47 protein-coding genes and 1 pseudogene (1 of these 48 cut by a window edge) are annotated in these 57,226 nt (G+C 71.4%); 30 read left to right on the forward strand and 18 right to left on the reverse strand.

What is annotated here, in order from left to right; all coding sequences use genetic code 11:
* Positions 1-274 precede the first annotated feature (274 nt).
* Complete coding sequence (locus tag ACGFIV_RS27430; RefSeq protein WP_392838113.1) at positions 275-1,507, forward strand: RNA-guided endonuclease InsQ/TnpB family protein; 1,233 nt, start codon at positions 275-277, stop codon at positions 1,505-1,507.
* Between the two features lie 49 nt (positions 1,508-1,556).
* On the opposite strand, the gene ACGFIV_RS27435 is transcribed toward ACGFIV_RS27430, so the two are convergent.
* From ACGFIV_RS27435 to ACGFIV_RS27445, 3 genes are all read right to left on the reverse strand, one after another.
* Positions 1,557-3,833: a bifunctional SulP family inorganic anion transporter/carbonic anhydrase gene (locus tag ACGFIV_RS27435; protein WP_358557479.1), complete on the reverse strand. Its 2,277-nt coding sequence runs from the start codon at positions 3,831-3,833 to the stop codon at positions 1,557-1,559.
* An 81-nt stretch (positions 3,834-3,914) separates the two neighbouring features.
* Positions 3,915-5,939 (reverse strand): hypothetical protein, encoded by a 2,025-nt coding sequence (locus ACGFIV_RS27440; protein ID WP_392838114.1) that lies wholly within the window; start codon positions 5,937-5,939, stop codon positions 3,915-3,917.
* 183 nt (positions 5,940-6,122) lie between these two features.
* Positions 6,123-6,701 carry a YbhB/YbcL family Raf kinase inhibitor-like protein gene (locus ACGFIV_RS27445; protein WP_392838115.1) on the reverse strand — a complete coding sequence of 193 codons (579 nt, stop codon included), beginning with the start codon at positions 6,699-6,701 and terminating at the stop codon, positions 6,123-6,125.
* Between the two features lie 93 nt (positions 6,702-6,794).
* Here ACGFIV_RS27445 and ACGFIV_RS27450 point away from each other — a divergent pair.
* Positions 6,795-7,064, forward strand: a pseudogene (locus tag ACGFIV_RS27450) (winged helix-turn-helix domain-containing protein); the annotation flags it as partial.
* Positions 7,065-7,382: 318 nt separating this feature from the next.
* On the opposite strand, the gene ACGFIV_RS27455 reads toward ACGFIV_RS27450, so the two are convergent.
* Positions 7,383-8,189 (reverse strand): ABC transporter permease, encoded by an 807-nt coding sequence (locus tag ACGFIV_RS27455; protein ID WP_358559122.1) that lies wholly within the window; start codon positions 8,187-8,189, stop codon positions 7,383-7,385.
* A complete protein-coding gene (locus ACGFIV_RS27460; protein WP_392838116.1) occupies positions 8,186-9,166 on the reverse strand; it encodes an ATP-binding cassette domain-containing protein in 981 nt (326 codons plus the stop codon). The genes ACGFIV_RS27455 and ACGFIV_RS27460 overlap by 4 nt, the downstream gene beginning before the upstream one ends.
* 214 nt (positions 9,167-9,380) lie before the next feature.
* Here ACGFIV_RS27460 and ACGFIV_RS27465 point away from each other — a divergent pair, with 214 nt between their 5' ends.
* Both ACGFIV_RS27465 and ACGFIV_RS27470 read left to right on the forward strand, forming a co-directional pair.
* The gene (locus tag ACGFIV_RS27465; protein WP_358559118.1) at positions 9,381-9,896 is read left to right on the forward strand and encodes a PH domain-containing protein; all 516 of its coding nucleotides are present in this window, start codon (positions 9,381-9,383) and stop codon (positions 9,894-9,896) included.
* Positions 9,897-10,072: 176 nt separating this feature from the next.
* Positions 10,073-11,620 carry a PH domain-containing protein gene (locus tag ACGFIV_RS27470; RefSeq protein WP_358559117.1) on the forward strand — a complete coding sequence of 516 codons (1,548 nt, stop codon included), beginning with the start codon at positions 10,073-10,075 and terminating at the stop codon, positions 11,618-11,620.
* Between the two features lie 201 nt (positions 11,621-11,821).
* On the opposite strand, the gene sepH is transcribed toward ACGFIV_RS27470, so the two are convergent.
* The gene (sepH, locus tag ACGFIV_RS27475; RefSeq protein WP_392838117.1) at positions 11,822-13,987 is read right to left on the reverse strand and encodes a septation protein SepH; all 2,166 of its coding nucleotides are present in this window, start codon (positions 13,985-13,987) and stop codon (positions 11,822-11,824) included.
* A gap of 433 nt (positions 13,988-14,420) precedes the next feature.
* On the opposite strand from sepH, the gene ACGFIV_RS27480 reads away from it, so the two are divergent.
* On the forward strand, positions 14,421-15,347 hold the full coding sequence (locus tag ACGFIV_RS27480; RefSeq protein ID WP_392838118.1) for a hypothetical protein: 927 nt from the start codon (positions 14,421-14,423) through the stop codon (positions 15,345-15,347).
* Here the strand turns inward: ACGFIV_RS27480 and ACGFIV_RS27485 are convergent.
* Together ACGFIV_RS27485 and ACGFIV_RS27490 are read right to left on the reverse strand one after the other, a co-directional pair.
* On the reverse strand, positions 15,323-16,603 hold the full coding sequence (locus tag ACGFIV_RS27485) for a D-arabinono-1,4-lactone oxidase (protein WP_358559112.1): 1,281 nt from the start codon (positions 16,601-16,603) through the stop codon (positions 15,323-15,325). The two genes, ACGFIV_RS27480 and ACGFIV_RS27485, sit on opposite strands and share 25 nt — an antisense overlap.
* Positions 16,604-16,670: 67 nt before the next feature.
* A complete protein-coding gene (locus ACGFIV_RS27490; protein WP_358559110.1) occupies positions 16,671-17,855 on the reverse strand; it encodes an MFS transporter in 1,185 nt (394 codons plus the stop codon).
* A 165-nt stretch (positions 17,856-18,020) separates the two neighbouring features.
* On the opposite strand from ACGFIV_RS27490, the gene ACGFIV_RS27495 reads away from it, so the two are divergent.
* A complete protein-coding gene (locus ACGFIV_RS27495) occupies positions 18,021-19,256 on the forward strand; it encodes a lytic transglycosylase domain-containing protein (protein ID WP_358559109.1) in 1,236 nt (411 codons plus the stop codon).
* A 34-nt stretch (positions 19,257-19,290) separates the two neighbouring features.
* Here ACGFIV_RS27495 and ACGFIV_RS27500 read toward each other — a convergent pair whose 3' ends face one another.
* Entirely contained in the window at positions 19,291-20,256 is a 966-nt protein-coding gene (locus ACGFIV_RS27500) for a ferrochelatase (protein WP_392838119.1), read from the reverse strand.
* A gap of 108 nt (positions 20,257-20,364) precedes the next feature.
* On the opposite strand from ACGFIV_RS27500, the gene ACGFIV_RS27505 reads away from it, so the two are divergent.
* Together ACGFIV_RS27505 and ACGFIV_RS27510 are read left to right on the forward strand one after the other, a co-directional pair.
* Positions 20,365-22,308, forward strand: a complete 1,944-nt coding sequence (locus ACGFIV_RS27505) for a prolyl oligopeptidase family serine peptidase (protein ID WP_392838120.1) — start codon at positions 20,365-20,367, stop codon at positions 22,306-22,308.
* Entirely contained in the window at positions 22,305-23,120 is an 816-nt protein-coding gene (locus tag ACGFIV_RS27510; protein WP_358561901.1) for an inositol monophosphatase family protein, read from the forward strand. The genes ACGFIV_RS27505 and ACGFIV_RS27510 overlap by 4 nt, the downstream gene beginning before the upstream one ends.
* Positions 23,121-23,219: 99 nt before the next feature.
* Here the strand turns inward: ACGFIV_RS27510 and ACGFIV_RS27515 are convergent, their stop codons facing one another.
* A complete protein-coding gene (locus ACGFIV_RS27515) occupies positions 23,220-23,387 on the reverse strand; it encodes a hypothetical protein (protein ID WP_358561898.1) in 168 nt (55 codons plus the stop codon).
* A 313-nt stretch (positions 23,388-23,700) separates the two neighbouring features.
* Here ACGFIV_RS27515 and ACGFIV_RS27520 point away from each other — a divergent pair, with 313 nt between their 5' ends.
* The 5 genes from ACGFIV_RS27520 to ACGFIV_RS27540 all read left to right on the forward strand — a co-directional run bounded on the left by ACGFIV_RS27520 (position 23,701) and on the right by ACGFIV_RS27540 (position 28,799).
* On the forward strand, positions 23,701-24,354 hold the full coding sequence (locus ACGFIV_RS27520) for a response regulator transcription factor (RefSeq protein ID WP_363914629.1): 654 nt from the start codon (positions 23,701-23,703) through the stop codon (positions 24,352-24,354).
* Entirely contained in the window at positions 24,351-25,865 is a 1,515-nt protein-coding gene (locus ACGFIV_RS27525) for a HAMP domain-containing sensor histidine kinase (RefSeq protein ID WP_358555588.1), read from the forward strand. Before ACGFIV_RS27520 ends, ACGFIV_RS27525 begins: the two co-directional genes overlap by 4 nt.
* Before the next feature lie 268 nt (positions 25,866-26,133).
* Entirely contained in the window at positions 26,134-26,433 is a 300-nt protein-coding gene (locus ACGFIV_RS27530) for a DUF4193 domain-containing protein (protein WP_114029376.1), read from the forward strand.
* Positions 26,434-26,449: 16 nt separating this feature from the next.
* On the forward strand, positions 26,450-27,253 hold the full coding sequence (locus tag ACGFIV_RS27535; RefSeq protein WP_358555585.1) for a hypothetical protein: 804 nt from the start codon (positions 26,450-26,452) through the stop codon (positions 27,251-27,253).
* A 166-nt stretch (positions 27,254-27,419) separates the two neighbouring features.
* Entirely contained in the window at positions 27,420-28,799 is a 1,380-nt protein-coding gene (locus tag ACGFIV_RS27540; RefSeq protein ID WP_358555582.1) for a trehalose-6-phosphate synthase, read from the forward strand.
* An 81-nt stretch (positions 28,800-28,880) separates the two neighbouring features.
* On the opposite strand, the gene ACGFIV_RS27545 is transcribed toward ACGFIV_RS27540, so the two are convergent.
* Positions 28,881-29,186, reverse strand: a complete 306-nt coding sequence (locus tag ACGFIV_RS27545; RefSeq protein WP_358555579.1) for a DUF4235 domain-containing protein — start codon at positions 29,184-29,186, stop codon at positions 28,881-28,883.
* A gap of 78 nt (positions 29,187-29,264) precedes the next feature.
* Here ACGFIV_RS27545 and valS point away from each other — a divergent pair, with 78 nt between their 5' ends.
* The 6 genes from valS to ACGFIV_RS27575 all read left to right on the forward strand — a co-directional run bounded on the left by valS (position 29,265) and on the right by ACGFIV_RS27575 (position 35,720).
* On the forward strand, positions 29,265-31,838 hold the full coding sequence (gene valS, locus ACGFIV_RS27550) for a valine--tRNA ligase (protein ID WP_392838121.1): 2,574 nt from the start codon (positions 29,265-29,267) through the stop codon (positions 31,836-31,838).
* Positions 31,839-31,953: 115 nt separating this feature from the next.
* Positions 31,954-33,189, forward strand: coding sequence for an AI-2E family transporter (locus tag ACGFIV_RS27555; RefSeq protein WP_392838122.1), 1,236 nt, complete (start codon positions 31,954-31,956; stop codon positions 33,187-33,189).
* 192 nt (positions 33,190-33,381) lie between these two features.
* On the forward strand, positions 33,382-33,816 hold the full coding sequence (dut, locus tag ACGFIV_RS27560) for a dUTP diphosphatase (protein ID WP_358555570.1): 435 nt from the start codon (positions 33,382-33,384) through the stop codon (positions 33,814-33,816).
* A gap of 13 nt (positions 33,817-33,829) precedes the next feature.
* Positions 33,830-34,510 carry a DUF3710 domain-containing protein gene (locus ACGFIV_RS27565; RefSeq protein WP_358555568.1) on the forward strand — a complete coding sequence of 227 codons (681 nt, stop codon included), beginning with the start codon at positions 33,830-33,832 and terminating at the stop codon, positions 34,508-34,510.
* 50 nt (positions 34,511-34,560) lie between these two features.
* Positions 34,561-34,950: an OB-fold nucleic acid binding domain-containing protein gene (locus ACGFIV_RS27570; RefSeq protein WP_358555565.1), complete on the forward strand. Its 390-nt coding sequence runs from the start codon at positions 34,561-34,563 to the stop codon at positions 34,948-34,950.
* 38 nt (positions 34,951-34,988) lie between these two features.
* A complete protein-coding gene (locus tag ACGFIV_RS27575) occupies positions 34,989-35,720 on the forward strand; it encodes a DUF3159 domain-containing protein (protein ID WP_392838123.1) in 732 nt (243 codons plus the stop codon).
* 61 nt (positions 35,721-35,781) lie between these two features.
* On the opposite strand, the gene ACGFIV_RS27580 is transcribed toward ACGFIV_RS27575, so the two are convergent.
* A complete protein-coding gene (locus ACGFIV_RS27580; RefSeq protein WP_358555562.1) occupies positions 35,782-36,438 on the reverse strand; it encodes a TrkA family potassium uptake protein in 657 nt (218 codons plus the stop codon).
* The gene (locus tag ACGFIV_RS27585) at positions 36,438-37,106 is read right to left on the reverse strand and encodes a TrkA family potassium uptake protein (RefSeq protein WP_358555559.1); all 669 of its coding nucleotides are present in this window, start codon (positions 37,104-37,106) and stop codon (positions 36,438-36,440) included. Before ACGFIV_RS27585 ends, ACGFIV_RS27580 begins: the two co-directional genes overlap by 1 nt.
* A gap of 123 nt (positions 37,107-37,229) precedes the next feature.
* Here ACGFIV_RS27585 and ACGFIV_RS27590 point away from each other — a divergent pair, with 123 nt between their 5' ends.
* The 4 genes from ACGFIV_RS27590 (at position 37,230) to ACGFIV_RS27605 (ending at position 41,430) form a co-directional block, all read left to right on the forward strand.
* Positions 37,230-39,260 (forward strand): APC family permease, encoded by a 2,031-nt coding sequence (locus ACGFIV_RS27590; protein WP_358555556.1) that lies wholly within the window; start codon positions 37,230-37,232, stop codon positions 39,258-39,260.
* Positions 39,261-39,274: 14 nt separating this feature from the next.
* Positions 39,275-40,522 carry a class I SAM-dependent RNA methyltransferase gene (locus ACGFIV_RS27595; protein WP_392838124.1) on the forward strand — a complete coding sequence of 416 codons (1,248 nt, stop codon included), beginning with the start codon at positions 39,275-39,277 and terminating at the stop codon, positions 40,520-40,522.
* A gap of 100 nt (positions 40,523-40,622) precedes the next feature.
* The gene (locus ACGFIV_RS27600) at positions 40,623-41,051 is read left to right on the forward strand and encodes a nuclear transport factor 2 family protein (protein ID WP_392838125.1); all 429 of its coding nucleotides are present in this window, start codon (positions 40,623-40,625) and stop codon (positions 41,049-41,051) included.
* A 181-nt stretch (positions 41,052-41,232) separates the two neighbouring features.
* Positions 41,233-41,430: a transposase gene (locus ACGFIV_RS27605; protein ID WP_358555547.1), complete on the forward strand. Its 198-nt coding sequence runs from the start codon at positions 41,233-41,235 to the stop codon at positions 41,428-41,430.
* Between the two features lie 73 nt (positions 41,431-41,503).
* On the opposite strand, the gene ligD is transcribed toward ACGFIV_RS27605, so the two are convergent.
* Positions 41,504-42,538 carry a non-homologous end-joining DNA ligase gene (gene ligD / locus ACGFIV_RS27610; RefSeq protein WP_358555544.1) on the reverse strand — a complete coding sequence of 345 codons (1,035 nt, stop codon included), beginning with the start codon at positions 42,536-42,538 and terminating at the stop codon, positions 41,504-41,506.
* A gap of 87 nt (positions 42,539-42,625) precedes the next feature.
* Here ligD and ACGFIV_RS27615 point away from each other — a divergent pair, with 87 nt between their 5' ends.
* From ACGFIV_RS27615 to ACGFIV_RS27625, 3 genes are all read left to right on the forward strand, one after another.
* Positions 42,626-43,549: an LLM class F420-dependent oxidoreductase gene (locus tag ACGFIV_RS27615; protein ID WP_358555541.1), complete on the forward strand. Its 924-nt coding sequence runs from the start codon at positions 42,626-42,628 to the stop codon at positions 43,547-43,549.
* Between the two features lie 97 nt (positions 43,550-43,646).
* Positions 43,647-45,143 (forward strand): 3' terminal RNA ribose 2'-O-methyltransferase Hen1, encoded by a 1,497-nt coding sequence (locus tag ACGFIV_RS27620; RefSeq protein ID WP_358555538.1) that lies wholly within the window; start codon positions 43,647-43,649, stop codon positions 45,141-45,143.
* On the forward strand, positions 45,136-47,649 hold the full coding sequence (locus ACGFIV_RS27625; RefSeq protein ID WP_392838126.1) for a polynucleotide kinase-phosphatase: 2,514 nt from the start codon (positions 45,136-45,138) through the stop codon (positions 47,647-47,649). The genes ACGFIV_RS27620 and ACGFIV_RS27625 overlap by 8 nt, the downstream gene beginning before the upstream one ends.
* Positions 47,650-47,718: 69 nt before the next feature.
* Here the strand turns inward: ACGFIV_RS27625 and ACGFIV_RS27630 are convergent, their stop codons facing one another.
* The 3 genes from ACGFIV_RS27630 to ACGFIV_RS27640 all read right to left on the reverse strand — a co-directional run bounded on the left by ACGFIV_RS27630 (position 47,719) and on the right by ACGFIV_RS27640 (position 49,883).
* On the reverse strand, positions 47,719-48,315 hold the full coding sequence (locus ACGFIV_RS27630; protein ID WP_358562385.1) for a DUF6879 family protein: 597 nt from the start codon (positions 48,313-48,315) through the stop codon (positions 47,719-47,721).
* Between the two features lie 299 nt (positions 48,316-48,614).
* Positions 48,615-49,139 carry a DUF1707 domain-containing protein gene (locus tag ACGFIV_RS27635; protein WP_358560300.1) on the reverse strand — a complete coding sequence of 175 codons (525 nt, stop codon included), beginning with the start codon at positions 49,137-49,139 and terminating at the stop codon, positions 48,615-48,617.
* A 6-nt stretch (positions 49,140-49,145) separates the two neighbouring features.
* Positions 49,146-49,883, reverse strand: coding sequence for a PadR family transcriptional regulator (locus ACGFIV_RS27640; RefSeq protein ID WP_358560298.1), 738 nt, complete (start codon positions 49,881-49,883; stop codon positions 49,146-49,148).
* Between the two features lie 437 nt (positions 49,884-50,320).
* Between ACGFIV_RS27640 and ACGFIV_RS27645 the strand changes: the two genes are divergently transcribed.
* The 4 genes from ACGFIV_RS27645 to ACGFIV_RS27660 all read left to right on the forward strand — a co-directional run bounded on the left by ACGFIV_RS27645 (position 50,321) and on the right by ACGFIV_RS27660 (position 56,412).
* Positions 50,321-51,052, forward strand: coding sequence for a metal-dependent hydrolase (locus ACGFIV_RS27645; protein ID WP_358560296.1), 732 nt, complete (start codon positions 50,321-50,323; stop codon positions 51,050-51,052).
* 200 nt (positions 51,053-51,252) lie between these two features.
* The gene (locus tag ACGFIV_RS27650; RefSeq protein WP_392838127.1) at positions 51,253-54,048 is read left to right on the forward strand and encodes an aconitate hydratase; all 2,796 of its coding nucleotides are present in this window, start codon (positions 51,253-51,255) and stop codon (positions 54,046-54,048) included.
* A 471-nt stretch (positions 54,049-54,519) separates the two neighbouring features.
* Complete coding sequence (locus ACGFIV_RS27655; RefSeq protein WP_358560292.1) at positions 54,520-55,716, forward strand: cytochrome P450; 1,197 nt, start codon at positions 54,520-54,522, stop codon at positions 55,714-55,716.
* A gap of 153 nt (positions 55,717-55,869) precedes the next feature.
* Positions 55,870-56,412 (forward strand): XRE family transcriptional regulator, encoded by a 543-nt coding sequence (locus ACGFIV_RS27660; RefSeq protein ID WP_358560290.1) that lies wholly within the window; start codon positions 55,870-55,872, stop codon positions 56,410-56,412.
* Between the two features lie 37 nt (positions 56,413-56,449).
* Here the strand turns inward: ACGFIV_RS27660 and ACGFIV_RS27665 are convergent, their stop codons facing one another.
* A protein-coding gene (locus ACGFIV_RS27665) for a peptidase C39 family protein (protein WP_358560288.1) crosses the window boundary here: on the reverse strand, positions 56,450-57,226 show its 3' portion. Its footprint extends 291 nt past the window's final position; 777 of the gene's 1,068 nt are visible here — the last part of the coding sequence; the start codon falls outside the window, past its right edge; it ends in the stop codon at positions 56,450-56,452.

Here is a 57,226-nt window from a genome sequence, read left to right on the forward strand (position 1 = left end):
CATCCCGATCATGAACCCCCCGGGCCAACCAACACGCCGCACACCTCTGCACGTTTACCCGTACCTGGCTCTGCACAGGAATCCGTACGCCGACACGTTGCTGCTCGATCCCGCTAGGCGTGAGGGATAAGGACCACGGATCGGGGGTGTGGTTTCGCTTGTTGCCGGGGTGCTCGCCGGGGTATGCGGATGGCGCTGATCTGGTGTCCAGGTTTCTCGGCTGTTCTCGCACACTCATGCGAATAATCGTGGATGGGCTGGCACACTTTCCCCTATGCGGCTTCGTTACTCCTTTCGCATCGATCCGACGCCGGGTCAGCGTGTCGCGCTGGCGCGGGCGTTCGGGTGCGCGCGGGTGGTGTTCAACGACGCGTTGGCGATCCGCACCCAGGCTTACGAGCAGGGGTCGCCGTTCGTGACCGATGCCGAGCTTTCGGTGCGGGTGATCACGGCGGGCAAGACGCGTGCTGACCGGGCGTGGTTGGGTGAGGTGTCGGTGGTGGTGCTGCAGCAGGCGCTGGCCGACTGCACGACGGCGTTTCGCAACTTCTTCGCCTCGATCAGCGGCAAGCGGAAGGGGCCCAGGGTGGGCGCTCCCCGGTTCCGGTCCCGCAAAGACCATCGGCAGGCGATCCGGTTCACCCGCAACGCCCGCTTCTGCGTCACCGAGGCGGGGCGGTTGCGGCTGCCGAAGATCGGGGATGTGCCGGTGCGCTGGTCGCGGGACCTGCCCGCCGCCCCGTCCAGCGTGACCGTGATCAAGGACGCGGCGGGCCGGTATCACGCGTCGTTCGTGGTCGAGGTCACCGCACAGCCGCTCCCGGTAGTCGACGCCGAGGTCGGGATCGACCTGGGGCTGGGGCACTTCGCCGTTCTCTCAGACGGCCGGAAGATCAGCTCTCCCCGGTTCCTGCGGCGGGCCGGGAAGAAACTGAAGAAGCTGCAAAAGGCGCTGTCGCGTAAGGAGAAGGGGTCGAGTAACCGGGCCAAGGCCCGGTCGAAGGTCGCCCGGGCGCACGCGGGGGTCGCGGATGCGCGCCGCGAGTTCCATCACCAGCTGTCCACGGCGATAGTTCGCGATAACCAAGCGATCTATGTGGAGGACTTGGCGGTGCGGGGGCTGGCGCGGACCAGGCTGGCCATGAGCGTGCATGATGCCGGGTGGTCGGCGTTCGTGGCCATGCTGGAGTACAAGGCGAAGCTGTACGGTCGGGTGTTCGTGCGGATCGACCGCTGGTTCCCCTCCTCGAAACTGTGTTCGGCGTGCGGGGTGATCGCCACCTCGATGCCGCTCGGGGTGCGGGAATGGTCCTGTGCCTGTGGTGCGGTGCATGACCGGGACGTCAACGCCGCTGTGAACATCCTCGCCGCCGGACGGGCGGAGAGGCTAAACGCCTCCCACATCCGTGGGCGGGACGGCGCAAGCCGTCCCGGTGGAGGCCGGGTAAGACCACCGTTCACGGTGGCACCAGCCGACGAAGCAGGAAGCCACCGAGGTGCCGCATGAACCCATGCGGCACGGGCGAGAATCTCCGGCATTCATGCCGGGGAGCGCGTCAAGAGCGGACTCCGGCCACCGGGGTGAAGCCTTCACTGTCGAGCACGTGTACGCGCGCCGCCCCGATGTCGAAGTAGAGGCCGACCAGCTGCAGCTGCCCCGACGCCTCCAACCGGGCCACCGAGGGGTACGTGCGGAGGTTGTCGAGCTGCTGAGCCACATTAACCCTGCACAGCCTGTCGAGCGGCCCCTCGTCCTCGCCGGTGCTGTCGGACAGGACGTAACGCGCGAGCGTGTGGTCGCCATGGCGCAGCCAGCGTCCCAGCCCCGGCAGGCCACCGGTCTGCTCCCCGGCGCTGAGCACGGCCGCCATCGCCCCGCATCGCGAGTGCCCGCAGACCGTGATGGTCCGGACATCCAGCGCGGTGGTGGCGTACTCGAGGGCCGCGACGAGGGAGTCGTCCGAGGGAGAGGCGCCGTACCTCGGCACGAGGTTGCCGACGTTGCGCACCGTGAACAGGTCGCCGGGGCCGCTCGCGGTGATCAGGTTGGGCACCACGCGGGAGTCCGCACAGGTGATGAACAGGTGCGAGGGCTCCTGACTGCGTGCCATGCGGTTGAGGAACGGCCGCACCAGAGGCGCCGTGCTCCGCTGGAAGTCCAGGGCGCCGGCGAGCAGGTCGGGCACGGCGTCCGAGCGCCTGGCGGGCTCGTCCCGCCCTGCCCGCGAGGGCACCCACACGCCGCCGTGGCGTACCGGGATGCTGGACAGCGGCCCGCCGCGCCGGTAGGCCCGGGGGAGCCACCAGCGCTCGGGGGCACGGGGCGGCGTCTTGGCCGTGGAGGCGCGGGTGCCGCCCGCCGCCGAGGTGTACCACTCGTCGTGGATCTCGTCGATGGTGATGGTGCCGCCCGTGCGCTCGTGCTCCAGGCGCCAGCCGTGCAACGCCTCGAAGGCGGCGTTGTCCATGAAGTCCACGTTGAGGTCGAGGTCGACCGCGGCGCCCGCCGGGATCGCCCGGAGGTTGTCGGTGAGGCGTGGCACGCCCACGAAGGTGAGCGAGCCGGTCACCACGACGTGCCAGCGGTCGTCCGGCTCCAGGCGCACCTGGACCGACACCCTGGTCAGGCGGCGCAGCGCCGACAGCGCGGCGAGGCCGAGGCCGATCAGCACCCCCTCGGCGAGGCCGATGACGACGACGGCGCCCATGGTCAGGATGTAGACCGGCAGCTCGCCCTGCCCGTGCAGGCCGCGCACCGTGCCGAGGTTCACCATGCGGATGCCGATGAAGACGAGGAGGGCCGCGAGGGCCTCCATCGGGATCAGCGTGACCATCCAGCCGAAGCAGACGGCGAACAGCAGCACCCACACGCCGTGCAGGATGGTCGACCACCGGCTGCGCGCCCCGGCCTTGACGTTGGTCGTCGTACGGACGACCACCCCGGCGACCGGCAGGCCGCCGAGGGCCCCGGACACCAGGTTGGCCATGCCCTGCCCCGTCAGCTCGCGGTCGAGGTCGGCGCGCGGGCCGTCGTGCAGCCGGTCGGCCGCCACCGAGCACAGCAGGGACTCGACGCCGGCAAGCAGCGCGACCAGCAGCACGGCCCCGGCGATGCCGTGCCAGTCGCCGACCGGCATGGCCGGCGCCGCCCACTCGCTGAAGCCCTTGGACAGGTCGGCCCGCGCGATGTCCCAGCCGAACACCCCGGCCGTCGCCGCGGCGATGGTCAGCGCCGCGAGCGGAGCCGGCAACACGTTGACCCGGGGCAGGCGGGGCCACAGCAGCAGCACCGTGATGGTGAGCACGCCGACCGCCACGGCGTGGTTGTGGTTGTGCACGATCTGGTTCGGCAGCTCGATGAGGTTCTCCACGGCCGACCTCTGCGGCTGCCCGCCGAGCACCACGTGGAGCTGCGACAGGGCGATGACCACGCCGACGCCCGCGAGCATGCCGTGGACCACCGCCGGAGAGACGGCGAGCGCCGTCCTGGCCACCTTGAACGCGCCCAGCACGAGCTGCAGCACCCCGGCGGCCAGAGTGATCATGCAGGTGGCCCGCCAGCCGTACGTCCGCACGAGCTCGCCCACGACGAGCGCGAGCCCGGCCGCGGGCCCGCTGACCTGGACGGCCGACCCGCCGAGCGGCCCGGCCACCAGGCCGCCGACCACGGCGGCTATCAGGCCGGCGATGAGCGGCGCCCCGCTGGTCACCGCTATGCCGAGGGAGAGGGGTACGGCGACCAGGAAGACCACCAGCGAGGCCGGAAGGTCGTGCCTGAGCACCGAGGTAATACGCTCGGTCCTGGAACGGCTACTTTGCGTGTCCCCAGTCATGAGCCGACCATACGACGCGACGGCCGGTCGGTTAAGCCTTTGGCCGCCGCGTTTTATATATGACGGGACAACACTGATCGATCAGCGGTAGTAGTCGGGATAGTCCGTCTCGGCCGGTCGGCGGTGGCCGCCGCGTCCGGGCGACGCCTGCGACGACTGGGTGGTCTGCGATGACTGGGTGTTCTGCGTCGGCTGGTCGGCCGCGAGGCCGCCGTTCGCGCCGCTTCCGTAGAGCTCGCCGTACGAGGGCCAGCTTCCCCCGGTGTTCTGCGTCGGCTGAGGCCAGGCGGGCGTCGACGCGCCCGGCGCCGCGTAGCCGCCGTACCCCTGACCAGGCCCGGCCGGGGAGTCGCCGCCCGTGGGCGGCAGGTCGCGCCCGGTGGGCGTCTCGTACGCCGGGACCGCGCGGGACGGCCCCGCCTGCAGGCCGGTCGCGGGGGTCGGCCCGTTCACCGAGTCGGAGTCGTCGATCGTGGCCCAGCCCGGGCGCACCTCGTAGGAAGGCGCCGGTGAGGCGGGAGGAGCGGACGGGGCGGCGGCGTAGCCCTCGCGGGAGGAGTACCCGTCGTAGGTGGGCAGCTGGTAGTCGGCCGCCGTCCACGTCTCCTGGGACGAGCCGGAGGCCGGGGTCGGCTCGTCGAGGATGTCGTAGGAGCCGGTCGCGGGGTAGGCGGGCTGCGCCGGCCAGGAGCCCCCGGCCGGGAAGTCGCCGGTCGCCCCGGGACCCGCGGGGGCGGGGCCGAGGGGGTCGTACGACGCCGCGGCCGGGAAGGACCCGGAGCCGCGGGAGACGCCCGCCGCGCGGGGGGTCTCGTACGAGCCGGTCGAGGAGAGGCCGGCTTCGAAGGGGCCCGTCGCGCTGTGAGGAGCGTCGAGGGGACCGGCCGGACGGGAGCCGCCGGAGCGAGGCCCCTTGAACGCCGAGCCACCGGACGCGGGGCCGCCGGAGAGCGCGCCGCTGGAAAGGGCGCCGCTGGACAGCGGATCGCCCGCGAGCGAGCCGGTCGGATGCGGGGCGGCGGCGAGCGGGCCGGTGGCGAGGGGGCCGGACAGCGGGTCGTGAGGCGCGCCCGCGGCGGACCGGCCCGCCGGGAACGGGTCCGTGCCGGCACGCGAGGCGTCGGCGCGGGCCGCGTCGGGCCGTACGGGGGTGGCGGGGCGGCCGGTGTCGGCACGTCCGGGCTCGGCGCTCCTGCCGGAGCCGCCGCGCCTGGTGTCGGTGCGCCGGGACTCGGCGCCGCGGCCGGGGGCGGTGCGGGCCGGGTCGGCGCCCGCGTCGGAGCGACGGCGGGGCTTGGCGCGCGAGTCGGCGACGCCCAGTGGGTCGGCGGGGTCGGGCCGGGAGCCGCGACGGCTGCGGGAGGACGGCTGCGGGGCGCCGATCGCGCCGAGCACGTCAGCCGTCGACGCGGCGGGCGTCTGGGGAACGGGGGCGGAGAAGGTGACGGTGCGATCGGACGCCGCGGCGGCGGGCGTGGTGTTCCGCGAGGGTTCCACCAGGTCGGCGAGGCCGGCCGGCCGGGCGGGAAGGGGAGCCTGGACGGTGGCGGCGTTCGCGTCGACGCCCTCTTCCTTCTCCTTGGGGTCCTTGGGGGCGGCGGCCTTGGCGGAAGAGGGCGCGGAGTTGGACGGAGAGGAGACGTCGGGGCGGCTCGCTCCCATGCGAGCCGCGATGGTGCCACCGAAAGCGCCGTCGTCGGCGCGGACGCGGCTCCAGTAGTCGTCGTCGTAGTCGTCGGCGTCGCCCCACTCGTCGACGCCGCGGCGGCCACGGGAGGAGGCTGCCTGCTTGCCACGGGGAGCCGGACGGCCGCCGGGGCGCCCTGCGGGACGGGAGGCGGGCCTTCCGTTGCCCGGGCGCAGGCGTGCGGTCGCCCGTTCGGGCTCCTGGAAGGCGTCGAAGCCCTCGGGGAAGCTCTCGAAGAACGTCTCCTCGGCGGGACGCCCGGGGCGTTTGGCGGTCGGATCCTCCGCCTGCTCGGCCATCTTGCGCAGCCGCTCAGGAGGCAGATTGCTCTCCCGGCGGTTCATCGACCGCATGCCGAGTGCCACGACCACCAGGACGAGTAGCACGACGGCGACGAGGCCAAAAATGACCGCGATCATTGCACCACCTTCATGGCCATGGCCTTCCAGTGGCGCTGGTGAGATCGCGCGGCCATCGACGCGACCTTCCCCCGTTGTCCACCTGCGCTCCGGGATTGCATCTGATTCTGTCCGACCACTATGACCGTTGTCACACCCTACGAGAAGAACTGGTATCCATAACTACCTCTGGTGCTCAGCATGTCACTCGATGTGGGCCGCCGAGAGGCGTCCCCGGGCGATCGTGTGCCGGGCGATGTCCTCCAGAGTCTCGCGGAGAGCGGCGCCCTCCTTGCGCTCGATCTTGGTGTCGAGCGCGTAGACACTGAAACGATAGGTGTCATCGGGCCGGCACGGGGGCGAGTAGCCCGCCTTGCCGCTCGACGTCATGCCCTGCACGGCGCCTCTGGGCACGCTGTTCTGCGCGAGCTCGGTGGTGAGAGGGTCGATGTCGAACAGCACCCAGTGCACCTCCGCCTCACCCTGCGCGTTGTTCGCGTCGATCACCAATGCGATCGACCTGGTCTCCTTCTGCGGCACACCCGACCACCTCAGGGGCGGGTTCCCGACCTTTCCCGTGCAGGAGTACTCGGTGGGGAGGGGCGCCCCGTCACGGAACCGGGGGCTGGAAACGCTGAGCCCGTCCAGCGGCCTCTCGGCCTGTGAACCGACGCCCACGATGCCGCAGCCCGCCGACGCCACCGCGACGACCGCCGCGGCCGCGGCGATGAGTCCGCTGCGTCCCGTGCGCCCAACGCGCACGGACTTTCTCGGCTGCCCCATGCCCGCTGATGCTACGCGGATCTGAGGGGTGCGCTGACCCCATCGCCCGAATGAGCGGCGCCGGGAAGTCCGTTAATCGGCCACAATCGAGGCATGGATGGCGCGAAGTCGGACACGCGCGTGAGCTTCGGCGTGCTCGGCCCGCTGGAAGTCCGTCGCGACGGCGCACGCCTTGAGATCGGCGGCAGAAGGCTGCGAGCGCTCCTCGCGTTGCTGCTGCTCAGCCCCGGACGAACGGTGCCTTTCGACGTCCTGGTCTCGGGGGTGTGGGAGACCGATCCGCCGAGCGCGGTCGGCAACGCGCTGCAGGCTCTGGTCTCCCGTCTCCGCGCGACTCTGGGCCGGGGGCTGGTGATCGCGGAGACGTCAGGTTACCGGTTGGTTATATCTCCGGATCAGGTCGACGCCCACCGCTTCGCCGGGCTCGTCACCGCCGGCCGTACGGCCCTCGCACACGGCGACGCCGCCGAGGCCGCCGCTCGACGCTCCCCAACAAGATCGCCACCCTCGCCGAAAGCTAGTCCCACCCGACAAGATCGCGTCGCCCAGCCTTTGCCGGAGGGCGGTCCCACCCCTGGCCGGGACGACGACGCCAATCTCGCCGGAGGGCGTACCACCCATGCCACGAGACGAGATCGTGGTCTGGGTGAAACACGGCGGGCGCGCCCATTTGCGAACGTCTCAGCCGCGGGAGCGGAAGGCGCGCAGGGACAGGGGGGCGAAGACCAGGGCGATGCCGAGGGCCCAGATCAGCGAGATCGTCGCGTGGCTCGCGACCGGACCCCCGCTGAGAAGGCCTCGGACGGCGTCGGCCAGATGGGTGACCGGGTTGACGTCCACCCACTTCTGCAGCCACCCGGGCAACGTGTTGGTGGGGACGAAGGCGTTGGAGGTGAAGGTGAGCGGCATCATCACCGAGAACGCGATGATCTGCACCTTCTCGGGCTCGGAGGCGATGAGGCCGATGAGCACCGACAGCCAGGACATCGCCAGGGCGAATCCCAGCAGCAGCGCGAGCGCGCCCACCACCCCGGCGACCCCGGTGTGGATCCGGAAGCCGAGCACGGCGCCGAGGCCGACGAACAGGGCGAAGGCCCACACCTGCTTCAGCGTGTCGGCGACGATGCGGCCGGCGAGCGGCGCGGAGCGGGCGATCGGAAGGCTGCGCAGCCGGTCGAACACTCCCTTGGTGATGTCGGTGCTCAACCCGATGGCCGTCGTCAGCGTGGCGAACAGCATGTTCTGCACGACCAGGCCGGGCAGCGAGAACTGCAGGTAGTCGGTGGTGGACCCGGAGATCGCGCCGCCGAAGACGTAGGTGAACAGCAGCAGGAACATGATGGGCTGCACCGACAGGTCGAGCAGCTCCATCGGGTTGTGCTTGATCTGCACCAGGCTCCGCCAGGCGAGCGTCATGGTGTGCCGCAGCGCGGTGGCGGGGCCGATGCGGCCCGGGATGGCGGGCGCGGGCGCGGTCAGCGTGGTCATGCGGGCACCTCCTCCTTCTCCTTGGTCTCCTCCACGGAGGTCTGGTCTTCGGCGCGGTGGCCGGTGAGGGCCAGGAACACCTCGTCGAGGCTGGACTTGCGCAGGCTCAGCTCGGCCGCCACCACCCCGAGATCGTCGAGGCGGCGCACGATCGCGGGGACCACCGTGGGATCCTTGATGTTGACCGTTGCCTGGCCGCCGGTCAGGTCGGGGCGGTCGCCGATGACGTCGGTGATGACGTCGCCCACCAGATCGAGATGGTCGGCGCGCATGGGCCGCACCTGGAGCACCTGGGCGCCCGTGGTGGCCTTCAGCTCGTCGGAGGTGCCCGAGGCGATGACCCGGCCGTGGTCGAACACCACGATGTCGTCGGCCAGCTCGTCGGCCTCCTGGAGATACTGCGTGGTGAGGAGCACGGTGACGCCGTCGGCCATCAGGCCGCGCACGACGTCCCACAGGTCGGTGCGGCTGCGCGGGTCGAGACCGGTCGTCGGCTCGTCGAGGAACAGGACCTGCGGCCTCCCGACCAGGCTCGCCGCGAGGTCGAGCCTGCGGCGCATGCCGCCTGAGAACGTCTTGGCGGCTCGGCCTCCGGCGTCGGTCAGGTCGAACCGCGACAGCAGCTCGCTCGCCCGCTGCCTGGACGCGGGACGGGACAGGCCGAGCAGCCGGCCGATCATCACGAGGTTCTCAACGCCGGTGAGCGTCTCGTCGACCGCGGCGTACTGCCCGGTGAGGCCGATCAGCGAGCGCACCCTGTGGGCGTCCTTGGCGACGTCGAAACCTCCGACGGTCGCGCGGCCGCCGTCGGGCCGGAGCAGGGTGGCGAGGATCCGCACAGCGGTGGTCTTCCCCGCCCCGTTCGGCCCGAGAACTCCGAGCAGGCGCCCCTCGGGGACGACGAGATCGACACCGTCGAGGGCGCGCGTCTCGCCGTAGTGCTTCACCAGACCTTCAGCCTGGACCGCATATCGCATAGCTTCGACTCCTCAGTTAACGGGCTGGGGTCACGCTCGGCTCGCGGTCCGAGTGACTGGCTCCGAGTGTGGCTTACGCCACTGACATTTCTTTGAGGCCGCCTCCCGAAGCCCGCCCGTCCACTGACAAACCGCTGACACCGGCCACCCCGGGGGAGTGGAATCGGATCGATGGCGGTGATGGTGGGGGTGGCGATCTAGTTAGGCTGGGGGCGTGCCTGCTCCCCTGCGTGACCCCGCCCACCGGGTATCGCGCCGCGCGATCACACTGTGGCTGCTGGAGGCGCTGATCGGTTTCCTCCTGCTGGTCGGAGGGTCGGCCCTGGTGGCTTCGTGGATCGACGGGTCCGGCTGGTCATGGGTGCCCTCCTGGCTCTCGGGGAACATCTGGTGGCTGCCGGGAGCGATAGCCGTCGTGGAGCTTCCGTTCGTGGTCATCGAGCCGCTGTGGCGCTATGCCGTCCACCGCTGGGAGCTCTCGGGAGACGTCGTCTACGCGCGCTCGGGTTGGCTGAGCCGGCAGTGGGTCTTCATCCCTGTAAGCCGCATCCAGACGGTCGACAAGGAGCAGGGCTGGTTCGAGCGTCTCCTCGGCCTCGCCACGGTGGAGATCCGCACGGCCTCGTACGCCGGGTCCTCCTCGATCAAGGGCCTGGACGTCGGCGTGGCCGCGCGCCTGGCCGAAGACCTCGCCCACCGGGCCCACGAGCTCAGGGACGACGCGACATGACCGAGGACTCCGGCGCTCCCGCTGGACCGGCGGGAGAAGGGCTCCCCGCCGCCTGGGGGAGTGGGCCTGCGGGAGAAGGTTCGTCCGGGGTCTCAGGAAGTGGGCCGGTGGGACGAGAGCCGTCCGGAGTCTCAGGAAGCGGGTCCGCGGGAGAAGGTCCGCCGGAGGGTGGGCCGGTGGGAGGAGGGCCGTCCGGAGCCTTCGGGAGCGGGGCGGTCGCGCCGTCGCGGCTCAGCCCGCTCGTGCTGCTGATCGACCCGGTGCGCATGCTTCCCTCGCTGGTCCTGCCCCTGGTGGGTGTGCTGTTCGTGGGCGGCTTCTCGCTGTCGTCGTTCGTGTGGGCGATGCTGGCGGTCGTGGGCTCGGTCGGGTACGCCGCGGTGCGCTGGGCCACGTTCACCTACCAGATCGTGGGCGACCGGCTGGAGCTGACCCGGTCGCTGGTCAGCCGTTCGGTCAGGACCATCCCCCTCGAACGCGTCAGGGGTGTGGACGTCACGACACCGCCCCTCCACCGGCTCTTCAGCCTCGCCGTCATCCGCATCGACACCGGAGCGAGCGGCGGCGGCAAGCAGGAAGGCGAGCTGGACGGCGTTCCGCTCCCCGAGGCCGAGCGGTTGCGGCACATCCTCCTCCGCCGCACCGGAAACGTCCGGCAGGAGGGTCACGCCGAGACGGCGGGAGCCGGGGCCGGGCCCGCCTCCTCCGCCACGCATACCACCACCAGCAGCGCCGCCGTGGAGGAGCGGGTCTACGTGCGGGTGCCGTGGTACTGGCTCCTGTACGGGCCGCTGTCGGGAGCCTTCCTGCTCACACCGTTCGCCCTGCTGGGTGGTGCGGTCGGGCTGGCGTTCCAGTGGGGCAGCGAGTTCGGCGTCAGCGAACGTGTCGCGATCACCTTGGGCGAGTGGCTGTGGGACCGGCCGATCCTGCTGGTCCTTGCCGGGCTCCTGCTGGTGATGGCCATGCCCGTGGCGGGCGGCGTCATGTACGCCGTCTTCAACTGGAACTTCACGCTCCGCCGCCGCGGCTCCTCCCTGGTCGCCGAGCGAGGACTGGTCACGCGGCGCAGCGTGGCGCTCGAACACCGCAGGATCAGGGGCTACGAGATCGCCCAGGGGCTCCTGGAGCGCCGGGCACGGGTCGTGCGGCTGTGGGCGATCGTCACCGGCCTCGGCGACTCGCGTACGAGGGGTCAGTTGCTGCCCGTCGTACCGCGAGGCTTCGCCATGAAGATCGCCGCCGAGGCGGTCGGCCCGATGGAGGCCGAGTTACGGCCGCACCCTCCGAAGGCACGGCAGAGAAGGCTCTTCCGCGCCGTCGCCCCGGGGGTCGCCGTCTCCGTCGCCGCCTTCCTGCTCGGCTGGTCCTGGATCGGCGTGCTCGCGCTGGTCGTGGCGGCTCTCGGCGTTCCGCTCGGGCTCGACCGCTACCACTCCCTCGGTCACGCCTACGACGGCGCGCGGCTGTCGGTCCGTTCGGGCTCCCTGCCTCGGTCGCAGGCGGTGGTGGAGCGCCGGGCCGTGGTCGGCTGGACGGTCCGGCAGACGTGGTTCCAGCGGCGCTCGGGAGTGCTCACCGTGATCGCGGGGGTCGGCGCGGGCAGCGGCGGTTACGCGGCGATCGACACGGGCGAGGAACAGGGCGTCCGTTTCGCCGCCGAGGTCACCCCCGAATGGCTCGCCCCCTTCACCACCGGCACGAACGGCACCGGCGTGGGCTAGGGCCGGGCCGCGCGATCGCCCGGTTCCGATGCCGGGGGTGGACGGTCACGCGGTGGGATCATGATCTGTTCCAGCGCCGGATCGCGCGCGATCGTCCGGTCTCAACATTTGGGTGGACGATCACGCGGGGGATCATGGTTTGTTCCCGGCCGCGCGTACGGTCGCGCGGCCGGGCCGGGTGTTCGTTCGTCCTGCCACGCGTCAGTCCTGGCGGCGGGCTCCGAACATGATCTCGTCCCAGGTGGGGACCGAGGCGCGGCGGCCACGGCCCCCCTTACGCGCCGGTCGGGCCGGCTTGGGCGCCTGCGGAGGAACGGCCGGAGGTTCGGCCGCCTTGACCTCCTTCTCAGGCGTCTCAGGCTTCTCGGGCTGGTCCGCCTTCTGCGGCTCGGTGGCCGCGGCGGGCCGGTCCGCTACCTCTTCGCTGGTACGGGCGGCGGGCACGGCGACCGGTGCCTCCTCGGCCTCTTCGGCCTTCTTGGCGGCGGCCGGAGCCCTCTTGGGGGAAGGGGCCGGGGTGGGACGCGCGGCAGGAGGCGCCGGCACGGGCCGCCCCGGCTTCCTGTCAGAGGCGGCGGGAGCCTGGCGGGCCGGCGTGCCTTCGCTCGCGGGCGCGTTCGGGACCGCTGCGGCCTGAGTCTCGGCCGCCGGTCGTGCGACCTCGGGGTCGGGCTGCGTGGCCTGGGTCCCGGCGGCGGACGCGGCGTTCGTCCCGGATTCGGCTGCCGGAGTCGGCGTGACCCGGGGGTCGGGCGCTGGGGCCTTAGCCGCCTGGGGGGCGGCGGGCTTGGCGGCCGGGGCCGGGATCACCTGTGCCTGAGGCTCCGCGACGGGGCCATCGGCGACCCGGGCGTCGGCCTGGGCCGCAGGAGCCGTCGCGGCCTCTGTCGCGCGCTCTGTCGCTGGCTCTGTCGCGGGCTCGGGCGCCGGTGCCCCCTTCGCCTGGACCTCGGGGGCGGTAGCCACCGTGACCTGGGATTCGGGTGCCGGTGCCTTGCCGGCCTCGGGCTCTCGCGCCTCGGCGGAAGCGGGACGGGCGGCGGGCTCCGCCGTCGCGGGAACGGCGGGATCGGTGGGGGCGGAGGCGTCGGCGGACCGCTCGTACTCACGTGTCCCGCCGGTGGCCGAGCGGGCGTCGCCGGGCTCGGTGACCACCGGCGCGGCGGGCTCGCTCGCGCGCGGCGCGGCGGCCTGCGGTGCCGTGGCCTCGGCGGCCTGACGGGCCGGAGGTTCGGCGGTCTCACGGTCCGCGGGTTCGGACTGCCGTGACGCGGCCGGCTCGGCGGCGTGGTGGGCCGCCGGTTCGGGGGAGTGGTGGGCCGCCGGTTCGAAGGTGGGCTGGGGGTGGCGTTCGAAGGACTGCTGGACGGCGGGCTCGAACGTGGGCCGGGGCGCGCGCTCCTGCACAGGCGTGGTCGCCGGACCCTGCGCGGGCTCGGCGGAAGACCTGGCGTCCGGAGCGTACTCGGCCGCGCGGAGCGGCGTCGGCTCCTGGCGGAAGGCGGCGGTCTCCTGGCGGGGGGCCGGGTCCTGGTGGAAGGCGGCCGGTTCCTGGCGGGGGGCCGGGTCCTGGTGGAAGGCGGCGGGGCCGGCGGGTTCGGGGTGGTCGTGGTCGCGGAGATCGGGAAGGTCGGGACGCGCGGGCTCGTGGTGGCCGCGCGCGGCGTGGTCGTGCCGTACGACGCCGGGCAGGCTCGTGGGCGCCTCGACGGGGATCGCCGGCACGGGGGCGAGCTTGGCGGCGAGCCGGGGCACGAACGGCGTCACCGTGGCGTTCTCGGCGGGCTCGACGTACTCGGCCGCGGACAGGCGCATCGCCTCGTCGTCGTGCGGCGTGACGTGACGGCGCCGGAGGTCGAACAGCCACTCGGCGCTGCGCGTGTGACCGTTCCACACGAAGCCCAGCTTGATGCGCCAGAGGCCGTCGTCACGCTTGCACGAGTCCCAGTCGATCTCGTCGCTGGGGACGCCGCGGCGGCTCAGCCGCTCGGTCACCAGCTCACCGAGGGTCGGCCCCGGAGTGGACTCCCCGGGCAGGCGCACGGCGACACGCTGCGCCTGTTGCGCGGTGTACTCGCGTTCCTGCAGGACGGGTCCCTCGAACCAGCGGACACGCTCCACGGGGATGCCTGCGGTGGCGGCGATCTCCTCCGCGGTCTCCCCCGCACGTATGCGGGCCTGGATCTCCTTGGGGCGCAACGGACTCTCCACTTCGATCTCGTACTGGCCGAGACGGGAGAAGTTGCCGCGGACCGCCGCTCGGAGCCGTTCGTCGACGGGAAGCGTGAACCGTGTACCTCTGCCGGCCGTGGCCAGCACAAGGTATGTTCCGTCCTCGCTCACCGCGACGAGTCGGAGCTCCTGCATGCGAGTCCCTTCGTCGTCGTGCTCAATCTTCCCCCGGACCCTTGAGTCTCTCGCGTGAGCCGGTTACCTGCCAGCACCGTACCCGGCATGTCCGAACATCGCCTTCCTCAGAGGCACGGGAAGCGATGAGGGCGGTTATATATGTCGCTTTCACCCTATCTATCGGCTGCTCGATATGCAGCAAACGGGTTAGGCGTCCTGCACGGATTCTCGCGAATCGCGCCCGTCGCCGCCTTCGACTTCGCCCAACAGGCATGAGAAAGCCCCGGACCTGCGACATCACGACGGTCCCGCGCGAAGCCCGTGGGACGGCGCCGGGAGACGGGCGGCGTCCAGAAATGATCTTTATCGGCGTACGGCCGCGCAGGCTGAACGCCTCCCACCGGGGGAAACCGTAAAAGATGTTCATACACCCGCATCCCGGATAGAAGGCATGAGGCAGCGTCCCGTTCCGCCTGCCACGTGGCGGCACAAGGGGATGGCGGGACGCCCCCAGAACGTGCCGGACCACCGCCACCACCGGAAGGGACTGATCTCAGGGATGGGCGGCAAGGAAGGCTTGGACCTCAGCGCTCCGCAGATCGCGGGCAGCGCCCTCGCGGCGGCCACGGCGGCCGTCGCGGCGTCGTTCCTCGGAGTCACCGGCACGATCATCGGCGCCGCCGTCGCGAGCGCGGCGACCACGGTCGGAAACGCCGTCTACACGCACTACCTCAAGCGGACCCGCGACCGACTCAAGGAGGCGCACGGGCTCATCACCGGGCAGCAGGAGGCACAGGCGCTGCGAGAGGAGGCGGAGGAGTCGGCCCTCGCCCGTCCGGGTGAGAACGGCCTGGCGACGGCGGCCCACGCCACGGTCCGCGACCACGGCCCTCCGGAGCTGCCGCCCACCGTCCGCGACCCCGCTCCGCTGGGCGCCGGCGCGGCGCAGGCGCCCCCGCTGCGGCGAGAGGGCGTGCCGGGCCCGCTCTGGGTCACGCTGGTCGTCGCGACGGTCGCCACCTTCGCGCTGAGCATGGGCGGGATCCTGGCGTTCGAGCTGCTCAGCGGCAGGCCCCTCGCCGCCACGGTCCACGGCCGGAGCGGGTCGGGGACGAGCTGGGGCGGCCAGGTGGACGAGCCGGAACCCGTCGCGCCCACCCCCTCGGCCACGGAGGGCGTCTCCGGCGCGAGCCCTTCCCCGAAGGCGTCGCCCGGTACGTCCCGGGAGGCCGGGCCCACCACGGCGGAGACCGGGCGGCCCTCCGCCCCCTCGTCCTCGGCGTCTCCTGACGGGAGCGTCCCGCCGGCCCCGGACTCGGGCACGGAGGACCAGGGGGACGGCCGGCCGTCCGTTCAGCCCAGCACCACGTCCAAGTAGTCGTTGGAGAACAGGCGGCGGGGGTCCAGCTCGTCGCGCAGCGCCACGAAGTCGTCGAACCGGGGGTAGACGGTCGACAGGTAGGCCGCGTCGCGGGTGTGCAGCTTGCCCCAGTGCGGCCGTCCGGACAGGCGGGTCATGATCTCCTCGACCCCTTCGAAGTAGGCCGGGTTGGGCGTGGGCCGGTAGACGTGGCAGGCGATGTAGGCCGACTCCCTGCCGTACGCGGTGGACAGCCACGCGTCGCTCGCCGGGGTGACCCGCACCTCGATCGGGAACGTGATCCCCCAGTCCTTCAGGTCGAGCAGGTCGCGGGTCTCGCGCAGCGCCTGGCCCAGGCGCTCGCGCGGGACGGCGTACTCCATCTCCAGGAACCTCACGTTCCGCACGCTGGTGAAGACCTTGTACGACTTGTCGGTGAAGGTGGAGGAGGTCAGCGCGCTCGCGGAGAGCCCGTTCAGCGTGGGGATCGCCCCGGGAAACCGCCGTCCGACCCCGCACAGGGCGCCGAAGAGGGTGTTCTCCATGAAGACGTTGTCGAGCCAGTGCCTGAAGGCGCCCGGCGGCGCGGCGGGGCCCGCCGCCCGGTTGTTGCGCTTGGTCAGGCAGGTGTCGGTGTGCGGCAGCCAGAAGAAGTCCAGGTGCTCGTTCGCGCCCGTGATCTCGTCCAAGGACGAGAGGATCTCGCTGAGCGTCATCGGCCGCTTGTCGCTGCGCAGCAGGAACGACGGCTCGACCCTGAAGGTCACGGCCGTGAGGATGCCGAGGGCGCCGAGGCCCACCCGGGCGGCGTCGAACAGGTCGCCTTCCGACACCGTGGCGACCGACCCGTCGGCGAGGACCATCTCCAGCTCGGTGACCTGGTCGGCGAGCCCGCCGATCTCACGACCGGTGCCGTGGGTGCCGGTCTGGATCGCGCCCGCCACGGTCTGGTCGGTGATGTCGCCCATGTTGGCGAGCGCCAGCCCGCGCCGGTCGAGCTCCTCGTTGAGCACGCGCAGCGGCGTGCCCGCGGCGACCCGCACCCGGCCCTCGCCCGCCTCCTGGACGCCGGTCAGCGCGTCCGGCCGCAGCAGGATGCCGTCCGTGAGGGCCACCCCGGTGAAGGAGTGCCCGGTGCCCGCCATGCGCACGCGAAGCCCCCGCGCGGCGGCGTCGCGTACGGCTCGCGCCACCTCCTCGGCGGAGGCGGGGGAGCGTACCTCGGCGGGCGTGATGGACTGGTTGCCCGCCCAGTTCCGGAAGACGGCGTTCATGGAGGAGCACGATAACCACCAACCGGGCGTCTGACCAGAGACATGAATAAAGCTCACGTAACGCGGATCACGCCGTCGTGGATCGGGCCTCCGCCGAGCCGATCTCCGGAGTGCGGAGCAGGGTGTTGCCGCCGACGCCGATGACCACGGCAAGCAGCGCGGCGACGAAGGAGAAGGCGTAGGAGTTGGACGCGCCGAACGAGTCGGTCAGCCGCCCGCCGGCCCACGCGCCGATGGCGACGCCGAACCCTATGGCGGTGGAGATCCAGGACATTCCCTCGGTCAGCAGGTGCGCGGGCACCAGCCGCTCGATGAGCGCGTAGCCCGTGATGATCGTCGGCGAGATGGCCAGGCCGGCGAAGAACAGCGCGATGGCCATGATCCTTGTGTCACCGATGAGCAGGATCGGGGTAAGCCCGACGGCGAACACCCCGAGGCCCCGGACGAACCGGTGCCGCAGCGAGATCCGCCACCGGCGGAAGCCGTACCAGAGGCCGGACACCATGCTCCCGCCCGCGAAGGACCCGAGCAGCAGCCCCGAGGCGGCCTTGGCCCCGTTGTCCTCCGCGAACGCCACCGTGATCAGGTCGACCGAGCCGAACACCGCGCCCATCGCCAGGAACACGCACGACAGCAGCGCGACGCCCGGGATCGTGATCGGGCTGCCCGACTGCGACGCGCCCGGCCGCGCGGGAGGCTCGGTCCGCCGCTGGATCGCGAAGGCCACGGTGCCGATGACGGTGCAGACGAGCGCGAGGATCAGCCCGGCGTACAGGTTGACCAGGGTCGTGAGGACGGTCACCAGCGCGGGACCGGCGACGAAGATCACCTCGTCGGCCACGGACTCGAAGGAGAACGCCGTGTGCAGCCGGGCCGACCCGCCCAGCAGGTGGGACCAGCGCGCGCGGACCATCGAGCCGAGCGAGGTGGCGGCTCCCCCGACGACCACCGCAGTGGCGAACAGCGTCCAGACGGGGGCCCCGTACTCGGCGCAGAGCATCATCGTGACCAGCGCGGCGCCGTGCAGGATGACGAACGGGATGAGTACCCTTGACTGGCCTAACCTGTCCACCAGCCGTCCCGAGAGTGGGGCGGCGACCGCGTAGGCGACGGCGACGGTCGCCGAGATCGCTCCGGCGGTCGCGTAGGAGCCGGTGAGGGCCGAGATGAGAAGGACGATGCCGATCCCGAGCATCGACATCGGCATACGCCCGACGAAACCCGCGATGACGAAGCCTTTGGTCCCGGGCATGCTGAAGAGCCCTCGATACGGCCCGACCACGATCTCGCCCCTTTCGCGCACCTCCGGTGCGCGTCTGAACTGTCCCTTTGTACCTTTGCGCACCATTCGTGGATGCGGCAAGTGACTTTTCGGCAACGTACACGAAACAGGATTCGCGGGCTTAACCTGGGTCAGGTGTCCCTTCGTCCCCGGCTCGTGCCGCCGCGCGCCGTCGTAGCGGGGCTCGCCGTCCTCACCGCCCTCGGCGCGGTGACCGGCAGCACGTTACTGATCCTCCACGAATCGGCCGGTGAGCCGTCAGGCGCGGCGGGCATACCTCTGGCGGACGTCCGCGACCTCGACGCCCCGGTGGCCCCGTTCCCGGTCCTGGCCTCGGCCCCGTCCCCCTCTCCGTCGCGGGCGCCTTCCCCCGATGCGGACGCCCCCACGGCCCCCACCCCGCCCCGGCTGATCGCCGTCGCGCGCGAGCGGGTCAGCGAGGCGGCGCTGCGCGAGATCGCCGCCCTGGAAGGCGTGACCAAGGTGGCCGTGGCCGACGGTGGAGCGGTCCGATTCTCCGCCGCCACGCTGAACCTCCTCGCCGTCGACCCGGCGGAGTACCGCCCGTGGGCGCCCAAGGCCGTCGCCGGCCGGCCCGAGGTGTGGGACGCGCTGGCGCGCGGCGAGTTCATCGCCGAGTCCGGTACCGCCGGGCGCTACAGGCTGCAGCTCGGCGGCGAGTACGAGGCGGGCGCCGGCTCACGGCTCCGGGTGGCCGCGTCCGCGCCGTTCGGCCTGCCGGGCGTCGACGGGCTGGTCACCAAGGAGGTCGGCCGGGGTCTCGGCCTGGTCCCCGGCGTGGCCGTCCTCGTCCACACCCCCGCGAGCAAGGCGGCCTCCGTGGGCTCGCGCGTCAAGCGGCTGCTGGGCCCTGGAGCGCAGGTCGTGGTGATCGGCGCGCGCCGCGCGCCGACCCCGGCCGAGCAGGCGGACCGGCCGGGCACGACCCTGCCCTCCGCGGCCGGGCGGCCGGGCACCTCCCTGGTCGGACGGCCCGGCAGCTACCTCGACCTCTACAAGCTCTCGGCTGGCGTCTGCCCCGGCCTCTCCTGGACCGTGCTCGCGGCGATCGGGCAGGTCGAGAGCGGCCACGGGCGCAACAACGGTCCCTCGTCGGCGGGCGCGCTCGGCCCGATGCAGTTCATGCCGGCCACCTGGAAGGCCTACGGGGTCGATGGGGACGGGGACGGCAAGTCCGACATCTGGAGCCCGTACGACGCGGTGCCGTCCGCCGCGCGCTACCTGTGCGCCAACGGCGCCGGCCTCGGCGGCGCGAAGCTCCGTTCGGCGGTCTACCGCTACAACCACTCGTGGGACTACGTGAACAAGGTGCTCGGCATCGCCGCCTCCTACGCCCGCGCCTACGCCTGAGAACGGCCGTGCCTAAGCCCGAGAACGGCCGCGCCTACGTCTGAGGGCGGCGGGGCGCGGGGCAGCAGGTGGCGGAGGCGCAGGGCAGCACAGGCTCCGGCTCGTCGAGGAGCTCGCGGACCATGGACACGAACCGCGGATGGGTGCCCGCCGTGGCGGCCCTGGTGAGGTGCATGCCCAGCTCGCGCGCGACGCCCGCGGCCTCGGTGTCGAGGTCGTAGACGACCTCCATGTGGTCGGAGACGAACCCGATGGGCACCAGCACCACGGCCTGGACGCCCGCGGCGCGCAGCGCCGCCAGATGGTCGCACACGTCGGGCTCCAGCCACGGCACCTGCGGCGGCCCGCTGCGGCTCTGCCACACGAGGTCCCACGGCCGCTCGCCCGCCACCAGCGCGGCGGCGGCGCGGAGCTGGGCCTCGTAGGCGCCCCCGGACGGCCCCGAGGAGGCGGCCATGGACACCGGGACGCTGTGGGCGGTGAACACCAGCCGGGCGCGGTCGCGGTGCTCCTCGGGCAGCCGGTCGAGCGCCTCGCGGGTGTGGTCGGCCATGGCGGCGAGGAAGCCGGGATGGTCGAAGTAGTGACGCAGCCGTACGATCTCGGGCGCGCCCGGGACCTCGGCCCGCGCCTGGGCGATGTCGTCGAGATACTGCCGGCAGCTCGAATAGGAGCTGTAGGCCGCGGTGATGAACGCCGCCGCCCGCGTGACGCCGTCGGCGGCCATCTTCCGCAGCGTGTCCGCCAGGAAGGGATGCCAGTTGCGGTTCCCCCAGTAGATCGGGATGTCGACCTCCGGCCGCAGCGCCGTGATCAGGTCACGGCACTGCTGGTTGATCGGGCTCACCCCGCCCACGCCCTGGTAGTGGGCCTCGACCTCCAGAAGGCGCTCGCGGGGCACCCCTCTGCCGCGCACGACGTTCGAAAGGAACGGCATCACGTCTTCTGGCTTCTCGGGGCCGCCGAAGGAGACGACCAGCAACGCGTCGTAACGTGCCATGCCACCATCCAACCTCATCTCCCCGGCGGTGGGATCTAGGGGAGGCGCGGGGGTGGGGGTAGGTTCGGAGAAGTGAGCCACTTTAAGGACATTCGCGAATTTGTCGGCGTGCCGCGCCTGTTGTCGTTGCTGCTCTCTCCGGACGGGTCCCGATTGGTCTCCGTCGTCCAGTCGCTCAACCCCGACGGGAAGTCGTACGGCACCTCGATCTGGGAGGTGCCCACCGAGCCCGGAGGCGAGCCGCGCCGCCTGACCCGCTCGGCCAAGGGGGAGACCGGAGCGCGTTTCGCCCCGGACGGCGACCTGCTGTTCGTGTCGTGGCGCCCCGACCCGACGGTGAAGGACCAGCCCGAGGACGAGGTCCCCGCGCTGTGGGCGCTCCCGGCCGGGGGCGGTGAGGCCCGCAGGCTGGCCGGCAGACCCGGAGGCATCGGCGGGTTCGACGTGGGCGGCGGCACGGTGGTCTTCGGCGCCGACGTGCTCCCCGGCGACGAGACCACCGAGGCGGACCGGCGCAAGGCGAGGAAGGAGACCGGGACCAGCGCGATCCTCCACGAGGGCTATCCGGTCCGCTACTGGGACCACGATCTCGGTCCCGGCCGGACGCGGCTGTTCGCCGCCGCGCTCCCCGGCCTCGCCGAGCCCCGCGACCTGACCCCCGAGCCCGAAGGGGCGTTGACCGAGGCGGAGTTCGCGGTCACCCCCGACGGCTCGGCGGTCGTCACCACCTGGAAGGTGTCGCTGCCCGGGGGGCTGTCGCGTACGGACCTGGTGGCGATCGACGTCGCGACGGGGGAGCGGCGCGTCGTCGCCACCGCCGCCGGTCACGACTTCTCGGGCCCGGTGGAGATCTCCCCGGACGGGAGCAAGGTCGCCTGCCGGCGTGAGCGGCACGCCACCGAGGAACGGGCCGTCGAGTTCTCGCTGTGGATCGCCGACCTCGCCACCGGAGAGGGGTCCGCGCTCACCACCGGCCTCGCCCCGTCGGCGACCGTGTGGGCGCCCGACTCGCGGTCGGTGTACGTCGTGGCCGACGACCGGGGCCGCCGCCCGATCTTCCAGGTCGGCCTCACGGGCGACCAGGTACGGCTGACGCCGGGCGACGAGGCGTTCCTCGAACCGTGCCCCTCGCCCGACGGCCGCTACCTGTACGCGCTGCGCAGCTCCGTGGCGGGCCCCGCCGCCCCGGTGCGGATCGCCCTGGAAGGCGGCGAGGTCACCGAGCTGTCCTCACCGGTGCCCGCGGTCGAGATCCCCGGCACGTTCACCGAGGTGTCCGCCGTCGCCGACGACGGCGTGGAGGTCAGGGGCTGGCTCGTCCTTCCCCCCGGCGCCTCGGCGGGCAGTCCCGCCCCGCTGCTGCTGTGGATCCACGGCGGGCCGCTGGCGAGCTGGAACGACTGGTCGTGGCGGTGGAACCCCTGGATCATGGCCGAGCACGGCTACGCCGTCCTGATGCCGGACCCGTGCCTGTCCACCGGCTACGGGCAGGAGATGATCCAGCGCGGCTGGGGCGACTGGGGCCCGCGCACCCACGCCGACCTGATGGCGATCACCGACGCGTGCGTCGCCCGGCCCGACATCGACGCCGAGCGCACCGGCGTCATGGGCGGCTCGTTCGGCGGTTACATGGCCAACTGGGTCGCCGGGCACACCGACCGGTTCCGGGCGGTGGTCACGCACGCGTCCCTGTGGAACCTCGACCAGTTCGCCGGGACCACCGACTTCTCGCTGTACTGGCAGCGCGAGTTCGGAGAGCCCGGGTCCGAGCGCTATCGGCGGCTGTCGCCCCACCACTCGCTCGGCGAGATCAGCACGCCGATGCTCGTCATCCACGGCGACAAGGACTACCGCGTGCCGATCGGCGAGGCCCTGCGGCTCTGGTGGGACCTGCGCAGATCGTCCGTCGAGTCGAAGTTCCTGTACTTCCCGGACGAGAACCACTGGATCCTCAAGCCGGGCAACGTGATCGCCTGGTACGAGACGGTGCTGGCGTTCCTGGCCCAGCACGTGCTCGGCGAGGAGTGGAAGCGCCCGGAGTCGCTCGCATGACCGACTTCCTGGACCTGGCGGTCGCCATCGCCCGCGAGGCGGGGGACATGCTGACCGCCAAGCGCCCGGCACGCCCGGAGGCGGTGGAGACCAAGTCCAGCATGACCGACGTGGTCACCGCGCTGGACCGGGCCTCCGAGGAGCTGATCAGGGACCGGATCAGGGCCGCGAGGCCCGGCGACGCGATCCTCGGCGAGGAGGGCGGCGAGACCGGAGGCGAGGTGACCGGAGAGGGGCGCGTCCGCTGGATCGTCGACCCCATCGACGGGACCGTCAACTTCATGTACGGCCTGCCCGACTGGGCGGTGAGCATCGCCGTGGAGGTCGACGGCGAGGTGGTCGCGGGGGTGGTCAACGTGGTGCCCCGTGGCGAGCTGTTCGCCGCGGGCAAGGGCGGCGGCGCGGAGCTCCTCCGGGAGGGCCTCCCCGCCCTGCCGCTGCGCTGCAACGCGGCGGTGCCCCTGTCCCAGGCCCTGGTCGCCACCGGCTTCGGCTACCAGCCCGGACGGCGGGCCGTGCAGGCGGAGGTGCTCACCCACGTGCTGCCGAGGGTGCGCGACATCCGCAGGGGCGGGTCCTGCGCGTCCGACCTGTGCTCGGTCGCGGCCGGGCGGGTGGACGGCTACTACGAGCGGGGCCCGCAGTACTGGGACTTCGCCGCGGGCGGCCTGATCGCCGTGGAGGCGGGGGCGATGATCGGCGGGCTGCGCGGCCGGCCGTACAACCCCGCCATGACGGTGTGCGCGGCGCCGGGTCTGTTCGAGGAACTCCAGGACCTCCTGGCGCCTCTGGACCCGGAGCGTGACGCCTAGGGCCTCCTGCGGCCCATGGCGCGACCCCGGCGCCCCGGGGCGGACATGACGAGGGGCCTACCCGGTGGACGGGCAGGCCCCTATGTCGTTCGAGGAGGATCAGCAGTGCTGGATGGAGACACCGTTGTCGACGGCGATCCGGCGTAGATCCTCTATCTCCGCGCAAAGAGTGTCGGCGAGGAAGTCGTCGCCACTCGTGCGAGCCTCCTGGAGACCCTTGTAGGCCTGGTCGAGCCGATTTTCGATCGTGGTGGTGAACTCGCCCATCTCACCTTCTTTCTCGAGGGGCGAAGGAGCAGTCGTGCCACGTCCAGCCTGGGGAGAGCACAGATCTTCCCCGGCCGTGTGAAGTGGGTCCTGCGGGTCTACCCACCCGGCCGACTCCCTTAAACCACCGATGCCGGATGTCCGCAGTGTGCTTTATGTCACCTGGCCGCCGCACCTCCGGCGAGTGCTTACCATGCGCTTAAGCCAAATGTGGCAACAATGAGCCTGCGAGCTGTACCGCCCGGGCATGCGCCGGGGGGCGTCATACAGGACTGGTCGCGCCAGGTCCGTACTACAGGAGGTGCCAGGGGCCGTGCGGGTGCTTGTGGTGGAAGATGAGCGGGTGCTCGCCGACGCGATCGCCACGGGGCTGCGCCGCGAGGCGATGGCCGTGGACGTGGCGTACGACGGCGCCGGCGCGCTGGAGCGCACGGGGTACATCGACTACGACGTGGTCGTGCTCGACCGCGACCTGCCGAAGATCCACGGCGACGAGGTCTGCCGGCGGCTCGTGGCGCAGCGCACGGCCACGCGCATCCTGATGCTGACCGCCTCGGGCGAGGTGGACGACAAGGTCGAGGGCCTGGAGCTGGGCGCCGACGACTACCTCGCCAAGCCGTTCGCCTTCATGGAGCTCGTGGCGCGCGTACGGGCGCTCGGCCGCAGGTCCGCCCCGGCGCTGCCGCCGGTGCTGGAGCGCGCCGGGATCCGCCTCGACCCGGGCAAGCGCCTGGTGACCAGGGAGGACAACGAGATCGCGCTCACCAAGAAGGAGTTCGCCGTCCTTGAGGAGCTGATGCGCGCCGAGGGGGCCGTGGTCAGCCAGGAGGACCTGCTCGACAAGGCGTGGGACGAGAACATCGACCCGTTCACCAATGTGGTGAGGGTCACGATGATGACCCTGCGCAAGAAGCTGGGCGACCCGGCGGTGATCGAGACCGTGCCAGGAGTGGGATACAAGCTGTGAGCGCGGAACGCGACCAGGCGGCCGGACGGCCGACCTTCTCCTCGCCCCAGCCGATGATCGTTCCACCCGGCGCCTCCGCTCCGGCGGAGGAGGCGGAGGAGCTCACCGGTCCCGGTGGCGGGCCGGCCCCGCGGTCCTCGTCCGGCTTAAAGGGCTCCGCGAGCTCCCACTCGCTCGCGCCGAGCGCCCCGCGAGCGGCGGCGAGCCCTCCGGCGAGCGCCTGGACGAGCGAGCAGCCCACCGTCGAGAGCTCGCGCAAGCTGTTCCGGCCGAAGTCGGCGCCGCCGCCGCCGAGCGGGCCGCCCGCGTGGGACGGCCCGCCTCCCGTCGCGCCCTCCCCGGTCACGCACGACCTGATCGCCCGGGTGCGGCAGGTGTCCGGGCGTATGAGCATCCGGGTGCGGCTGACGCTCACCTACGGCGCCCTGTTCTTCGCGGCAGGAGCGCTCCTGGTCTTCGTGATCTACTCCTTCGTCGGCAAGGCCATCTACGACTCCTGGCCTCCGCTGCCGTTCAACCTCGACGACCTGCCCGCGGGCCTCGTGGGCTCGATCCAGGACCGGTGGGACGCGTTCCGGCACGACACCATCGCCGCCGCGCGCGCCCAGTTGCTGGCCCGGTCGCTGCTGGCGCTCGGCGGGGTGGGCATCCTGGCCCTGCTGTTCGGGTACTTCGTCGCCGACCGCGCGCTGCGGCCGATCCAGAAGATGACCACCACGGCCCGGCGGCTGTCGGAGACCTCGCTCGCCCACGAGCGCATCGACCTGCGGGGCCCCGACGACGAGATCAAGGAGCTGGCCGACACCTTCGACGCCATGCTCACCCGCCTCAACCGCGCCTTCGACGCGCAGCGGCGGTTCGTCGACAACGCCTCCCACGAGCTGCGCACCCCGCTGGCGATCAACCGCACCGTGCTGGAGGTCGCCCTCGGCGATCCCCAGGCCTCCGAGGACCTGCGGGTGCTCGGCCGCACGCTCCTCGGGACCAACGCCAGGAACGAGCACCTGATCGAGGGCCTGCTGCTGCTCGCCCGTAGCGAACGCGAGCTCGCGGTGCGCAAGCCCGTCGACCTCCGCGACGTCGGGCAGGCGGTCGTCGAGCAGCACGCGTCCTTCGCCGAGGAGACCAAGGTCATCGTGCACACCGACCTTCGTACCGCGCCCACCATGGGCGACCCGGTGCTGGTGGAGCGGCTGGTGGCCAACCTCGTGGAGAATGCGATCAAGCACAACCTTCCCGAGTCCGGTGAGGTCTGGCTGCGAACGGGAATGGTGGACGGCACTCCCGTTGTTCAGGTGGCCAACACCGGGCCGCACGTGCCCGCGTACGAGGTGGACGACCTGTTCGAGCCGTTCAGGCGCCTCAACTCCGACCGCGTGGAATCGGCGCGCGGCGCGGGGCTCGGGCTGTCCATCGTGCGCGCGGTGGTCCGCGCCCATCAGGGGACCGTCAAGGCGGTGCCACGGGAAGGCGGGGGGCTCGTGATGACGGTGCGACTTCCGGCGGGTTGATACGGCGGGGGGCGTCTCGTTCACGCCAGACATGTGGTTGGATGTGCCGTCGAACACGATGGGTCCTGTGGCCAATGCTTAGGTTTTCGCCATATTTGGCTAACCGGGTGGCGAAGGCGGCAAGGCCCTCACGTGTAAGGAGGTTCGTCGACCGTTCTCACGGGGTACCGATTGCAAAATTCCCCGGGAGAGACGGGCACAAGATGGACCGCCCAGACGTTACAGACGCGCGACGCGCAAGCCATAGATGAGGGGGATGAATACGCAAATGGCCACCGATTACGACAGCCCGCGCAAGACCGACGACGACTTGAGTGAGGACAGCCTCCAGGAGCTCCAGGCCCGGCGGACCGACAAGTCCTCGGGGAGCATCGACATCGACGAGACCGATCTCGCCGAGTCGCTTGAGCTCCCGGGCGCCGATCTGTCGAACGAGGAGCTGTCGCTCAGGGTGATCCCCAGGCAGGCGGACGAGTTCACATGCTCGCGCTGCTTCCTGGTGCATCACCGCAGTCAGCTTGCCTCTGACAAGGGCGGGCAGCAGATCTGCCGCGAATGTGCCGCCTGAGACCATGGGAGGGTCCGTGACATCAGGAGCGGATCGATCATCGCAGGACGAGCCCGGACGGCCCCCGTCGCCCGGATCGGAGACCGAGGCCAACGCCGAGGTGGCCGAGCTGGTCGGGAAGCTGTCCGACGCGGGTGACATGGATGGGGCCGAGCGGCGACGGCTGCTCGGCCGCCTCAGCACGGCGCTGGTCACCGCCAGGAAGAAGGCGCGTGCGTCCGGCGCCGGCCGGGGGAGATGGCTCGCGGACATCTTCGCCTCCATAGCGCCGCGCCTTCCCATCAGGGATCTCGCGGCACTGCAGGACCATCACTACGGTCTCACCGGCGACCAGCTCGCCGACGATCTGGTCCGCACCGCCAGCAAGGCCACGATGGCGGTCGGGGCGATCGGCGGAGCCCTGGCGGCCGCGGAGTTCGCGGCGCCGCCGCTCCTGCTCTCCGCGCCCGCCCAGCTCGTGGCCGAGACCCTCGTGGTCGCCGCGATCGAGGTCAAGCTCCTCGCGGAGCTGCACGAGGTGTACGGGGTGCAGGTGCAGGGCTCGGGAGCCCAGCGGGCCATGGCCTTCACGGTCGCCTGGTCCAAACAGCGGGGCGTCGACCCCCTGTCGCCCGCCTCGGTGCAACTGGCGCTCGGGGCCGCCGCGAAGGCGGGGTTACGTAAGCGGCTGCTGCGCACCATGGGCCGCCATCTGACCACGTTGGGCCCGTTCCTGACCGGCGCCGTCGCCGGAGGCGCGCTCAACAGGCTCGCGACCAAGCGGCTCGCCGAGACGGTGCGCGCCGACCTGCGCCGCCAGCGGGCACTGCCACCCCCCTGACCCCCTTCCTCCCCTTCCCTCACACCCCCGTGGGTGATTCATCCGGTTCGATGGGCCTGGTAGGGCACCGCGCCGGAATCGCGCGTACTCCATAGCCGGAGGCCCTGTACAGGGTGCCGCGTCCCATTTCGTAAGGTGGTCCTAAACCGATCACGAGGGAGGACGTGTGCGCAGCTCATTCCTGATCGTCGCGAACCGGTTGCCTGTGGACAGGACCATCACAGCCGACGGCACAGCGTCATGGCGGCGCAGTCCCGGAGGGCTGGTGACGGCGATCGCGCCCGTGATGCAGCGCCGTGACGGCGCGTGGCTGGGCTGGCATGGGGCTCCCGGCGAGGAGCTCAAGCCCTTCGAGCACGACGGCATGAACCTCATCCCCGTACCCCTCTCCGCCAACGAGGTCGAGCTCTACTACGAGGGCTTCTCCAACGCGACCCTGTGGCCCCTCTACCACGACGTCGTCGCCACGCCGATCTACTCCCGGGTGCTCTGGGACGCCTACCGCGCGGTCAACGAGCGGTTCGCGCGGGCCGCCGCCGACATCGCCGCCGAGAACGCCGTCGTCTGGGTGCAGGACTACCAGCTCCAGCTCGTCCCCTCGATGCTGAGGGCGCTCCGCCCCGACCTGAAGATCGGGTTCTTCCTCCACATCCCCTTCCCTCCCGCCGAGCTGTTCTGGCAGCTCCCGTGGCGCCGCGAGATCCTCGAAGGCCTGCTCGGCGCCGACCTGGTCGGCTTCCAGCGTCCCGGCGGCGCGTCCAACTTCATCCGGCTCTGCCGCCGCCAGCTCGGCCTGCAGAACCAGCGCTCGGAGATCATCGTCGGCGACCGCACGGTGCGCGCCGAGGCGTTCCCCATCTCGGTCGACTTCGGCGAGCTGGACAACCTCGTCCGCGAACCGCACATCCTCGCCCGCGCCAAGGAGATCCGCGCCGAGCTGGGGGAGCCCGAGCACGTCATGCTCGGCGTCGACCGGCTCGACTACACCAAGGGCATCGGCCAGCGCCTGAAGGCGTTCGGGGAGCTGCTGGCGGACAAGACCATCAGCCCGGGGGAGGCGGTGTTCGTCCAGATCGCCACCCCGAGCCGGGAACGCGTCGAGGAGTACCGCCACCTGCGCGACGAGATCGAGCTGCGCGTCGGGCGGATCAACGGGCAGCACGGTGTGCTCGGCGTCCCGCCGGTGAACTACTTCCACCAGTCCTACGACCGCGACGAGCTGGCCGCCCTCTACTGCGCGGCCGACGTCATGGTGGTGACCCCGCTGCGTGACGGCATGAACCTCGTCGCCAAGGAGTACGTCGCCTGCCGCCACGACCTGCGGGGCGCGCTGGTGCTCAGCGAGTTCGCCGGGGCGGCCGACGAGCTGAAGCACGCCTTCCTCGTCAACCCATGGGACGTGGAGGGGCTGAAGCGGCAGATGGTCGCCGCCATGCGGGCCACGCCCCACGAGCTGTCACGCCGGATGCGCTCCATGCGCCGCCGGGTTGCCACCTACGACGTCGACAGGTGGGCCGGGGAGTTCCTCGCCGCCCTCGAACGCTGACCCCCGTACGACCCTCGCCGTCGCCGGTCACGAAACCGTGGCCGGCACGGCAGGGGAACGGCCCCGGAGGGCCGGCCCGGGCTACGACTTGACGGCCCGCCCGACCTGGTCGGGGATGGCCTTCCACGCCTGGTACCGCTTGTGCGCGGTGCGGGTGGCCACGATGCGGGCGACCTCCATGCCGACGCCCAGCACCACGGCGAAGCCGATCGCCTCGGCGAGGCCGGTCTCCAGCGAGTTGGGGTCGGCCGGGGGCTTCTTGCCCGTGGTCTTCTGCCAGCCGAACTCGATGGCCTTGCGGGCGCCGTATCCCACGCCGAGCGCCACCACCGCGCCGATCAGCCGCCAGGCCATGTCCGGCTTCTCGACGTCATTCGATTTGGCCATGACTTCTCCCCTCGTCGATCTAGCTGAACCCTAGTCTCTCGTGCCGGTCGGCACCGCGACGCCATACCATAAGGCGCCATGACCGAACAGCGACTGCGCCATACCACCGTTCCCGACAAGCCGTCTCTCGATGGGCTTGAGTCGGTATGGGTAGGCCGCTGGGACGCCGAGGGCACCTACCGGTTCGACCGGTCGAAGACGCGGGACGAGATCTACTCGATCGACACGCCCCCGCCCACCGTGTCCGGATCCCTGCACGTCGGCCATGTCTTCTCCTACACCCACACCGACACGATCGCCCGCTTCCAGCGCATGCGCGGTCGTGAGGTCTTCTACCCCATGGGCTGGGACGACAACGGGCTGCCCACCGAGCGGCGCGTGCAGAACCACTTCGGCGTGCGCTGTGACCCCTCCCTTCCGTACGACCCCGCGTTCGAGCCCCCCGCGAAACCCGACCCCAAGCGCCAGGTGAGCGTCTCGCGGCGCACCTTCATCGAGCTGTGCGAGCGGCTCACCCAGGAGGACGAGAAGGCATTCGAGGAGCTCTGGCGCCACCTTGGGCTCTCGGTCGACTGGTCGCTCACCTACGCGACGATCGACGACGCCTCCCGCGCCGCCTCACAACGCGGGTTCCTGCGCAACCTGGCGCGCGGGGAGGCCTACGTCGCCGAGGGCCCCACGCTGTGGGACGTCACCTTCCGCACGGCCGTCGCCCAGGCCGAGCTGGAGGACCGCGAGTGGCCGGGGGCCTTCCACCGCATCCGGTTCGGCGGGGTCCCCGGCACCGGTCACGCCGACGGCGTCCACATCGAGACCACCAGGCCCGAGCTGATCCCGGCCTGCGTCGCCCTGGTCGCCCATCCCGACGACGAGCGCTACCAGCCGCTGTTCGGCAAGATCGTGCGCACCCCGATCTTCGGCGTCCACGTGCCCGTCCTGGCCCACCGCCTCGCCGAGCGCGACAAGGGCTCGGGTATCGCCATGATCTGCACCTTCGGCGACGTCACCGACGTCATCTGGTGGCGCGAGCTCGACCTGCCGACCCGGCCGGTCATCGGGTGGGACGGGCGCCTGCTGCCCGACGCGCCCGAGGGCGTCCCCGCCGGGCCGTACGCCGAGCTGGCGGGCAGGACCGCGCACAGCGCCCGCGAGCGCATCGTCGAGATGCTCGCCGAGTCGGGCGAGCTGGAGGGCGAGCCCAAGAAGATCTCCCGCCCGGTCAAGTTCTACGAGAAGGGCGACCGGCCGCTGGAGATCGTCACGACCCGCCAGTGGTACATCCGCAACGGCGGGCGCGACCCCGAGCTGCGGCAGGCGCTGCTTTCACGCGGCGGGGAGCTGTCGTGGCACCCGCCGCACATGCGCGTCCGCTACGAGAACTGGGTCCAGGGCCTCGCGGGCGACTGGCTGATCTCCCGGCAGCGGTTCTTCGGCGTCCCCATCCCCGTCTGGTACCCCCTGGACTCCATGGGCGAGCCGATCTACGACGCGCCCATCGCGGCCCGCGAGGAGGCGCTGCCGGTCGACCCGTCGAGCGATGTGCCGCCCGGGTACGCCGAGGACCAGCGGGGCAAGCCCTTCGGATTCGCCGCCGACCCCGACGTCATGGACACCTGGGCGACGTCCTCCCTGTCCCCGCAGATCATCGGCGGCTGGGAGCGCGACGCCGACCTGTTCGGGCGGGTGTTCCCGATGGACCTCCGGCCGCAGGCACACGAGATCATCCGCACCTGGCTGTTCTCCTCGGTGGTCAGGGCTCACCTGGAGAGCGGCGTCTCCCCCTGGCGGCACGCGGCGATCTCCGGGTGGATCCTCGACCCCGACCGCAAGAAGATGTCGAAGTCCAAGGGCAACGTCGTCACGCCCATGGGCCTGCTCCAGGAGTACGGCTCCGACGCGGTCCGCTACTGGGCGGCCGGGGGGCGTCCCGGCACGGACACGGCCTTCGACACCGGCCAGATCAAGGTCGGGCGGCGCCTGGCCATCAAGATCCTCAACGCCTCGAAGTTCGTGCTCGGCCTCGGCGAGGCGGGCGAGGCCAGCGAGGCGGGCGGCGAGATCACCGAGGCGCTCGACAGGTCGATGCTCGCGCGGCTCGCCGGGGTCGTGGAGGACGCGACGGCGGCGTTCGAGTCCTACGACTACACCCGGGCCCTGGAGGGCGCCGAGAGGTTCTTCTGGGAGTTCTGCGACGACTACCTGGAGCTCGTCAAGGCCCGCGCGTACGGATCCGACGGGGGAGCGCACTCGGCGCGCGCGGCGTTGCGGCGGGCGCTCGACGTGATGCTGCGGCTGTTCGCGCCGTTCCTCCCGTTCGTGACCGAGGAGGTCTGGTCGTGGTGGCGGCCCGGATCCGTCCACCGCGCGGCCTGGCCGGCCGCCGAGCTCGCCGGCTTCGCGTCCTCCGGCGACCCGGCGGTCCTGCCGGCGGTGTCGCAGGTGCTCGGCGAGATCCGCAAGGCCAAGTCCTCGGCCAGGCTCTCCATGCGGGCCGAGGTGGCGCTGCTCAGCGTGGCCGGCTCGGCGGTCGAGCTGGTGCGCCACGGGCAGGACGACCTGTGCGCGGCGGGCGCGGTCGACGAGTTCGTCCTCGCGCCGCAGGACGGCGACCTGAGGGTGGAGGTCACGCTCGCCGGGGCGGCCCCCGCCTGAGCACGCCCCCACCCGCCGGGGCGGCCTCCGCCCGGGTACGGCCGCACGGCTTCTCCCCGTTTCCCCGCAGGCACGGACAGATCGCCCGGAGGGGAAATGGGGAGAAAGCAGGCCAGTGCTTGAACCCGACCGTAACCTGTGCGCGTTCGGCCGCCTGACGTGCCAGTCTGGAGAGGTGATCGCGGAAAGGGAGACCGAGGAACGGAGCGTGCCGCCGGCTCTGTCGGCGATGGCGGCGTGGAGCTGGCGCCTCATCGTCATCGGCGTGGTGATCTATTTCTCCGCCCAGATCATCGTCCGTCTCAGCTTCGTGGCGCTGCCGGTGGCGATCGCCCTGCTGCTGACCGCCCTGCTGTTCCCGCTCACCGACCGCCTGCGCGGGGCGGGCCTGCGTCCCATCTGGGCGACGTGGATCACGATGCTCTTCGCGTTCGCCATCATCGGCGGCCTCGGCTTCATCATCGGCACGCGGGCGAACGACGAGTTCCCCGGGCTGGTCGAGCAGGTCCAGAAGACCGCCCGCGACGTGCAGGGCTGGCTGCTGACCGGTCCGCTGCACCTCAAGGAGGCCCAGCTCACCGACATGGTGGGAGAGGTCGCCAAGCAGATCAACGAGCAGCGGAGCCAGATCACCAGCACCCTGCTGTCGACGGCGGCCGTCTTCATCGAGGTGCTCGCGTCCATCGTCCTGCTGCTGTTCATCACGTTCTTCATGCTCAAGGACGGCGACCGCATCTGGGCGTGGTTCCTGCGCGGCTTCGGCTCCCACGCCCCCCGCGTCGACCGGGCGGGGCGGGCCGCGTGGCACACCCTCTCGCAGTACATCCACGGCACCGTCATCGTGGCCGCGATCCACGGTCTGATCATCGGCATCGTGCTGTTCGGCATGGGGGTGCCGCTCTGGGCGCCGCTCGCCGTGCTGATCTTCTTCGCCAGCTTCATCCCGATCGTCGGCATCTTCTTCGCCGGAGGCCTCGCCGCGCTGGTGACGCTCGGGGCCAAGGGGCCGGTGTTCGCCCTGGTCTTCATCGGCATCCTGCTGGTCGAGCAGCAGTTGGAGAACCACGTGCTCCAGCCCCTGATCGTCGGGCGGGCCGTGAAGTTCCACCCGCTCGCGATCATCCTGGTGCTGGCCATCGGAGGCATCCTCGGCGGCATCGCCGGCGCGGCGATAGCGGTTCCGGTCGCGGCCGTGGTCTACCGGGCGCTGCCGGAGCTGCGCAGGCGGCCACCCGAGCTGCCGCCCGCGGCCCCGCACGAGCCCGCCCCCGAATCCCCTCCCGCCCCCGAGCCCCCCGCCGACCAGGTGCCTGGCGCGGGAGAGGACATGTCGCCGCAGCGCAGCGGGTAAGGTCTCGGTTCGTGACTCCTTGCACACCCGTTCCGCCCCGGTCGTCCCGAGGGCGTACCTTGAGGCTGAGGGCCGCCTCCGCGAGCCCGGAAGGCCGTTCGCCGGTGCGAACCCCCGGGTGCGCGTCCCGCGGTCCCGCGGGCCGGGTCACACCGTCAGCAGGGCGCGGCTCCACTACCACGAGGTGAATCCATGATCGAGGTGCTGATCCAGCGACTCGACCCCGAGCTGCCGCTTCCGTCGTACGCCCATCCGGGCGACGCGGGAGCGGACCTCCATGCCGCCGAGGACGTCGAGCTGCTGCCGGGCGAGCGGGCCGTCGTGGGCACCGGCGTGGCGATCGCGCTGCCCGACGGGTACGCCGCCTTCGTGCACCCGCGCTCCGGGCTCGCGGCCAAGTTCGGGGTCACGCTGGTCAACGCCCCCGGCACGGTCGACGCCGGCTACCGGGGCGAGATCAGGGTGACGTTGCTCAACACCGACACCAAGGACGTCGTGCGGCTCAGGCGCGGTGACCGGATCGCCCAGCTCGTCGTCCAGCGGGTGGAGAAGGCAGCTTTCTACGAGGTGGAGCGGCTCCCCGGGTCGGCGCGCGGCGCCGGCGGGTTCGGCTCCACCGGTCGATAAGTCGATAAGGAGTGTGAACGAAGTGTTCCGACGCCGCCGTCATGCGGAAGAACAGGAGTCGGCACCGGTCGCCGAGAACGCGCCGGTCTCCGACCGCGAGTCGGGACCGTGGGACGCCGACGAGCCCCATCCCGAGAGCGAGCGGGTCGACCTGGGCGGCATGCGGCTGCCCATCGGCCCCGGGTTCGAGGTCCAGCTGAACGTCGCCGGAGACCAGATCGTCGGCGCCGTGGTGCTGGTCAACGAGAGCGCCCTCCAGGTGCACGCCTTCGCGGCCCCCAAGAGGAGCGGCATCTGGGACGAGGTCCGCGCCGAGCTGACCCGTGAGCTGACCGCCGCCGGTGGGAGCTGCGAGGAGCGGCAGGGCCCCTTCGGCCCCGAGCTCGCCGCCGAGATCCAGCAGGACGGCGCCAAGCAGCCCGTCCGGTTCGTCGGCGTCGACGGTCCCCGCTGGTTCCTGCGGGGTGTCCTCAGCGGCCGTGCCATCGCCGATCCCGAGGCGGGCAAGGTTCTTGAGGACGTCATCCGCGACATCGTGGTGGTGCGCGGAGACCAGCCCATGGCCCCCAAAGAGCCCATCGAGCTGCGGCTGCCCGCCGAGGCCCGGCAGGCCGTCGAGCAGCAGGCGACCGAGGAAGGCAGGGCGGGCCTCAACCCGTTCGAGCGTGGGCCTGAGATCACCGAGGTCCGCTGACGTAAGCTGCGGTCAGGATCGTATGGGGCTCCCGAGGAGTTGAACGAGAAATGAGCACGGCAGAGCCCGTCAAACGCGGGCTGCGCGGTTTCTTCCGGCGGCTGACGACCAGCCAGGCCGAGCTGGAGGCCGCGGAGCTCCAGGAGGACCTCGACCGTTACGGCGCGACGCCCATCGCCTCGTGCGGACAGCGGAGGAGGTTCTGCGTGGCGGGCACTCTCCGCACGGTGACGTTGCGGCCCCGGGGCGGAGTCCCCTCCCTGGAGGCCGAGCTGTACGACGGATCCGATGTGGTCGACCTGGTCTGGCTGGGCCGCCGCAAGATCGTCGGTATCGAGCCGGGCCGGGTGGTGCGGGCCGAGGGCCTGGTCAGCATCCAGGACGGCCGCAAGGTGATGTTCAACCCCCGCTACGAGCTGCGCCCAGCGAGCGGCCAGTGACCACGGTTCCGCCAGGCGAGGAGACCAATGATCATGCAGTGGCGAGACGGCGTGACGACGGCGGGCGCGGCGCGCCGGCGGGGAGCGCGCCCGTGAGCGCGGGGGCCACGACCGTCCAGGACGAGGTCGCGCACGAGACCGTCGAGAGCGCCATCCGCGCCCAGCTCGCCAAGGCGCTCGGCGGCGTGCGGGGCATCATCGAGGCGGCCGTCCCGACGGTGGTCTTCACGATCACGTGGATCTCCACCGAGCAGCTCAAGATCTCGCTCATGGTCAGCATCGGCGTGGCCGTGCTGCTCCTGCTCGTACGGCTCGCGCAGCGGACCACGCCGCAGTTCGTGATCAACAGCCTCATCGGCATCGGCATCGGCGCGGTCTTCGCCAGCCGCTCGGGGGACGCCAAGGACGTCTTCCTGCCCGGCATCCTCTACAACGGGGGCTACGCCGCCGTGATGGTGCTGTCGATCGTCGTCCGGTGGCCGGTCGTGGGGTTCCTCATCGGCTCGGTGACCGGCGATCCGACCGGCTGGCGGCAGAACCCCGGCATCGTCCGGCTCTGCTCGCGGCTGACGTGGCTGCTGATCCTTCCATGCCTGCTGCGGGTGGTCGTGCAGCTCCCGCTCTACTGGGCCGATCAGGTGGCCGCCCTCGGGGTGGCGAAGGTCGCGCTGGGCTGGCCCGTGCAGGTCGCGGCGCTCGGCGCCATGGTCTGGGTGCTCGCCCGGGGGAGGACCCCCATCACACCGGACACGCCGGGCGCGAGCGCCTGACAGAAGGCGAACACGGCGGCGCCGGGGCCCCTCAGGGACCCCGGCGCTTCCGCGTCCGTACTCAGGGGGCGAGAAGGTGGGCGAGCTCCTCCTCGACCTCCTGGCTGGCCACGAACAGCAGTTCGTCGCCGGCCTCCAGGGGGTCGTCGTCGGAGGGCACCAGCACCCGGCCCTCGCGAAGGATCGCGACCAGGGCCGAATCCTGCGGCCACGGCACAGAACCGGCCCGCTGGCCGACCACCGGGGCGTCCTCGGGAAGGGTGAGCTCCACCAGGTTGGCCTGGCCCTGCCGGAACGTCATCAGCCGCACCAGGTCGCCGACGCTGACGGCCTCCTCGACCAGGGCCGAGAGCAGGCGCGGGGTGGAGACCGCGACGTCCACGCCCCACGACTCGTTGAACAGCCACTCGTTCTTCGGGTGGTTGATGCGGGCCACCACGCGCGGGACGCCGTACTCGGTCTTGGCCAGCAGTGAGACGACCAGGTTGACCTTGTCGTCGCCGCTCGCGGCGATCATCACGTGACAGTTGTTGAGCCCGGCCTCGTCGAGCGAGGAGATCTCGCACGCGTCGGCGAGCAGCCACTCGGCCCGGGGCACACTGTCGATCTTGATGGCCCTGGGGTCGACGTCGATGAGCAGGACCTCGTGGCCGTTCTCCAGCAGCTCCGCCGCGATGGACCGGCCTACCGCCCCCGCGCCCGCGATCGTGACGCGCATCAGTTGGACTCCTCCTCGGGCGCCGCGGACAGCACCTTGTTGATCCGGTCCATGTCGTTGTCACCGGCGATCATGTGGAGGATGTCGCCCTCCTGGAGCACCGTCTCCCCCTTGGGCAGCAGGGCCTCGCCCATGCGGTTGAGGAAGGCGACGCGGGCGCCCGCGGCCTCCTCCAGCTTGCGGGTGCGGCTGCCGATCCAGCCGGAGTGGTAGGCGACCTCGGCCAGTATGACCACGCCGGTCGGGTCGCGCCAGAGCGGCTCGGCGCCCTCGGGGAGCACCCGCCGCAGGATCTGGTCGGCCGTCCACCGCACGGTCGCGACCGTGGGGATGCCCAGCCGCTGGTAGACCTCGGCGCGCCGGGAGTCGTAGATGCGGGCGACGACGTTGTCGACGCCGAACGTCTCGCGCGCGACACGCGCGGAGATGATGTTCGAGTTGTCGCCGCTGCTCACCGCGACGTACGCGGCGGCCGACTCGATGCCGGCCTCCTCAAGGACGTCCCTGTCGAAGCCGATGCCGGTGACCCGGCGCCCGCGGAAGCCCGCTCGCAGGCGCCTGAACGCCTGCGGGTCCCTGTCGATGATGGCGACCGAGTGGCCGCTGTCCTCGAGGATGTGAGCGAGGGTCGAACCGACCCGGCCGCATCCCATGATGACGATATGCATGCTCCCCCGCCGTTGGCTTTGAGGCGGCAACTCCTGGACCTTATACAGCTACGAGAGCAAGTATGGCCGGTTCTGGCGGCATCATGTGAGGAGCACCTGACCTGAGGACTAGCATCGTCACTCGTGGTGAAGGTTGCAGATCTGGTCAAGCGACTACTCGTGGGGCGCGCGCTCCGAAGTGCCCAGGCACACGAGCAGTTGCTGCCAAAGCGCATCGCGCTGCCGGTGTTCGCCAGCGACGCTCTGTCATCGGTGGCGTACGCCCCGCAGGAGATCTTGATTACGCTCGGTATCGCCGGCCTCGCGGCCTACCACTTCACCCCCTGGATCGCCCTCGCGGTCGTGGTGATCCTTCTCACGGTGGTCGCGTCGTACCGGCAGAACGTCCGGGCCTACACCAGCGGCGGCGGTGACTTCGAGGTCGCGACCGAGAACCTCGGGTCCAACTACGGGCTGGTGGTCGCCAGCGCGCTCATGGTCGACTACGTGCTCACCGTGGCCGTCTCGGTCTCCTCGGGCGTGGAGAACCTCGGGGCGGCGCTGCCCTTCCTCGCCGACCACAAGGTCGCCGCGGCGGTGGCGATCGTCGCCGTGCTGACCGTGCTGAACCTGCGGGGCATCAGGGAGTCGGGCCTGGCGTTCGCCGTCCCCACCTACGCCTTCATGATCAGCGTGTTCGGCCTGATGATCTGGGGTGGCGTGCGGCTCGCGCTCGGCACCGACCTGAGGGCTCCCTCGGCCGACTACACGGTCACCGGTGAGAGCGTCGGCGTCGGCGGCTTCGCCCTGATCTTCCTGCTGCTGCGCGCGTTCTCCTCCGGCTGCGCCGCGCTGACCGGCGTGGAGGCCATCAGCAACGGCGTGCCGGCGTTCAGGAAGCCCAAGGGGAAGAACGCCGCGAACACCCTGCTGGCGCTGGGCGTGCTGGCCGCGACGATGTTCGCCGGCATCACCGCCCTGGCGTTCGTCACCGACGCCAAGTTCGCCGACCCCTCGCAGGGCAGTTCGCTCGTCGACAAGACGGGCCACGTGGTCGCCAACCCCGGTCCCGTGATCGCCCAGGTCGCGCAGACCGTCTTCAGCAACTTCACCCCGGCCTTCTACGTCATCACGGCCATGACGGCGCTGATCCTCGTGCTGGCCGCCAACACCGCCTTCAACGGCTTCCCGGTGCTGGCGTCGGTGCTCGCCCAGAACCGCTACCTGCCCCGCCAGCTCCACACGCGCGGCGACCGGCTGGCCTTCAGCAACGGCATCGTCATCCTCGCGACCATGGCGGGGCTGCTGATCTACGCCTTCGAGGCCGAGACCACCCGCCTGGTCCAGCTCTACATCGTCGGCGTCTTCGTGTCGTTCACGATCAGCCAGGTCGGCATGGTCCGGCACTGGAACCGCCTGCTCCGCACCGAGACCGACGCCAAGAAGCGCGCGCAGATGCTGCGGTCGCGGGTGATCAACGCGTTCGGCGCCACGGTGACCGGCCTGGTGCTGGTCGTGGTGCTGGTCACGAAGTTCACCCACGGGGCCTGGATCGCCTGTGCCGCCATGGCCGTGCTGTTCGTGATGATGCGCGGCATCCGGCGCCACTACGACAACGTGGCGGCCGAGCTGGTCGTCCCGGACGACATGCAGACCGACGAGTCGATGCTCCCCGCCAGGAACCACGCCATCGTGCTCCTGTCCAAGATCCACAAGCCGACGCTCCGGGCTCTCGCGTACGCCAGGGCCACCCGTCCCTCGACGCTGGAGGCCATCAGCGTCGGCGTCGACACCGACGAGGCCAGGCAGCTCCAGCTCGACTGGGAGGAGCGCGGCATCCCGGTGCCGCTCAAGATCCTCGACTCGCCCTACCGGGAGATCACCCGCCCGGTGCTCGAATACGTCAAGAGCCTGCGCCGCCGTTCCCCCCGCGACGTCGTCACCGTCTTCATCCCCGAGTATGTCGTCGGCCACTGGTGGGAACACCTGCTTCACAACCAGAGCGCGCTGCGGCTGAAGGGCCGCCTGCTCTTCCAGCCCGGCGTGATGGTCACCAGCGTGCCGTGGCAGCTCGCGTCCTCCGACCGGCTCAGGGGCCGGCCGGAGTCGTTCGCCCCGGGCTCGGTACGCCGGCCGTACGCTGTGGCACGTAAGGATGACCAGGTCAAAAATTGAGCGGGGGGACCGAGGTGCCGATCGAACTGAACGTGGAGCGCGTCGCCAACGGTGGATGGTGTGTCGCCAGACACGATGGCCGGGTGGTCTTCGTCCGCCACGCTCTGCCCGGCGAGCGCGTCCTGGCCGAGGTGACCGGGGAGACGACGCGCTTCCTGCGGGCCGACGCGGTCGAGATCCTCGACCCGTCCCCCGACCGGGTCACGCCGCCGTGCCCGTTCGCCGGGCCGGGCCGGTGCGGCGGCTGCGACTGGCAGCACGCCACCCTTCCCGCCCAGCGCCGCTTCAAGGCCGAGGTCGTCACCGAGCAGCTTCAACGGCTCGCCGGCATCGAGATGAAGGTCGACGTCGAGGAGCTCCCCGGCTCCCCGGACGGCCTGGGCTGGCGCACCCGCGTCCAGTTCGCCGTCACCCCCGACGGCGTGCCCGGCCTGCGCCGCCACCGCTCCCACGAGATCGAGCCGGTCGACGCCTGCCTCATCGCCCACCCCGAGGTCGAGCGCATGGGCGCCGAGCGCAGGAACTGGCGGGGCGCCTCCAGCGTGGAGGCGATCGCGACGTCCACGGGGGAGCGGGCCGCCGTGGTCTCCCCGAAGCCCCACCGTACGGTCGCGGTGCCCGATCTGGACGCGGACGCCTACGTCCTCGTCGACGAGGGCCGGGGGCACGCGCGGGCCGTACGGGGCCGTACGGCGCTCACCGAGCGGGTCGGCGACCGCGATTTCCAGGTCACCGGCAGCGGCTTCTGGCAGGTGCATCCCGGGGCCCCCGCCACGCTTCTCGACGCGGTCCTGGAGTTCGCCGCCGTACGTCCAGGCGACTGGGCGCTCGACCTCTACTGCGGCGTCGGGCTGTTCGCGGCCGGGCTCGCCGAGGCGGTCGGGCCTGAGGGCGCGGTCCTCGGCATCGAGTTCGAGGCGCGAGCGGTGCAGGACGCCCGTCACAACCTGCGCGACCTTCCGCAGGCGCGCATCGAGCGGGGCCGGGTGGAGGACGCCCTCGACCGGCTCGGGGTCGAACGGGCCGACGTGGTCGTGGTCGACCCGCCGCGCACCGGGCTCGGCCGTGAGGTGGTCCACCGCGTCGCAGGCCTGGACGCCGCCCGCGTCGTCTACGTCTCCTGCGACCCGGCCACCCTGGCGCGCGACCTCGCCTGGTTCGCCGAACGCGGCTACCCCACGGTCGACATCCGCGTCTTCGACGCCTTCCCGATGACCCACCACGTCGAGACCGTCGTCCTCCTCACCAAGGACGTGATCTGACCGGCCCGAGGCGTCGGCGCCCGTCCTCGCCTTCGGCTCGGGCCGTGCTTCCTCCCCTGGGCCGGGCCCGTCGGCCGTCGGCTCTGGGACGATCGTCTCCATGAGACCTCAGGAGGACGACGTGACGGCGAACTCCCGGACGGAGCCACAGGCCCAGGCGCATGCGGACGCGGTCGACGCCTTCATCGCCGCGGCCAACTCCGACGACCCGGCGCGGCGGGCCGATCTGCTCAGCCGCGCGCTCGCACCGGGCGTGATGTTCTGGGGCCCGATCGGCCGCGGCGTCGGGCGCGGCGCGGTGGAGGACTTCATCACCGAAGTGGTGCAGAGCTATCGGGCGGGCGGGTGCCGGCTGGTGCGTACGACCTCGGTCGACGCGCCGCACGAGTGGGGCCGGTTCGGCTGGCGCTTCGAGGCGGCCGACGGCGGCACCGTGCTGTCGGGCACCGACATGGTGCACCTCACGGCCGCCGGTGACATCGACGAGATCGTGGTCTTCGCCGGGCCGCTGCGGCCTGGGGATCTTTAGGCGGCGGCCGGGACGTCTACGCCGGCGAGTTCGAGTTCGGCCTCGACCTCATCCTCGACGGCCTGGAGAGAGCCCGCCACACCTGACCACCGGCGGTCCTGGCCTCCCGCTCAGGCAAGCGGTGCTCGATGAGCTGGTGGGTTTTGCATGCATTTGACCTGCGGTTTCTTATCATTCCGGCATGTCGCGATGGGTAGGGGGCAACGGGTACGAGGTCGAGCCGATCAGGCTCGACGGCCGGACGCGGCTGCGGGTCCGCCAGCACGGGATCGTGGTCGCCTACTGCCGGTCGGTGGCCGAGGTCGCTAAGTACGTCGACCTGGACGAGCTCGTCGAGCTCGTCAGCCTGCCCTCCGCGGCGGCCCGCCGTCGCGGGTGACGATCAGGGCGACCTCCGCGAAGCGGTGACGATCGCCCGATCCGCCGCATCGCGCCCGTCACGGGTGCGACGGTCAGCCGGCGAGCTGGGGCGGGTCCCCTTCGCGGGTGACGTCGGGTCCGCGAGCCGGGAACGGTTCGGGCTCGCGGACGATGTCCTCTGGGGACTTGTCGTCGCGCAGGCCACGCCAGGACGGGTGACGGAGCCTTCCGTCACCCGTCCACTCCGCGTACTGCACCTCGCCCACCAGCACCGGCTCCACCCAGCGGGCGTCCCTGGCCTGCTCGCGCGGCACCGGGGCGTCGAACGGCGGGGTGTCCCGCGCCAGCGGGGCGAGGACCGCGCCCAGCTCCCTGAGCGTCTCCTCGGTGAACCCGGTGCCGACGTTGCCCGCGTAGACGAGCCGGCCGCCCTCGTGGACGCCGAGGAGCAGAGAGCCGATCGTCGACGACCGCCGGCCCCGCCCCGGCGCCCAGCCCCCGATCACGACCTCCTGCGCCCGGAAGTTCTTGACCTTGGTCCACTCCGGGGATCTCCTGCCCGGCCGGTACGGCGACCGCAGCCGCTTGGAGACGATCCCCTCCATGCCGAGCCGGCGGCTCAGCCCGAGGGCGTGGGTGCCGTCGTCGCGGAACCAGGCCGGCACCTGCCAGCGGGCCCCCGCCGACACGATGTCCTCAAGCAGCTCCCTGCGCCGCACGTACGGAAGGGCTATGACGGGCTCGGTGCCGATGTGCAGGATGTCGAACAGCATGTACGTCACCGGGATGCTCTGGGCGAGCTTGCGCACGCGCTCCTCGCGCCGCTGGTGCATGCGGGGCTGGAGCGCCGAGAAGCTCGGGCGGCCCGCCTCGTCGAAGGCGACGATCTCCCCGTCGAGCACGACATCGTGCCCGCCGACCGCGCCCGCCAGCGCGTACAGCTCGGGGTAGGCGACCGTGACCTCCTTGCCGCTGCGGGAGATGAGCCTCAGGGCGGAGTTCTCGATGTACGCGAGGGCGCGCACGCCGTCCCACTTCATCTCGTGGCCCCAGGCGTCGTCCTCGCCCGGCGCTGGGAGCGGTCCCAGCTGGGCGAGCATCGGTGTGTAGGCAGGAAGTCCTCCCATGGGCGCTTTCTTACCCACTGCAGAGATACCTGCGAACCCCTGCACCACCCCGAAGATTGATTCTGCAGTGACGGGATAATGAGTCGTATGAGATTAAGGATCTTCACCGAGCCCCAGCAGGGGGCCGGCTACGAGGACCAGCTCCAGGTGGCGCGGGCCGCCGAGCGCCTCGGATATGACGCGTTCTTCCGTTCCGACCACTACCTTCGCATGGACGACGGCGACCCAGGACCCGGCCCGACCGACTCCTGGGTGACGCTCGGCGCGCTCGCGCGCGAGACCGAGACCATCCGCCTCGGCACGCTGGTCACGGCCGCGACCTTCCGGCTGCCCGGACCGCTGGCGATCAGCGTCGCGCAGGTCGACCAGATGAGCGGGGGGCGCGTGGAGTTCGGCTTCGGCACGGGCTGGTTCGACGCGGAGCACAAGGCGTACGGCATCCCGTTCCCGCCGCTCGGGGAGCGTTTCGCGCGCTTCGAGGAGCAGCTGGAGATCGTCACCGGGCTGTGGACCACCAAGCCGGGCGACACGTACTCCTTCGAGGGCGCGTACTACCGGCTCGCCGACTCCCCGGCGCTGCCCAAGCCCGCCCAGGACCCACGCCCGCCGGTGATCATCGGCGGTACGGGCGCCAAGCGGACGCCCCGCATCGCCGCGAAGTTCGCCGACGAGTACAACGTGCCCTTCGCCGGCCTGGACGAGACCGCCGCCGCGTACGTCCGGGTGCGGGAGGCGTGCGAGGCGGCCGGCCGCTACTCGATCGTCATGTCGGCCGCGCAGGTCGTGTGCGTCGGCCGCGACGAGGCCGAGATCGCCCGCCGGGCGGCGGCGATCGGCCGCGAGGTCTCCGAGCTGCGGGAGAACGGCCTCGCGGGCACGCCGGAGGAGGTCCTGGACAAGATCGGCACGTTCGCCGGGGCCGGCACCGAGCGGCTGTACCTTCAGGTGCTCGACCTGTCGGATATCGACCACCTGGAGCTGATCGCGGCGGAGATCATGCCGCACATCTGATCCTGGCGCCCCCGGGCGAGGGCGGTGGGCCCGGCCGGACGGCGGGGCCGCCAAACCGGTGGCCCGTGCGGTGGCCTATAGGGAAAAATCGGGCAGCGTGCTCCTGACCATCTCGACGACCACGCGGCCGGCCACCGATCTCGGCTTCCTGCTCCACAAGCACCCGGACCGCGTCCAGGAGTTCGGGCAGTCGTTCGGCGTGGCCCGGGTGTTCTACCCCGAGGCCACCGAGGAACGCTGTACGGCCGCGCTCATGGTCGAGGTGGACCCCATCCGGCTGGTGCGCTCGCGCGGCACATCCTCGCCCGGCTTCAGCCTGGGCCAGTACGTCAACGACCGCCCGTACGCGGCCTCCTCGATGCTGGCCGTCGCGCTCGCGGACGTCTTCAGGACGGCCCGCGCGGGGCACTGCGCCGCCAGGCCCGAGCTGGCGGCCGGGCCGATCGAGCTGGAGATCACGGTGCCCGCGCTGCCCTGCCGGGGCGGCCCGGAGCTCGCGCGGCGGCTGTTCGAGCCGCTCGGCTGGCAGGTGGAGGCGCAGGCGGTCCCGCTCGACGACGGGTTCCCCGAGTGGGGCGATTCGAGGTACGTGCGGCTCGTGCTGCGCGGGCCGGTGAGGCTGGCGGACGCCCTCAACCAGCTCTACGTCATGTTCCCGGTGCTCGACGACGCCAAGCACTACTGGCTGGCCTCCGACGAGGTCGACAAGCTGATCCGCGCGGGGGAGGGCTGGCTGGCGTCCCACCCGGAGCGCGGGCGGATCACGCGCCGCTACCTCGGCCGCCGCAGGAGCCTGACGAACACCGCCTTCGCCCGCCTGGCCGAGCTGGGCGACGACGTCGAGGAGGACCTGGAGCCTCCCATCGAGGAGGAGACCGCCGACCCGCCCACACCCGCCGACCCGCCCACACCCGCCGACCCTGTCGCGACAGCCGAGCCGCCCGCGCCCGCCGACCCCGCCGCGAGCGCGGAGGCGGAGTCCGACCGGTCCGCCCGCACGCCGCTCAACCTGCTGCGCAGGGAGGCGGTGGTCGAGGTGCTCACCGAGGCGCGGGCGCGTACGGTCATCGACCTCGGCTGCGGCTCCGGCGGGCTCGTCGGCGAACTGCTGGGGAACCCCGGGTTCGCCAGGGTCACCGGCGTGGACGTCTCGGCGCGTGCGCTCGCCGTGGCCGCGCGCCGCCTCAAGCTCGACCGGATGCCCGAAGCGCGGCGGGCCCGCCTGCACCTGTTCCAGGGCGCGCTCACCTACACCGACGAGCGGTTCGCCGGGTACGACGCGGCCGTGCTGATGGAGGTCGTGGAGCACGTCGACCCGCCCCGCCTGGCCGCACTGGAGCGCGTGGTCTTCGGCACCGCGAGGCCGGGCCTCGTGGTCGTGACGACGCCCAACAGCGAGTACAACGTCCGGTACGAGTTCCTGACCGGCATGCGCCACCCGGACCACCGGTTCGAGTGGACGCGCGCGGAGTTCGCCGCGTGGGCCGGGAGGGTCTGCGAGGAGTACGGCTACCGCGTGACGTACCGGCCGGTCGGCGGGGACGATCCAGAGGTCGGGCCGCCGACCCAGATGGGGGTGTTCGGCCGTGGCTGAGATCAGCGTGCCCAGGATGTCGCTCGTCCTGCTGGTGGGCGTGTCGGGAAGCGGCAAGTCGACGTTCGCCCGCAGGCACTTCCAGCCGACCCAGGTGATCTCCTCCGACTTCTGCCGGGGCCTGGTCGCCGACGACGAGAACGACCAGGAGTCGACCCCGGACGCCTTCGACGTCCTGCACTACATCGTCGGCACCCGGCTGCGCCGGGGGCTGTTCACCGTCGTGGACGCCACCAACGTCCAGTGGGAGGCCCGCAAGAAGCTCGTCGAGCTGGCGAAGAGCCACGACGTGCTCGTGGACGCGATCGTGCTGGACGTGCCCGAGGAGGTCGCGGTCGCCCGCAACGCCCTGCGTCCCGACAGGGACTTCGGCGCCCATGTGATCACCCGGCAGCGCAAGGACCTGCGGCGGTCGCTGTCCAAGATCTCCAGGGACGGCTTCCGGCGGGTGCACGTGCTCCGGGGCGAGGCCGTCGACGACGTCGCGATCACCTACGAGAAGGCCTGGACGGACCGGCGCGAGCTGACCGGTCCCTTCGACATCATCGGGGACGTTCACGGCTGCCGCTCGGAGCTGGAGACGCTGCTCACCGAGCTCGGATGGAAGCTCCACCGCGACGACGCGGGACGGCCCGTCGGGGCCGGGCACCCCGAGGGCAGGACCGCGGTCTTCGTCGGCGACCTCGTCGACCGCGGCCCCGACTCGCCCGGCGTCCTGCGGCTGGTCATGGGCATGGTGGCGGCGGGGACGGCGCTGTGCGTGTCCGGCAACCACGAGCAGAAGCTCGTACGGGCGCTGAACGGCCGCAAGGTCACGATCGCGCACGGGCTGGAGCGGTCTTTGGAGCAGCTCGGCCGCGAGCCGGAGGAGTTCCGTGAGGCGGCCAAGGCCTTCATGGACGGCCTGATCAGCCACTACCAGCTCGACGGAGGCGCCCTCGTGGTGGCCCACGCCGGGTTGAAGGAGGCCTACCACGGCCGCGCCTCAGGCCGGGTGCGCTCCTTCGCGCTCTACGGCGACACGACCGGGGAGACCGACGAGTACGGCCTGCCGGTGCGGTACCCGTGGGCCAAGGACTACCGGGGCCGCGCCATGGTCGTGTACGGCCACACGCCGGTCCCCGAGCCCGAGTGGGTCAACAACACGATCTGCCTGGACACCGGCTGCGTGTTCGGCGGGACGCTGACCGCCCTGCGCTACCCCGCGCGCGAGCTGGTCTCGGTCCCGGCCGAGCAGGTCTGGTACGAGCCCGCCCGCCCGATCGCCCCGGCCGCCCGGCGCGATCCCGGGCTGCTGGACATCGGCGACGTCCAGGGCACCCGGTACGTGGAGGTCCGCACCGGCGGCAAGATCAAGATCCGGGAGGAGAACTCCGCCGCCGCGCTGGAGATCATGAGCCGGTTCGCGGTCGACCCTCGCTGGCTGGTCTACCTGCCGCCGACCATGGCCCCGCCGCAGACCTCGTCGCTGGAGGGCCACCTGGAGCACCCCGCCGAGGCGTTCGAGGAGTTCCACAGGGCCGGGGTCACCGAGGTCGTGTGCGAGGAGAAGCACATGGGATCGCGGGCCGTCGTCGTGCTGACCCGCACCCCGGAGGCCGCCGCGGCGCGGTTCGGGGTGACCGACGGCACCTGCGGGACCGTGCACACCCGTACGGGCCGCCCGTTCTTCGACGAGCCCGCCCTGACGGCCGGGCTGGTCGACGGGCTGCGGGCGGCGGTGTCGGAGGCCGGGCTCTGGGAGGAGCTCGGCACCGAGTGGATGGTCCTCGACGCCGAGCTGCTGCCCTGGTCGGCGAAGGCCGGCGGCCTGATCCGGGAGCAGTACGCGTCGGTCGGGGCGGCGGCCCGCGCGGCCCTGCCCGAGGCGGTGGCGGCCCTGGAGGCGGCGGCCGGGCGCGGTCTGGACGTGGACGATCTTCTGGGTCGCACCCGGCGCCGCCTCGGCCACGCCGCCCGGTTCAGGGACGCCTACGCGCGGTACTGCTGGCCGGTTTCGGGTCTATCCGGCGTACGGCTGGCGCCGTTCCAGATCCTCGCGGTGGAGGGACGGGCGACGGCGGGGGAGGAGCCGCACTCATGGCACCTCGCGAGGCTGGAGCGCCTGAGGTCCGGCCTGATCACCCCGACCAGGCACGTCTTCGTCTCGCTGGAGTCGGAGGAGTCACGGGCTGCGGCCACCGCGTGGTGGACCTCGCTCACCGAGGCCGGGGGCGAGGGCATGGTCGTCAAGCCCGCGCACCCCGCGCCCGGCCGCGTGCAGCCGGGCGTGAAGGTGCGCGGGCGCGAGTACCTGCGGATCATCTACGGACCCGACTACACCGAGAGCCTGGACGTGCTGCGCCGCAGGTTCCTCGGCAGGAAGCGGTCACTGGCCCTTCGCGAGCACGCCCTTGGCCTTGAGTCGCTCGCGCGGCTGGCCGGAGGCGAGCCGCTCTGGCGGGTACACGAGGCCGTCTTCGCGGTCCTCGCCCTGGAATCCGAACCCGTCGACCCCCGGCTCTGAGCCGGCCCCGGCTCTGAGACGGAGGCGGGCGAGCCGGTCGCGCGCGGGCCGGCCAGGGAGGGGCCGGCGTCAGGAGACGAGCGGCCGTACGGCGGGCGCGGGCAGGGGGACGATCTCGCGCCGGTGGTAGGCCGCGAGCTCCTCGCCCTGCTCGTACAGCCCGATCAGGGCGGCGAGGCACGGCTCGACCACGTCGTGGTCGGTGATGCGGCGACCGCCGAGGTGGGTGCCGTCGGCGTCGTAGAGCACCTCGTACATGAGGGTGGACTCGAAGATCAGCAGCTCGGGGAGCGGGTTGTAACGCTCGAAGGGCCGGACGGCGGAGACCGGCACGACCCGGGCATGCTCCCCCGCCTCGACGCGGGCGGCGAGGACGTGCAGCTCCCACTGCATGTACGGCGTGATGGGCGGCTCGACGACGCGGACCCGCCGGAACTCGGCGTAGCCGTCGTACTCGGCGCGGAGCGAGCCGCGCGACTCGTCGACGAGCTGAAGGGAACGTTCCCAATCGCCCTCGGTCATCGCCACCCAGCTGGGCTCGTAGGGTTCGTAGAAGTTCTGCGCGCGTTCGAGCTTCCACACCACGCCGTCGGCGGTCTCGTAGGCCTCGCGGAACTCCGGTCCGTACACCTCCGGCGGCATGACCGCCGCCTTGGCTTCGCGCACCCGCTCGAAAACGTGGCAATCTAATTGATTGTCCGTTATCGGGACCATCGGCTACTCCTTGTTCGTGGGTGCGGAGCCCTCGGCGGTTCGCCACAGGGCCGGTGGGTAATCGCGGAGAACGTGCGCCACCATGCCCGGACCCACATGAACCGAAACCCGGGAACGGCGGCGGTCGGGAGACAGGCCGATCATGAAACGGTTGACTGGGAGCGTCAAGACCCAAATCGCACGCACGACAAGGCCGGGCGGACCGTGAAGGTCCGCCCGGCCAAGACGACTCGATGTGCCCTGAGGGGTCCTCAGCGGCGGCGCCCGAGGCGGGGATGGCGGAGATGGTGGCGGTGGTGCGCCAGCCTGATCAGGGTGAAGGCGAGCCCCACGAAGAACAGCACCTTCACCAGACCGAGCAGCGGCCCGGCCAAGCCGGTGACCACCGACGCGATGAGGATGAACGCGAGGACGAACAGGAAGACCGGGGGCCCGCCGTGGCGCCCGCGCCGCCGCTCGAACCGCTCGCGGCGCGCCGCGGCCCTCTCGGCCCTGTAAGCCATGTGGTGACCCCAGGAGGCGAGGTCGGCGTGCTGCGGCGGCGTCCAGCCGTCCGCCCGCGGCCGGGCGTACTCGACGGGGCGCCGCGAGGCCGGTCCGGGAAGGTCGGCCGTCATCTGCCGCAGGTCGCTCGCGGTGCGGGCGGCGAGGGCGGTGTCGAGTCGTTCGTCCAGTTCGGCGTGGGTGAGCCGGCCCTGCGCGAAGTGCTCGCGCAGGGCGGTCATCACCTCGTCGCGTTCCGCGTCACCGATCCGCAGATCGTCCCGCGAGGTCATCGAGGGTCACTCCTCCGAGGTGTCGCCGTCGGCCAGGATCTGGTAGAGCTTGCGCCGCGTCTCGGCCAAGATCTGCTTCGCCTGCCCGATTTGCCCGTCACTGCCAGTCTGCGCGATCTGGAAGAGCGCCGCGGCGGCCTGGCGCGACAAATCGAAGAGTTCGTGCACACCCTCGTCGACGTTCGGCGTCATGTCCTCCCAGGGGGCGCGCACCTCCTCGGGGTGCTCGCTCACGTAGGCGCGGCCGGCCTCGGTGAGCGTGAAGGTCTTGCGGCCGTCGGTCTCCTCGGCGCGCACCAGGCCCTCGTCGGTGAGCTGCTGCAGCGCCGGGTAGACCGCGCCGGGGCTCGGCTTCCAGCCTCCCTCGCTGCGCTGGGCGATCTCCTGGATCACCTGGTAGCCGTTGCGCGGCTCCTCGGCCAGCAGGGCCAGGATGGCGGCGCGGACGTCGCCCCGCTTGGCCTTGCGGCCGCCCCTGCCGAACGGCGGGCGCCCGCCGCCGAACCCGAAACCGGGCCCGAACGGGCCGCGCCCGAAGTCCCAGCCGAAAGGCCCCGGCCCCCGATGCCCCCGGAAACGGCGCTCGCGGCCCTCTTCGTCGCGCGGGTGGCCCTGGGGGCCGTGGTGGTGCCCGTGGTGCCCCTGCTGCCAGGCGGAGGCCATGGAGCCGAGCGCGGCCAGCGCGGCGCCCTTGATGGCACGCGGGTCGGGCAGCGCGCCTCCGATCGGATACGTGTGGGTCATTGACTTTCCCCCTTGCAAGTGGCGATCGACTTTCGATCGTTCTCGATGCCTCAAAGATATATCGAGAACATTCTGGGACGCAACCCCTCGTCAAGAAGAAGTCATGTCGCGAATGCCCGGCGGGGCGGGCGTACGCACGGCGGACCCGCCCGGGGCGCGGCGGGACCGTGAGCAATCTCGAAGAAGTGACGCAGATCACGCGAGGACGGGAACAGACATCGAGATCCGAGCGTTATCAGGTTTCGGACGGGATCGTTCTGCTCTGAGAGGGCTGGGGGGTGCTCTTGGAGCGGAACGGTCCCGTCTGCTTTCGCCTCCACCTCACGAGCCCTTGACCTGGCGCGACTCCGGACGGTGGCGACACGCCGCCCGGTTACCGAGAGGGTTCCGCCGGATGGGGGAGATTTTGCCGTAGGGTGCCCGATCGTGATCTACGCATGATGGGGCATACCCACGCGCTGAGCGGCGCCGCCGCCTGGCTGCTCATCGCGCCCGGGCTCACGGCGCTTCCCGCTCTCGGAGGACTCGCGGGCGAGCTGACGCCCGTGGTGGCCAACGTGCTCTCGCCCGGCGAGCTGATCGCCGGGGCCCTGGTCTGCGCGGGCGCGGCGATGCTCCCCGATCTCGACCACCCGCACGCCACGATCGCCCAGACGTTCGGCCCGGCCACCTGGGTGCTCAGCAAGGCGTTCAACTGGGCCAGCGGGGGCCACCGGCACGCCACCCATTCGCTGCTGTTCGCCATCGCCGCCGGCGCCGGCTCCCACCTGCTGGCCGATCGTTACGCGATCGGCCGCGACATCGTGGTCATCCTGATGATCGGGCTGGCGCTGCGGTCGATCGGCATCGGCGTCCCCGGCAAGACCATCACCTCGGCCCTGGTGAACATCGGCCTGACCGCGGGGACGTTCATCCTGTTCCACTCCCGCGACGTGGGCTACCTCTGGCTGGGCCTCGCCGTCGCGGTCGGATGCCTCGCCCACGTGGTCGGCGACTGCCTGACCGAGCGCGGATGCCCGGTGCTGTGGCCGATGAGGCACCGGTGGGTCCTGCCCTACCGCATCGGGATCAAGACCGGCCAGGCGTTCGAGATCAAGATTCTCGGCCCTGTGCTCTCGGTCGTCGTGATAGGCCTGCTGGCGGCACGCCTCATGCCCGCGTCCACCTGACGGCCTACCAGAGGGTAACTTGATGTCGAGATACCTGAGGGATATCTTGATATCGAGAGATCTGTCCTGCCCAAGGTGGTTAGGGCAGCCTAACTGGTGATGGCACTCCACCGGTGCGGCAGGATCTATGGGGCGAACCAGGAAAACTGTGTGCCCCACCATCAGTGGCGATGAGCGTGAAATGAGGGAGGCGAGTCTCCGTGTCCGCGAACAGCTTCGGCAGCCGTGACACCCTCCGCGTCGGTGACGCGGCTTACGAGATCTACCGGCTGGACGCCGTCGAGGGGTCGGAACGCCTCCCGTACAGCTTGAAGATCCTGCTGGAGAACCTGCTGCGCACGGAGGACGGCGCGAACATCACCGCCGACCACATCCGCGCGCTCGGCGGGTGGGACCCCACCGCGGCGCCGAGCGTGGAGATCCAGTTCACGCCCGCCCGCGTGATCATGCAGGACTTCACCGGCGTGCCCTGCGTGGTCGACCTGGCCACCATGCGCGAGGCCGTACGCGACCTCGGCGGCGACGCGAGCAAGATCAACCCGCTCGCCCCGGCCGAGATGGTCATCGACCACTCCGTCATCGTCGACTTCTTCGGCGGCCCCGACTCCTTCCAGCGCAACGTCGACCGCGAGTACGAGCGCAACCACGAGCGCTACCAGTTCCTGCGCTGGGGCCAGACGGCGTTCGACGAGTTCAAGGTCGTCCCGCCGGGCACCGGCATCGTGCACCAGGTCAACATCGAGCACCTCGCCCGCGTCGTCATGATCCGCGACGGCAGGGCCTACCCGGACACCTGCGTCGGCACCGACTCCCACACCACCATGGAGAACGGCCTCGGCGTGCTCGGCTGGGGCGTCGGCGGCATCGAGGCCGAGGCCGCGATGCTCGGCCAGCCGATCTCCATGCTCATCCCGCGCGTCGTCGGCTTCAAGCTCACCGGCCAGCTTCCTCCGGGCGCGACCGCGACCGACCTGGTCCTGCGGATCACCGAGATGCTGCGGCAGCACGGCGTCGTCGGCAAGTTCGTCGAGTTCTACGGCGACGGCGTGACCGCCGTGCCGCTGGCCAACCGGGCCACGATCGGCAACATGAGCCCCGAGTTCGGCTCCACCTGCGCGATCTTCCCGATCGACGGCGAGACGGTGAAGTACCTCAAGCTCACCGGCCGCAGCGCCGAGCAGGTCGCGCTGGTCGAGGCGTACGCCAAGGAGCAGGGCCTCTGGCACGACCCTTCCGTCGAGCCGGTCTTCTCCGAGTACATCGAGCTCGACCTCGCGACCGTCGTCCCGTCCATCGCCGGCCCGAAGCGCCCGCAGGACCGCATCGCGCTGTCCTCGGCCAAGGAGACCTGGCGCCACGACGTGCGGGTGTTCGTCCCTGACGCCAACGGCACCGACGAGGAGGGCAAGGAGTCCTTCCCCGCCTCCGACTCGCCGGCCTCCAACGCCAGCGCCGACGGGCACGACAAGCAGGAGGACAAGCCGGCCGCCGCCACCGAGCCCGGCTCGGAGGCCGGCCGCGACCGCCCGCGCAGGCCGACCCCGGTCACGCTGGCCGACGGCACGTCGTTCGAGCTGGACCACGGCGCGGTGGTCATCGCCGCGATCACCTCCTGCACCAACACCTCCAACCCGTACGTCATGATCGGCGCGGCCCTGCTGGCCAGGAACGCCGTCGACAAGGGGCTCACCCGCAAGCCGTGGGTGAAGACCTCGCTGGCCCCGGGCTCGCAGGTCGTCACCGGCTACTTCGAGCGCTCCGGGCTCACGCCCTACCTCGACAAGCTCGGGTTCAACCTCGTCGGCTACGGCTGCACCACCTGCATCGGCAACTCCGGGCCGCTGCCCGAGGAGATCTCCGAGGCCGTCCAGTCCGGCGACCTGGCCGTCACCGCCGTGCTGTCCGGCAACCGCAACTTCGAGGGCCGGATCAACCCCGACGTCAAGATGAACTACCTCGCCTCGCCGCCGCTGGTCGTCGCGTACGCCCTGGCCGGCACGATGGACCTCGACCTGGACACCGAGCCGCTCGGCACCGGCGCCGACGGCGAGCCGGTGTTCCTGGCGGACATCTGGCCCTCCACCGAGGAGATCGCCGAGGTCGTCAACTCCTCGATCGGCGAGGACATGTTCAAGCGTGACTACGCCGACGTGTTCAAGGGCGACGAGGCATGGCGCTCGCTGCCGATCCCGACCGGCGACACCTTCGAGTGGGACCCGGCCTCGACGTACGTGCGCAAGGCGCCGTACTTCGACGGCATGCCGAGCAAGCCGGAGGCCGTGACCGACATCCACGGCGCCCGGACGCTGGCGCTGCTCGGCGACTCGGTGACGACCGACCACATCTCCCCGGCCGGCTCCATCAAGTCCGACTCGCCCGCAGGGCGCTACCTCAAGGAGAACGGCGTCGAGCTGAAGGACTTCAACTCCTACGGCTCCCGGCGCGGCAACCACGAGGTCATGATCCGGGGCACGTTCGCCAACATCCGCCTGCGCAACCAGATCGCGCCGGGCACCGAGGGCGGCTTCACCCGCGACTTCACCAAGGACGGAGGCCCGGTCGTAGCGATCTACGACGCCTCGGTGAACTACCAGGCGGCCGGCGTCCCGCTGGTCGTGCTGGCGGGCAAGGAGTACGGCTCCGGCTCCTCACGCGACTGGGCGGCCAAGGGCACGGCCCTGCTCGGCGTCCGCGCCGTCATCGCCGAGTCCTACGAGCGCATCCACCGCTCCAACCTGATCGGCATGGGCGTCCTCCCGCTGCAGTTCCCCGAGGGCGAGAGCGCCGCCTCGCTGGGCCTGACGGGTGAGGAGACCTTCGACATCACCGGTGTCGAGGAGCTCAACTCGGGCACCACCCCGGCGACCGTGACGGTCAAGGCGGGGGACCGGGAGTTCCAGGCCGTCGTGCGCATCGACACGCCCGGAGAGGCCGACTACTACCGCCACGGCGGCATCATGCAGTACGTCCTGCGCTCCCTGCTCGCCAAGAGCTGAGCAGGGTAAGGCGGGGCCGAGGCCTCGCCCTCGGGGGTTCACTCCGACACACAGGACGGCCCGGCGGAACACCCATCCGCCGGGCCGTTCCGCTGCCCGCGCCGGGTGCCGATGGCCGCCTCCGCGTCAGGCCGCGTCGCGGGGGTCACAGGACGCGCCGCTTTTCTTCTGAACCCGCTACAGCTCTTTGTGTGGATATTGCGAAATAAATAGGGTTGGAATGGGTTCTGTTGATGGTTCAGGTGATTGTTGCACTCTGCTCGAACTGGCGCGATTCTCCTTTTCCGATGGGACCGGACGGTACGCGGTCAGGCGTCCGGCAGGCGTCCTAGCTGCCCTGATGTCCATGGACGGCCGCTCGTCCGCCGGAGGCTCGATGGGGTGGGCGAAATTTACCACACCGGATAGTTCCTTTCATTCAGGGAAATATCGCAGCTTGTAGGGTCTTGTGGAGAAAGGGAGGAACGCATCATGACGCACGCGATGTCGAACCCCGTCACCCTTCCCCTGGACCGCCAGAATCCCTTCGACCCGCCGCGCGATCTGCGCCGGTGGCGCGAGGAGGGGCCGATCCGGCCGATGCTCTACACCGACGGGCACGTGGGCTGGCTGGTGACCGGCCACGCCGCCGCCCGCGCGGTGCTCGCCGACCCCCGTTTCAGCACCGATCCCGACCTGCTGCACCCGCCGGTCGGCGAGCGGGTCACCCAGGAGCTGATCGCCGAGGTGCCGGGGTTCTTCCTGCAGGAGGACCCGCCCGAGCACACCCGCTTCCGCCGGCAGCTCACCGGCCACTTCACCGTGCACCACATGAAGCGGCTGGAGCCGAGGATCGAGAGGATCACCGCGGACCGGCTGGACGCCATGGAGCAGGCGGGCCCTCCCGCCGATCTGGTGGAGGAGTTCGCGCTGCCCATCCCCTCCCTGGTCATCTGCGAGCTGCTCGGCGTGCCGTACAGCGGGCACCACCGGTTCCAGAGCCGGTCGCGGGTGATGCTCGACCTCGAATCGACGCCCGGGCAGGTGCGGGAGGCGATGGACGACCTGATGGGGTACATGCGGGAGCTGGTGGTCCAGAAGCGCGCCGAGCCCGGCGACGACCTGATCAGCAGCCTGGTGTCGGCCCGGCGGCTCACCAAGGACGAGATCACCGGCGTGGCGATGCTCCTGCTGGTCGCGGGCCACGAGACCACCGCCAACATGCTCGCGCTTGGCACGTTCACGCTGCTGCGGAACCCCGTCCAGCTGGCCGCGCTGCGCGACGACCCCTCCCGGGCCGCGACCGCCGTTGAGGAGCTGCTGCGCTACCTCACCATCGTCCACGTCGGCGTCGTGCGCGCGGCACGGGAGGACGTGGAGATCGAGGGCCAGGTGATCAAGGCGGGGGAGACGGTGACGGTGTCCCTGGCCGCCGCCAACCGTGACCCCGGCCATTTCGAGGACCCTGACACGCTCGACCTCACGCGGCAGGGGACGGGACATCTGGCCTTCGGCCACGGCGTCCACCAGTGTCTCGGGCAGCAGCTCGCCCGCGTGGAGATGCGCGTCGGATACCCAGCGCTGCTGCGCCGCTTCCCCGGCCTGCGACTCGCCGTGCCTCCCGAGGAGGTGGCGACGCGCTCCACCATGGCGATCTACGGCGTGCACCGGCTGCCGGTCGCCTGGTAGCGGGCGCCCGCACGGGGACGGCGTCCCCGCCGCCCGTCACGACGTCGCCGCCTCCGCGCCCGCGGGCGCGGCCCACTAGGCTGGGCGCGTGGCAGGGCGAGCAGGCGGGCGGCGGTGGCGCGAGCCGGCCGTACGAAGGCCGGTGATAGGTGAGTGAGCACTCTCTCAGAGCAGGTGCGGGCCGCGATAGCGAGCAACGTCAGGCACGCTCGGCGCACGAGGGGGCTCAGCATCCGAGACCTCGCCGACCGGTCCGGTTTCAGCAAGGCGCTGCTGTCCCAGCTCGAACGCGGCCTGGCCAACCCGACGGTGGAGGTCCTGTCGGGTCTCGCCGAGGCGCTGGAGCTGTCCTTCGCCGACATCACGCGCACGCCGCTGTTCGAGCCGCAGGTGATGCGGAGGGCCTCGGCCGACGAGGCCGCGCGCACGCTGCTCAGCTCGATGGACCGCCGCCGGTTCGAGATCTACGAGTCCGTGCTGCCACCGGAGCACACCCATGAGAGCGCGCCGCACGGCCGGGGCTCGGAGGAGTTCGCCTACGTGCTGTCCGGCGCCGTGACATTGGAGATCGCGACCTGGCAGGTTCGGCTGCGCTCGGGCGACACCGTCCGGTTCCCGGCCGAGACCGAGCACAGCTACAGGACCACCGCGCGGGCGACCCGGTTGCTGACCCTGGTCTCGATGCCTTCCGACTAGGGCACTCGGCGACGGCGACGGCCCGCCGGAGGGACCGTCAGGCCGGGCGGAGCACGACCATGCTCCGGTAGCTCGGCGCGCCGTACCACGCGAGCCGGTCCAGGGCGGCCGAGGGCAACGGCAGGTCGAGGGCGTCCACGTAGGTCTCGCCGAGGTCGGCGTCGGTCCACGGGTCGTTGGCGTAGAAGACGTCACCGTCCACGCTGTGCACGGTGATCCAGTGAGGGCTGCTTTCCGCGTGCATTCCCAGTTGCTCGATGAGCACCAGCGCGATGCCGCCGTCGGCGAGCGCGCCACGCAGCCGGTCGAGGCCGAACGCCGCGGTCTCGACGGCGATGCCGCGATCGGCCAGCTCGTTCCTGAACCCCGCCTGGATGAACGCCCGCATGTCGCGCTCCTCGTCGGTGCGGCACAGTTCGAGCAGGACCGGCCCCTCGGCCGACAGCAGCACCTCGGGCGCCGCGCCGCGCCCGGCGGCGGCGACGGCCAGCCCGAGCGGATCGCATCCGCCCACGGTCGTGGCCTCGCGCCACAGGCGCATCTCCTCGGCCCGGTCGGGCTCGCCCTGCAACCCGAGAGCGCAAAGACCCATCTGGAGCGCCACGGGTCCGCAGGTGAAGTCCGTGGTCTGCCGCATGTAGCGCAGAGCACGGCCGGGCGCCCTGTCACGCCATCGCACCTGCCCGAAGCCGGTATCCGCCGGGTCCTCGGTGACCGGTCCCGCCCACGTGGGAACCGGAAGTTCGCGGTAGCCGCGATCCAGCGACCGCTCCCAGGCGGCGTCCCTGGCGGCGAACCACCGCTTGACCGCGAC

Origin of the sequence: Sphaerisporangium sp. NPDC049003, assembly GCF_043197795.1 — a bacterium.
Lineage (GTDB): Bacteria > Actinomycetota > Actinomycetes > Streptosporangiales > Streptosporangiaceae > Sphaerisporangium.

Bases quoted from the DNA above. Each gene is read 5' to 3' on its own strand.
- ACGFIV_RS27530 (WP_114029376.1), top strand. From the start codon at position 26,134: ATGGCCACCGATTACGACAGCCCGCGCAAGACCGACGACGACTTGAGT.
- dut (WP_358555570.1), top strand. From the start codon at position 33,382: ATGATCGAGGTGCTGATCCAGCGACTCGACCCCGAGCTGCCGCTTCCG.
- ACGFIV_RS27480 (WP_392838118.1), top strand. From the start codon at position 14,421: ATGAGGCAGCGTCCCGTTCCGCCTGCCACGTGGCGGCACAAGGGGATG.
- ACGFIV_RS27460 (WP_392838116.1), bottom strand. From the start codon at position 9,166: ATGCGATATGCGGTCCAGGCTGAAGGTCTGGTGAAGCACTACGGCGAG.
- sepH (WP_392838117.1), bottom strand. From the start codon at position 13,987: ATGCAGGAGCTCCGACTCGTCGCGGTGAGCGAGGACGGAACATACCTT.
- ACGFIV_RS27485 (WP_358559112.1), bottom strand. From the start codon at position 16,603: ATGAACGCCGTCTTCCGGAACTGGGCGGGCAACCAGTCCATCACGCCC.
- ACGFIV_RS27510 (WP_358561901.1), top strand. From the start codon at position 22,305: ATGACCGACTTCCTGGACCTGGCGGTCGCCATCGCCCGCGAGGCGGGG.
- ACGFIV_RS27490 (WP_358559110.1), bottom strand. From the start codon at position 17,855: ATGCCCGGGACCAAAGGCTTCGTCATCGCGGGTTTCGTCGGGCGTATG.
- ACGFIV_RS27435 (WP_358557479.1), bottom strand. From the start codon at position 3,833: ATGACTGGGGACACGCAAAGTAGCCGTTCCAGGACCGAGCGTATTACC.
- ACGFIV_RS27640 (WP_358560298.1), bottom strand. From the start codon at position 49,883: ATGACCCACACGTATCCGATCGGAGGCGCGCTGCCCGACCCGCGTGCC.
- ACGFIV_RS27655 (WP_358560292.1), top strand. From the start codon at position 54,520: ATGACGCACGCGATGTCGAACCCCGTCACCCTTCCCCTGGACCGCCAG.
- ACGFIV_RS27545 (WP_358555579.1), bottom strand. From the start codon at position 29,186: ATGGCCAAATCGAATGACGTCGAGAAGCCGGACATGGCCTGGCGGCTG.
- ACGFIV_RS27440 (WP_392838114.1), bottom strand. From the start codon at position 5,939: ATGATCGCGGTCATTTTTGGCCTCGTCGCCGTCGTGCTACTCGTCCTG.
- ACGFIV_RS27615 (WP_358555541.1), top strand. From the start codon at position 42,626: ATGAGATTAAGGATCTTCACCGAGCCCCAGCAGGGGGCCGGCTACGAG.
- ACGFIV_RS27605 (WP_358555547.1), top strand. From the start codon at position 41,233: ATGTCGCGATGGGTAGGGGGCAACGGGTACGAGGTCGAGCCGATCAGG.
- ACGFIV_RS27515 (WP_358561898.1), bottom strand. From the start codon at position 23,387: ATGGGCGAGTTCACCACCACGATCGAAAATCGGCTCGACCAGGCCTAC.
- ACGFIV_RS27570 (WP_358555565.1), top strand. From the start codon at position 34,561: ATGAGCACGGCAGAGCCCGTCAAACGCGGGCTGCGCGGTTTCTTCCGG.
- ACGFIV_RS27635 (WP_358560300.1), bottom strand. From the start codon at position 49,139: ATGACCTCGCGGGACGATCTGCGGATCGGTGACGCGGAACGCGACGAG.
- ACGFIV_RS27645 (WP_358560296.1), top strand. From the start codon at position 50,321: ATGATGGGGCATACCCACGCGCTGAGCGGCGCCGCCGCCTGGCTGCTC.
- ACGFIV_RS27445 (WP_392838115.1), bottom strand. From the start codon at position 6,701: ATGGGGCAGCCGAGAAAGTCCGTGCGCGTTGGGCGCACGGGACGCAGC.
- ACGFIV_RS27430 (WP_392838113.1), top strand. From the start codon at position 275: ATGCGGCTTCGTTACTCCTTTCGCATCGATCCGACGCCGGGTCAGCGT.
- ligD (WP_358555544.1), bottom strand. From the start codon at position 42,538: ATGGGAGGACTTCCTGCCTACACACCGATGCTCGCCCAGCTGGGACCG.
- ACGFIV_RS27455 (WP_358559122.1), bottom strand. From the start codon at position 8,189: ATGACCACGCTGACCGCGCCCGCGCCCGCCATCCCGGGCCGCATCGGC.
- ACGFIV_RS27585 (WP_358555559.1), bottom strand. From the start codon at position 37,106: ATGCATATCGTCATCATGGGATGCGGCCGGGTCGGTTCGACCCTCGCT.
- ACGFIV_RS27580 (WP_358555562.1), bottom strand. From the start codon at position 36,438: ATGCGCGTCACGATCGCGGGCGCGGGGGCGGTAGGCCGGTCCATCGCG.
- ACGFIV_RS27600 (WP_392838125.1), top strand. From the start codon at position 40,623: ATGAGACCTCAGGAGGACGACGTGACGGCGAACTCCCGGACGGAGCCA.
- ACGFIV_RS27500 (WP_392838119.1), bottom strand. From the start codon at position 20,256: ATGGCACGTTACGACGCGTTGCTGGTCGTCTCCTTCGGCGGCCCCGAG.
- valS (WP_392838121.1), top strand. From the start codon at position 29,265: ATGACCGAACAGCGACTGCGCCATACCACCGTTCCCGACAAGCCGTCT.